This is a genomic window from Oceanobacillus sp. GQ8 (assembly GCF_059758495.1).
Genome location: NZ_JCAXEV010000003.1, coordinates 576716 through 634386, shown reverse-complemented (window position 1 = coordinate 634386; position 57671 = coordinate 576716). Strand labels below are relative to the sequence as shown.

The window sequence follows — 57671 nt, the reverse complement described above, 5'->3', positions numbered from 1 at the left end:
GAATTTCTTGTTCCTTTTCAAGCTTTTTCATATATTTCTGTGCGGCGAGTCCTGCACCAAGTAATACCATCTTTTTCGCATTTCTTAGTAAATATTTTTCTTGGGCTAGTGTTTCATCGCCTACTTCTTCCGGCATCATCATCATGAGTTCTTCCTGAAGATTTTGTGCCTTTTGCAATAATGGTAGCTCACCTTTCATTGCTTTTTTCAACAACGTCCCTGGAACAAGAAGACGATTAATTTCATTTGTTCCTTCAAAAATTCGGTTAATTCGGGAATCGCGGTAGATACGTTCCACTTCATATTCCTGCATAAACCCATACCCGCCATGTAGTTGAACTGCTTCATCGGCAGTGAAATCTAATAATTCGGTACACATGTATTTATTCATGGAACATTCAATTTGGTATTCCGCAATCGCCCGCGCTACCTCCCTACCATCTTTTAACTGTTCCTCTGTTAAGGAGCCCATTCGTTGTTCAAACAGTCCAACCGTACGATAAACTGCACTCTCATTGGCATAAATTTCAGCGGCCATTGTTCCAAGCTTTTCCTTTGTTAAAGAGAAGCTTGAGATCGGTGTCTGGAATTGTTTTCTCTCATTAGTATATTTAACAGCAAGCTCAAGCGCCCGTTTCGAACCCCCAACTCCACCTATAGCCAGCTTATACCTACCAACATTTAAAATATTGAAGGCAATGACATGACCACGACCCTTTTCACCAAGTAGGTTTTCTACTGGAACTTCAGCATCCTCAAGAACCAGTGTACGAGTAGAGGAACTTTTGATTCCCATCTTTTTCTCTTCTGGACCTGTAGAAACTCCTGGATACTCTCTTTCTACAATAAAAGCAGAAAAATGCTCGCCATCAATTTTTGCATATACAACAAACACGTCTGCAAAAGCAGAGTTCGTGATCCATTGTTTCTCTCCATTCAATATATAATGCGTCCCTGCTTCGTTTAATTTTGCAGTAGTCTTCGCACCTAATGCGTCAGATCCTGAACTTGGTTCTGTTAGGGCATATGCTGCTAGTAACTCACCAGTAGCAAGTTTTGGAAGATACTTTTCTTTTTGTTCTTCATTTCCAAAGAAGACAATTGGCAATGAGCCAATTCCTACATGTGCTCCGTGTGTAACAGAGAACCCGCCTGCTCTAGAAAATTTCTCTGTAATCAACGAAGAGCTGATTTTATCAAGAGCAAGGCCTCCATAGGCTTCAGGTACATCTGCACCTAATAACCCAAGTTCTCCTGCTTTCTTTAAAAGTTCAACAGAATAATCAAACTCGTGATTTTCCAAGTTTTCCACCTTAGGAAGTACTTCCCCTATTACAAAATCCTCGGTCGTCTTCGCTATCATTTTATGTTCATCAGTAAAATCTTCGGGGGTGATCACATCATCTGCTGTCAAATCTTCTACTAAAAATGCTCCGCCCTTAAACAACTTAGCCTTTGTTTCACTCATCATCCATTTCCCCTTTATTATGATTTTCAGTTTCTAACCAGACTATATAAGTTCAAATACACCAGCTGCTCCCATTCCACCGCCAATACACATTGTGACAACGCCAAATTGGATTTGCTCACGTTTCATTTCGTGAATAAGACTTAAAGTAAGCTTTGTGCCCGTCATACCGAGCGGATGACCAAGCGCAATAGCCCCACCATTTACATTTACCTTATTTACATCAAGATCTAGGGCGTGTATTACCCTAACTGCTTGTGCAGCAAAGGCTTCATTTAATTCATATAAGTCAATATCTGAAAGCTCTAAACCTGCCTGTTTTACAGCCTTTGGTATCGCCTCAACTGGACCTACCCCCATAATTTCTGGTTCCACTCCAGCGACTGCGAAAGAGCGAAACTTAACGAGTGGTGATAATCCCTCAGCTTGTGCCTTTTCCCTATCCATTAAAAGGACAGATGCTGCACCATCACTCATCTGAGAAGAGTTTCCAGCTGTTACCGAACCTTTAACATGAAATGCTGGTCGAAGCTTTGCTAATATTTCTGTAGTCGTCCCAGCTCTAACTCCTTCATCCATTTCAAATTTAGTGTGCTTCTCTTCTATTTTATTCTTTGTGTTCATCTGTCTCTTTGTTAATTCAACGGGCACGATTTCTTCGGCAAATTTCCCATTTTTAATTGCGTTTGCAGCCCTCTCATGACTCCTTACAGCGAATGCATCTTGTTCTTCACGCGAGATGTTGAATCGGTTTGCCACCTCTTCAGCTGTATGCCCCATCCCCATATAATAACCAGGAGCATGTTGCACCAATTTTGAATTGGGCTTAATCACGTGCCCACCCATCGGGATCAAACTCATTGACTCAGCGCCACCAGCGATAATGGTATCACTGGCACCTACCATAATGCGTTCTGCTGCATAAGCAATACTCTGTAGACCTGATGAACAATACCGGTTCACCGTGATTCCCGGAACATCATGCTTTAGGCCTGCCAGGCCAGCAATGTTACGTGCCATATTCATTCCTTGCTCTGCTTCTGGCATGGCGCAACCAATTATGACATCGTCAATCGTGCCATCATAGTTACCAGCCCGTCTTAATGTTTCCTTAATCGTTAAAGCGGCAAGATCATCTGGACGGCTTTCAGCTAGAGAACCTTTATGAGCTCTACCGACTGGTGTTCTTGCCCCTGCTACAATAACTGCTTCCTTCACAACTTTTCCCCCTCTGCATTTAATTGCGTAATGGTTTTCCTTTTACTAACATGTGTTGCATTCTTTGTTGGGTCAATGGCTCTCCAATTAAACTAAGAAACGCTTCTCTTTCCAAATCAAGCATCGCTTGTTCATTAACGAGTGTTCCTTCTTTCATACGCCCACCTGATAAAACGTATGCCAGTTTCTCCGCTATCTTTACATCATGCTCTGAAGCATAGCCACTCCTGTGTAAGTTTTGAGCGCCCAATAGCATTGCTGCATAGCCTGAATCTCCTACCGCTGGGATTTGCTCAGGAAGTGGAGGTTGGTAGCCAGCTTTTGCTAGGGCAAGCACTTTCTCTTTAGCGTCATATAATAGGTGGTCTGGATTTGCACTAATTGAATCTGTCGCATGTAAAAATCCATTCTCTCTTGCTTCCGCAGCAGATTTAGAAACTGTAGCCATTGCTACTTTTTCAAATACATCATTGGCCACTTTGGTAAGATCAAACTGAATACCCTTTGGCAAATTACGTAGTTGCTTTAAGTACAATTCTTTTGTTCCTCCACCACCAGGGATCAAACCGACGCCAAACTCAACTAATCCGATATATGTTTCAGGTGAAGCCTGTATGGCTGCTGCTGGTAATGATACTTCTGCCCCTCCACCAAGAACCATATTAAACGGTGCCGCTACTACTGGTTTCGCAGCATATTTAATTCGCAGTGCCATGTTTTGAAATTGCCGAACAACGATGTCCAACTCCATGAAGTTTTGGTCCTGTGCTTCCATTAGCATCATGGCGAGGTTTGCGCCAACACAGAAGTTCTTTCCTTGGTTCCCAATGACAAGGCCTTCGTAATTTTTTTCCGTCTCTTCAATTGCATGATTCATCATCTGGATAATATCAAGTCCAATGGAATTACCCTGCGAATGGAATTCTAGTCCTGCTACGCCGTCCCCTAAATCTATGAAACTAGCACCTGCATTCTTTTTTATAACACCATTACTTTCTTTTAGCCGTTTTAAATGGATTTCTTTTTTATTAAATTCCTGCTGGATAAATTCACCCTTTTGATAGAAAAAGGAGGATCCATTCTCTTGTTTATAAAAGGAAGAGACACCTCTCTCCAGCATGTTTTCTACCCATTCTGGTATGTCTTCCCCTTCTTCCTTCATTCTTGTTACAGAAGCTTCCACACCAATTGCATCCCATGTTTCAAATGGTCCTAATTCCCAACCAAATCCCCACTTCATTGCCTGGTCGATTGATAATACGTCGTCCGCTATCTCACCACAAAGTCTGGCGGAATATAAGAGAACAGGTTTGAGCACGGACCAAACAAGATCTCCAGCCCTATCTCCTCGCGCGTTTACAAGCGCTTTCAATTTTCCGCGTGTTCCTTTTTCCTGCTTTGCCATTTCCATAGCAGCAGATTTTAACTTTTTCCGTTTTTCATATTCCAACGTTTCGGTGTTTAGTTCATAGATCGCACTGCCATCTTTCCCTTTCTTTTTCAGGAAAAATCCTTGTCCTGATTTCGCTCCAAGCCAACCCCTATTTAACATTTCTTTCATAAAGTCTGGCACTGTAAATACTTCTTTTTCTTCTCCATCTACTTGATCATAGACATTTTTGGCCACGTGGATAAATGTATCCAATCCAACAACATCGAGAGTACGAAACGTTGCGCTCTTTGGTCGGCCAACCATCGGTCCTGTAACGGAATCAACTTCTCCAATGCTATAGCCACCCTCCAGCATTTTCCTTACTGTTATCAGTAAGCCATAGGTTCCGATTCTATTCGCGATAAAGTTCGGGGTGTCTTTTGCTTCTACAACCCCTTTACCTAAAACATCTTCACTAAACTTTTTCATGAAGGTAACAACTTCTGGGTCCGTTTTTACTGTTGGAATAATTTCTAATAACTTTAAGTATCTAGGTGGGTTAAAAAAGTGGGTTCCGAGAAAATGCTTTTTAAAATCCTCTGAACAATCTTCGGCCATCTTTTCAACAGATATCCCCGAGGTGTTGGAGCTTACAATTGCACCCTGCTTACGAATCTTATCAATTCGGGAAAATACCTTTTTCTTAATAGGAAGGCTTTCCACCACAACCTCAACGATCCAGTCCACATCTGCCAATTTGTCCATATCATCTTCCATGTTTCCAACTTCGATTAAGTCAAGGCTCTTTTTAGTAGTTAGTGCTGCAGGCTTCTGCTTTAGCAACGACTTTCTGCTTTGAGTAGCAATTCTGTTCCGTACAACCTTATCTTCTAATGAAAGACCTTTAGCCAATTCCTCTTTTGTTAATTCCTTCGGCACGATATCAAGCATTATTGTGGGTATCCCACAATTCGCCAAATGAGCAGCAATGCCGGATCCCATTACTCCAGAACCTAAAACAGCTGCACGCTTGATAGATTGTTTCATATTATCTCCCCCATTACCGAATTGAATGAATACTCATTCATTTTTTGAGTAAAAATAAAAGATAGCTCCCTATCCATCTACTCTTTACTATAAATGAAATTCTGATAATTCGCAAGAGAAAAAAATCCCCGGCTGTATTTTTAGTTCGTGTTCAAAAAGGAGGATAAAAAGGACCGAGAAGTTCGAGGCGGCGTAGCTTTGAGTACCGGAACGTATTGTATTAATACGTGAGGAACGGACAAGCAAGCCAACGAAGAAATTCGATGTGTCATTTTTACTGGAGTTTTTGAACAACTTCTTTTAGTTCCCTGGTTCTCTTTTTGAGAGAACCCAGGGCTTTGCAACGATTACTTTTTAAATACTCCTTTTAAAACAAATAGAACATTAGCCGGACGCTCTGCAAGTCTTCGCATATTGTATCCATACCAATCCTTTCCATATGGTACATATACTCGCATTTTATATCCTTCTTTAAGAAGTGCTTTTTGAAGATCCAACCGAATACCATAGAGCATTTGGAATTCAAATTGATCCCTAGCTATTCCATGTTCCTTTTCCAATTCTTTTACATAGGCTATGATCGCTTCGTCATGTGTTGCCACTGCTGTATAATTTCCCAGTAGTATGTTCTGTTTTATTATTCTTTTATATGTCTCATCAACGTCTTTCTTATTTGGATACGCAACCTCAGGTGATTCCTTATAAGCACCTTTCACAAGACGAAGATATGGATTATAAGGGTTCAATCCCTCAATATCCTCTTCCACTCTGTAAAGATAAGCCTGAAGAACCGTTCCCAAATTACCATATTTCTGTTTTAATTCCTTAAATATGTTTAATGTTTTTTCACAGCGTTCAAAATCTTCCATATCGATTGTAACGGTCACATTATGTTTTTTTCCAGCTTCCAGGATACGATGCATATTTTCCATAACTAACTCATGTGAAATATCAAGGCCCATGGAAGTAAGCTTTAAAGAGAGTTGTGAATCTAATTTTTGTTCGGCGATGACATTTATGGCATGGATGCATTCATCTGCTGATTCCCTGGCTTCCTGCTCATTATCGACAAATTCCCCTAAATGGTCCACCGTAACAGCGTATCCGTTTTCATTTATTTCTTTAATTTTTTTTGCTGCACTATCAATATCTGTCCCTGCAACAAAACGAGCAGCACCAAAGCGTAACCCGTACTTTTTCGCTAATTTTGTTAGCGTTTTATTTTTTGATAAAAATAAAAAGAAGTTTCTCAAAAGCTGTTCCAAGCTAAATACCCCCAAATAAAAAAATATTTTTCTCTTGTCAAGATTAAGACTATTTTATCACCTTTTATCACATTTCGTATATAGTTTGTTATGAATTCAAATATAGAAAGGACTGCTTCCTATTAAGAACAGCCCTAAAAGGATTCAACCGACTTTAAGATAGTAGCTTTGTGCACCTATTTTTCTTATACTACAACACGGTAACCTTTTGCTTCTACTGCTTGTCGCAATTCAGACAACTTGACTTCAGCTTCATCATAAATTACATCTACGCTTCCTGTATTGATGTGTACTTCTACACCTGCTACGCCATTAAATGATTCTAACGTTTGCTTCACTTTTGTCTCACAATTTTCACATGTCATGCCTTGAACTTCTAGTGTCGCTTGCATGGTGATTCCTCCCTTTATTAAAAAGATTTCTTTATTTTGATGTATCCTACTTTTTCTTTTCTAAAACCTCCTCACACAAAACGTAATCATTCTTATTTACATTTTGCCGTGGGTACGATAAGATAGTTTTAGGATAAATTTAATAGATGAACGAGCGAATTATATCTAAAGCCCCATTGGCATGCCATCTGATCTTCGTGCAATACTAATGGGGATAGGTTCCGTGTAAAAAAGGAATCCGCTACAAACTAGAAAGAAGGAATAACATGGACAATTTCGTCGTCCGAATGCAAGATGTATCGTACGCATACGAACAGAAAGATGTACTGACAAATATCAATTTCTCTATCCCGCAAGGCGCTTTTATGGGACTGATCGGTCCAAACGGTGGCGGGAAGACGACACTTATAAAACTTCTGCTAGGTCTCATTAACCCTGATAAGGGGTCCATTGAATTATTACAGCAGCCTAGAGATAAATTTAAGGATTGGAATAAGATTGGTTTTGTATCGCAAAAAGCCAATTCGTTTAATAAAGGATTTCCAGCAACGGTTTTTGAAGTAGTCTCAATGGGCTTGACAGCGAAGGTTGGTTATTTGAAGTTTTTTAACAAAATGCATAAGGAAAAAATCTTATCAACAATAGACCAGGTTGGCATGCTTGATTATGCCTACGAAAATATAGGAAACCTATCTGGTGGTCAGCAACAGCGCGTATTTATTGCAAGATCTCTTGTAAACAATCCGGAGTTACTGATCCTTGATGAACCAACAGTCGGAGTGGATTATGAAAATGTACAACGCTTTTATGAAATGCTTCACCGTTTGAATACACAGTATGGCATTACGCTACTCCTGGTTACACATGACACAGGAACCATGACCGAGCATGCAACCGAAATTGCTTGTTTAAATACAACCCTCCATTTTCATGGAAAACCGGAAGAATATAAATCATTAACAGAAAGAGATCTATCAAAGCTTTACGGGCATCCTGTAAACCTTGTAACACACGATCATTAATGGAGGAAAGAACATGCTAGCTGATTTTTTTGAATATGACTTTTTACGACATACTTTTTTAACTGGTTTATTGATTGGTATCATCGCTCCACTGCTAGGCACCTTCATTGTGGTTAGAAGACTATCCCTTTTAGCGGATGCCCTCTCACATGTTACTTTAGCAGGAATAGCTTTTGGCCTCTTTTTGGACAAAAAGTTTGCTGTGGGGATTACACCACTTTATGGGGGGATGGCATTTTCCGTACTAGGGTCCATATTTATCGAGAAGCTTCGGGGCGTTTATCACGCTTACCAGGAGCTTGCCATTCCTATTATCTTATCAGGTGGAGTTGGGTTAAGCCTGATTTTTATATCTCTGGCAGATGGCTTTAATACAGAACTATTTAATTATTTATTTGGTTCGGTATCAGCCGTAAGTAAGCAGGATTTCTTATCAATTGCTGGTATTGCCATTTTTATAGTGCTTATTATTACGTTATTTTACAAAGAATTAGTTACTTTATCCTTTGATGAAGAACATGCAAAAGTATCAGGTATACACGCAAAACGTATTCACTTACTGTTTATCGTACTTACCGCACTTGTAATCGCAGCATCCATTCGTATAGTAGGGGTTTTACTTGTATCTGCATTGATGACACTTCCTGTGGCAGCAAGTATGCGGCTTGCCAGAGGATTTAAACAAATGATGTTTCTATCTATTGTTTTTGGCGAATTAGCTGTTATTATAGGATTAATATCGGGTTATTATTTAAGTATTCCACCAGGTGGAACCATTGTTATGGTCTCCATTATCATTTTACTTCTATCCATCGCTCTAAAGCGAATAACATGGAAGCCTAGAAAAGTGAGGGAAGCCTAATGAGTATAGAAGAAGCAATTGAACTTTTAAAGCAACATGGATATAAAACGACTGGAAAACGTAAGGACATTTTGGCCTTTTTTTCAAGAGCGGATGGTTATCGTACAGCCAAAGAACTCATCCGGCATTTAGAGGAGAGTTATGACGGTATTAGCTTTGATACTGTCTACCGTAATCTGCACTTGTATAATGATGTAGGTATATTGGAAACTACCGAATTAAATGGTGAAAAACACTTCCGATTCAATTGTACAGATCACCATCATCATCATTTCATCTGTAAAGATTGTGGAAAAACGAAAGAAATATCGGTTTGCCCGATGGACGCTGTGCAATCTGATTTGCATCAGTATGAGATTGAAGACCATAAATTTGAAATCTACGGATTATGCCCAGCATGTAAAACAGCATGAGAATCAAGGATTGGAAAATCGCGTTTAGTGTAGGGTTAGGTGGGATGCTGGGTGCAGTAGGCCGGTATGCTATATCGATTGCTTTTCCTGCCGATTCACTTTTCCCTTTCGCTACACTAATTGCTAATTTAGTAGGATGCTTTCTGCTTAGTTTTCTTATGCATTTAAAAATAATAAAAAAACGTTTATCTCCAGCCATTTTTACTGCGTTAACAGTAGGTCTGATCGGCGCCTTTACCACCTTTTCTACCTTAAGCCTGGAAACCATTTCGTTGTGGAGCGAGATTCCCATTCTTGCTGTTGGTTACGTGTTTATTAGTGTAATAGCTGGATTAGCATGTTGCTTTCTTGGATTAAAGCTTGCATATCGATTGGAGCGTTCTAGCGTATGATCATTTCTGTAGCGATTGGGGGATTTTTTGGGAGTATCTTCCGTTTTTTAATAGCTCTCCATGTAACAAAACGTCTTGTTGGGACATGGCTTGTTAATATTATAGGATCTGCTCTGCTTGCATACTTATTTTACCAGCATCTGCAGGAAAACATTTCAGACTTAGGATGGGCCTTTGGAGGCATAGGATTTTGTGGAGCGTTTACCACCTTTTCTACATTTGGGAATGAAACGATCCTACTATTAATGGAACATAAATATAAGCAGGCATTCCTATACATTTGTAGCTCGTTGCTTCTATCAATCGGCACTGCTACTGCAATTCTCTATCTGTTGAATGCCTCAACATGATCCACACTGCGATTTTATACAGCATCTACATGCAAAATCTCCACAGTAAACGAAATTACTGTGGAGATTTTTTCAATTTATTGTACTTAGACAAATACTTCTTCAAGTACCTTTGATTCTTCATGATCGAGCATGTTCTTCTGAATAACCTTTTCAACTGGCTTATTCAATTCCTCAGTCAAAGCATTGGCAGGATCAGATTCACCAATTACAAATAATTTTTCCCATTCGTTTTCCTTCGCCCGTTTGTCAAGCTTTGGGGCAATCTGCTTGTACCAACGATGCTTATTAGCATTGAAACGAGATTGGAAGCCGTCTTTTTGCATGGTGGACCCCTGGCCTAAAGCAGGTCTAGGGCCTTTCTTTTTTCGCCAATCATTCGTGTCTAAATCAAGTTCGAACGTATCCGTATCCTGAATTTCATTTAAATAAGCTTCAATTACTTTAATCTCATCCTGTTGAACAAGGATAATCCCTGATTTTGGATAGACATCAGTTAATTTACGTAACTGTGTTAACTCTGGGGTCTCTTGCCAAAAAAATTCTGTATCCATCCGCATTTGCACCCGATCTGCAAACCAGACTTCTTCGTCGGCTGTAGCAATAATAAAAACACTTCTTAAAAATTCTTGTTCATTTCCTTTAACAAACTTTTCTACTTTTTGTTTAACGAGTTGAAAGTTTTTGCGTTCTTCTTTATCACCCGACTCCTCCAAATAATGCTCAAAATTACGTAACCCGTTTTTGAGATGTATTTTCCATTCTCCACCCTGTTGCTCAGGGTCAGATGGATCGGTATTTAAATACATTGTAAAGACCTTATTTGGACCTTCTCTTCTTATGTTCTCAAGCTTTTCAATTTCTTTATTAAAGTTCATATGATCGGCACTCCTTTACTTAGTAGTCCAACTCTTAGTAGTGTTTATCCTCAACACTTAATGAATAAACATAGTAAACCAAGTTAGAAAGTTAAAAAAGAAGTCATTTAAAGTACAAATAAGAAGAATACCTGTAAATCTATGATGTTTTAAATAATTTATTATTGTTTCATGTACCTATTGGTTCACGTCAAATTGGAGGTCCGCTTCCTTCATTGCAGAACGAAGCTTTGCTACGTCCGATTCACTTACCTGCTCCATCTCTCCATACCTTACCTTTTGATAAACCTCCAAATCAGCATTAACCTCTATCCTGTTAAACCATTCCTCAATTGTCTCGTGCTTTCTTCTGCCTTTTTTATTTTTATGAGCTTTTCTCTCAAACTGGTAAACAAGCTTACGTATAGGGTGCTTTGGTTTATTAAGCCAGCGATTAAACCGTGAAGTTCTACCTGAATCCATTTCTGAATGATTGTCTAACGCACTATAGGAAACCGAACTGTCTGCTTCTTCTAAGGAAAGAGGCTTTTTAAACCGTTTTCTCCAGAATAGAACGAGTAAAACAATCGCGAAGAGAACCAGGGTGACCACAGCAGCTATTGCGAGGTATGGTGTTATTTGCTCCACCAACGAATTATTTTCTATTTTATTCCAATACCCGTCGCCTGCTTCCATTTGGTTCTCTTGATCAGGCCATCCACGTTCTGGCATTTCAATAAATTGTAACAAATTAGCAAACCAACTTAACGTCCCTCCTATAAGTGATATAACGCCATAAAATAGGTTCGTCATAATCCAACTGAATAGGTCGTACGTTAAATAAATAAGAAAGGCACCAGCAATTAAGATACCAACGAAGGCAGGGATTAATTTCTTATCAACCTGTTTTCTTTCCGTCTTTGATAATGCTGCCAGATGACTCCATAAATAGCCTATAACGTTAAGTAATATAACAAGAAAAGGAAATAGCATCGCTCTAATATCAGGAACCAACATACCAACCACTACCATTAATAATAGAGTTAAGAGAATGTAGCTACTTTCCCTACTAATTATGTCTTCCTTCCGTATATTGATGTAACGCCATACCAACAAACCGCTTAATACGATACTATAAAACATTGGGTAATCTAACAAATAAAACACACCAAATAATATAGGGGCCATCAAAACATAAACAATATAGTTGTTTGTGTAAATCGTGATAAGACTAAAAATAAAGCATGCTAATACAATAACTACCAAATAACTCCAATATGGAACCCACATTAAGTGATGATGAATCCATGGGATGAGAATCATAAAAATGATGAGCGCCTCACTTACGAAATGGTATGCATAACGTGTTGTTGCATGGCTATTTAGCATGTGACAGTACCTCCTGCCCAAGTGGCGTTACTACGGATGTACCATCTGAATAAGGAACGTGAAAGATGGTGACATTCTTCTTTTTCCATTTATCCAAGAGATGGAGCGAATCCTCTGTAAGTTCACCAATAATGATGCATGTCTTATGCTGTGTAAGTTGGTTTCCAACGTTGAAGAGCATCTTATCAAACGGAAAAACAAGTGATTGCTTATGAATCCTTGCCAACATTTCTAAGGTTGTTCCATAATGTCTTTTCCCTTCTCCCTCAGAAATATGGAGAACTGGAATCTTCCGTGGTCTGCGCGAATTAATAAACAATTCAAAAGGGATATCCATTTCTGTTGCAACCTTAGATAAATATGCTGTATAGGAAAGCAATGCTTCCATGTGTTGATTCGTTTTTACCATATTTGATGTTTTAGATTTTCCTATGTTAACGAGAAACACAAAAGATCGATTAATTTCCCGCTCATATACATTGGTTTGAAGTTTTTGTGTTTTTACAGAAGCATTCCAGTTGATTCGGTGAAATGGATCACTATAATGGTACTCTCTGGTTCCTAATGGACTTTGTATGTCTTCATACGGAGAAAAAGGGGATCTTCCCTTACCAGGCATCATCTGAAATACAGCTTCTACTCCTTTTACCTCAAGTAACCTTGGAAACACAACAAATTCTGTCCTAAAAAAAGGCGTATATCTAATCATTGCCGATTCAAAGTGAAATAGGTGCGGAAAATAGTACATGATATTATGCACCTTTGCAACCCCTCGCTGTTGCGCAATGACCGGAATGGATATGTGTGTTTTTCTTTTACGCAAGATAGATAATGGGATTTTTAGTTTATGCCAGTAGGTCTCCTCATCCTTTGCATGTTTATAAGCTTTTACAGCAGGCCCCATCTGCAATTGAAATTCTCCATTAATCATGGGAAATATAGAGCGATTTTCCATATTTAAATCTAAATTGGCGGTTTCATCAGGAAAAAGTTTTATCGTTCTCGATGGATTTTCTAACAATATATTTTTGCCAATCCCACTATCATACCATTTGAAAATTAGTAAATAGGCAGTGACGGCACCTACACCTAGAAATGGGATTGTGGTATTAAACATCACGCCTATAACGGCCAACAGGATGATGGCTAAAAGAACATAATCATACCCAGCCTTCCCCTCTATTGCATGGTCTCTTTGCCATTTCATTCCACAATTGCTCCTTCTTCAACTGGTACAGCAGTAGCGTGAATAATCTCCTTAACAATGTCCTTTGCTGTTTTCTTTATGGAACCTTCCATGGAAAGAATGAGTCTGTGCTCAAACACATATGGAACTAACGTTTTAATATCCTGTGGTGTTACATAATCTCTGTCCTTTATATATGCATAAGCCTGTCCTGCTCGCATTAAAGCCAGCATTCCACGTGGACTTATCCCAAGTTCAACATCAGAATGTTCCCTTGATGCATGAACAAGCTCAAGTAGATAATCTGTAACTACTTCTGATACGGTAATTAATTTAATCTCATCTTGTAATTCACGAATCGTGTCAATAGACAAAGAGGCTTCGACAGCATCATATGGATCCGTTCGTCGGTATGTATTTAAAATGCGTTTCTCTTCAGATAGTGAAGGATAGCCTAGATCCAGTTTAAACAAGAAACGGTCCAACTGCGCCTCAGGTAACGGAAATGTGCCATAATTGCTCTCTACAGGGTTCTGCGTCGCTATTACGATAAATGGTAAAGAAATTTTAATCGTTTCCCCGTCAACGGTAGATTGATATTCTTCCATAGCTTCAAGTAAACTTGACTGTGTTTTCGGTGTTGCTCGGTTTATCTCATCTGCAAGTAACACATTGGTAGCAATTGGCCCAATCCTTAATTCAAATTCTTGTACTTTAGGATTAAAGAAACGAATACCGGTAATATCACTTGGTAATACATCTGGTGTGAACTGGACACGGCTGAATTTTCCGTTCATCACTTTAGCGAAGCTTTTAGCAAGCTTTGTTTTACCGGTACCTGGAACACTCTCAAGTAAAACATGGCCTTGTGCTAGTAGTGCAACAAATAATAAATCAACCACTTCTTCTTTTCCATAAATAACATTATTAACGTCTTCTCTAGCCTTTAAAAGATTTCCCATTCAAAAATGCCCCCTAAAGAATTTTCTAATTTTTCCTACTATATAGTATAACGTATTTTAATCGGCAGGGGTTCCATATACCTGAAAATATTGTATTATCTCCTAATAGGAAGTAGAGTCACCGAAACCTTCACATAGAAAAGAGCTGATGCATTTTGCATCAGCTCTTTTTTAACTTTGTACATAGTTATTTATTAGTCGTTCTTTCTTTCTTTTTAATATCTGGTTCTTTTTTTATCATTTTTAAGAATGATGCAACAATGATTAATAATATTACTGTAAAAGGCAATGCAGATATAAGTGAAGCTGTTTGTAATGCATCCAATCCTCCCGCTAGTAATAAAACAACGGCAATTGCAGTAATGAGAACTCCCCAAATGATTTTTACTACCAAAGCCGGATTTAGACTTCCTTTTGAGGTCATACTTCCAAGAATGTACGTCGCTGAATCAGCAGAAGTTACAAGAAAAGTAAAAATGAGAAATAGAGCAAGAAGGGATACCACCGTTGTAAGAGGTAGCGTTCCAAATGTTTCAAACAAGGCAACTGCCATGTCTGCGTTAACCGCTTCAGCAATTTTTGTACCATTAAATAGATCACTGTGAATAGCTGTACCGCCAAGCGCTGCAATCCACAAACAAGCGATTACCGGGGGAACTACAAGCACACCAAAGACAAACTCTCTAATGGTTCTTCCCTTGGATACACGAGCAATAAATGCTCCTACAAAGGGTGACCAAGCAGTCGCCCAAGCCCAATAAAACACAGTCCAGTCTCTTACCCATAAGTCACCAGTATATGGCGTGAGTCGCAAACTGTATTGAATAAAGCTGGATAGATAGTCCCCAATTCCTAATACAAATGTATTTAAGATAAACACAGTAGGACCTGCCATGAAAACAAAAACGAGCAATAGAAGGCAGATAGCCAGATTGAGATTACTGAGCCACTTAATTCCTTTATTTAAACCTGTGCTAGAGGACAAAAGATACGTAATCAGCATAATCCCGGCTATGGCTATTTGCACCCAAATGGAGTTTGGTATATTAAAAACAGATGTTAATCCTCCATTCATTTGCAATATACCAAGTCCGAGTGATGTAGCTACACCCATAACGGTTGCAATAACCGCAAGAGAATCAATCGTTCCTCCAAGCACTTTGTTTTTGCCGACAACTGGCTCGATTGCGATAGAAATAAGCCCTTTTTTCTCTTTTTTAAATTGTAAATACGCGATTATTAAGCCAACAACCGCAAATACAGACCATTGACTTATCCCCCAATGGAAAAAAGCATAACCCATCGCAACTCTTGCAGACTCTTCATTTTGTGCTTGCAAATCAGGAAATGGTGTTTCAAAGAAATGACTCATCGGCTCAGCCACTCCCCAAAATACTAATCCTGCACCGAATCCAGCAGAGAATAACATTCCAATCCAAGTAAAGAATGGGTATTCCGGTCGAGAATTAGCTGGTCCTAAACGAACCTTCCCATACTTACTAACAGATAATCCTATTAAAAAAATCACAAAAATAAATACTGCCAATAAGTAAAACCAACCAAAATTGTTCGTGGTGAAATTAAATAGTAGTCCAGCAATTGAACCGAATTGGGTTGGCATAATAGCACCAATGATTACCAACAAAAAGATAACAATTGCAGAAATGTAGAATACAGGATTTTGGAATGCTTTTTTGTTTTTCATAAATTCGCCCTTTCATAAATAAGTTTTAAAATAATTATGTAAACCATCATATATCAACGAATATAATATACCCTCATCGCTTACTTTTAAAACTTTATAAGGATAAGCATTTACGAAGACAAAAAAAGAAGACTCCATAAAGAGTCTCATCATATCCTATAGTTTTCTACATATTTTCTCGAAATACCCCTTCTGAAACAAATGTTTCAACTTCATTTCTTGGTGAAGGCACCTCTCTTTTCTGATAGGATTCTTCAAGACTGCTCTTCTCCCCTTGGTAACCTAGAGCCACAATTGCATGCACTTGGTAACCATCGGGGATTGCTAATGCCTCTTTTGCCTTCTCTTTATTAAATCCACCCATGGCATGTGTGATTAGACCTTTGCGTGCAGCTTCCAGTGAAAGAAAGCCCCATGCTGTTCCTGTATCAAAAGCATGAGCTAGATTACTTCCTCCAAACCGTTCTTCTTCCATTTTTGAGATAACAGCAATTAAGACTGGCGCGTTTTTGCACCAAACTACATTGCCTTCATTAATAAAGGATAAAAATGTTTCCTTGTCTTGCTCAGACGAAGCAAAGACAAACCTCCAAGGCTGAACATTCGCCGCTGAGGGAGCCCATCTGGCAGCCTCAAATACACTACTAAGCACATCTTCTGAGACCTTCTGATTAGAGAAAGATCTAGGTGACCACCTTTTTATGTAAATCGGATCGATATCATATCTGGTTTTTCTAAATTGATTAACATCTGTCATAAATAATTTTCCTCCATCTAGTTAGTATTTCCTTCATTATAACGTTATTACTCCTAGGAGAAAAAGATATTTGCTTTTCTATCAAAAATGAGGTTTACAACATACTAGATTGGGTATAAATATACTAGATACTTATTTAGAAGAGATTTGTTCACATGTCTTATTTTGCGTATTGAATACGAGTTTTTCTCTTTAAACAATAAAAAACAAAAAATCCACCCCGTAGGATGGATTTTCATAAGTTATTTCACACGACGAACGTGACCAGTAAATGTGTCATTCCAATAACCACTTGTCATATTTGCAACAGCCAATCCTGTAGAACTTTGAGCCCCAATAAATTTGCCGTTTCCAAGGTAGATTCCAACATGACCATTTGTTTTATAAGTGTTAAAGAAAACCAAGTCTCCAGGTTTTGCATCACTATAAGAAACCTTTGTACCTATACCAGATAGTCCTGCTGTGCTAGATGGAATAGAAATACCAGCTTGTGCAAAAGCCCATGATACGAATCCAGAGCAATCAAACCCAGGGTTCGGTGTTTTGCCGCCCCAAGTATATGGAACACCAAGATATTGATATCCTGCATTTATAGCTGTACTAAGATTACCATTTCCTTTTACAGCAACTGGAGAGGATTTCTTTTCACTACTTAAAGTAGATAGTTTCCCACCATCACTAGATTCACTAGAACTACTTGCATTACTTTCTGATGTTTGTGCTACAACTGGCGCAGTCGCATCCTCAATACTTTGCTTCACATCTTGTTCCAATGAAGCCAAATCACTATCTTTAACTTGTAAATCTTCCTTCATAGCAACAAGTTCTTTCTTTTTATCTTTTAAAGTTGCTTTCTTATCTTCGTTTGCATTCTTTTGTTCTTCGATAGTAGCTAACATACCTTCAAGTTCTACTTTCATTTCTTTCAACTCATCAAGTTTGGTAACGACTTCTTCTTTTTTATCTTCTACTGCTTTCTTGTCAGCTTCTTGTTTTTCCATCAATTTCGTATCAGAATCTGAGATTTTGTTTACTGCTGATACACGATTAATGAAATCTCCAAAGCTTTTTGCACCAAAAACAACTTCTAGGTAACTAATGTCTCCACCACTCTTTTGGTAGGATACAACACGCTCTTTTAAAATACTGTAGCGTTCCTCTATAGCATCTTCTAGTACAACAATTTCGTCTTCTAGTTCAGAAACTTTTTCTTTTGTTGCTTTTATGTCTTTTTCTGTGTCATTCATTTTTTCTTCGTTCTTCGCCAAAGCTTCGTTAGTACGTTCAATTTCCTTATTTAATTCTTCTAAGTCTATTAAAACGTCCGCAATCTTGCTTTCTGCATCGGATAGATTTGCTTTAATTTCTTCTCTGTCATCTTGAATTTGTGACTGTTTCTGTTTCAAATCATTTACTGACTCTGCATGGGTATCTACACTGAAAAATGCACTACCTAGACCAACCACCACTACTGTGGTCAATGTGACAACTGACTTTTTCAACTTTCTTCCCCGCTTCCCTATCACATCTGCCTATCTAGTATTTATATGTATTAGCAGTTATGTGAAAAATATATTCGTCTTCTATGTAGTTTACTATCTTAGGTAATTCGTAGTATAACAGCTAAAAGTTTCATGCATGTTAGAGAAATATTACAATTATATTTCAAATGTGACACAATAGGACTATTTCCTAAATCATCGAATAGTAAAAACCTTTATAAATCAACAGTTTCCTACATTTCTTCTAGGTAATAATGCAAACTATTTTTTATGCGAATTTCTCATAACCTATTAAATTATACTAGAATTGTCAAGCTCATTTAGGCTCATTCTACTATATTGCTCTCATCACGTTCTGTATTTTTAGGTTATGTTAGAATAAATAATAGGTCATTAAGGGTTAAATGCGTTATTGGAGGAAGATAAAGTGAAAAAGTTACATTTTGTCGGCAGCCGTGTAGTGAAGACAGGTGTTGCTATTTTTGTTACAGCATTAATCTGCGAGTGGCTAGACTGGCCTGCGGTGTTTGCTGTGATTACAGCAATCGTTACCATTGAGCCCACAGTTTCCGATTCAATAAAAAAAGGGATCGTTCGTTTTCCTGCCTCTGCTATAGGTTCTGCTTATGCCGTGCTTTTCATTTCAATATTTGGAAATTCAGCCCTTACCTATACCCTTGCAGCTATGTTTACCATTATTACCTGTTTTCGTCTCAAACTACATGCCGGCTTACTGGTAGCAACTCTTACAGCTGTTGCAATGATTGAAGTTATTCACAGTAATTATCTCATTTCATTTCTTATACGACTTGGGACAACATCGATTGGGCTTGTTGTTTCTACTCTGGTGAACATGTTTATATTGCCACCTCATTACACTAAAAATATATCGAGTAGTATCCAGCGTACGGCTATCCAAACTGGGAAAACCATTGAGAGAGTATTTCTAACAATACTAGAAGGACAAAAAGAACAGGAATTACATAATAGAGAAATGGTAGAGCAATTAGATTGGGGAATTCACCAGACTGAAACGCTTGTACGATTTCAAAAAGAGGAAGCGAAATTTCATCCTCTCGTTGGAAAAGAAAAAAGCCATTTTCACCATATGCAAAAACAACTAGGGAGCCTCAGACTCATTCTGTATCATCTAGATAATTTAATTAGCAGTCAAATAAAGACGATAGCATGGTCTAATGACGAACGTGCCATTATTCTATATGCAATAAGGGAATTAGCTGAGGGACTAAAAGACCCATCCCATTATCAAACAGACAAGCATGCTCAGCATCTTAAACAGATTACGGAGATATTTTGGGAGGATAATGAAGAAATAACAAGGGGAGACAGAAGGCATCCTACAAGCTTTCCTCCTGAATTAATTATTTTATACGAGCTTGTATCCATCTACAACCAAGTCGATCGATACTATGGTAAATAATCAAGTTATTACTTTCCATACAATTAAGCGAACCGAGATTCTTCTCGCTTCGCTTTTTTATTTGATCAACTCATGTTGGAAAGCATAGATTACTGCCTGTGTCCGATCTTGCACTTCTAATTTACCTAGAATATTGCTGACATGTACTTTAACCGTCTTTATGGCAATAATGAGTTCATCCGCTATTTCCTGATTCGTTTTTCCTTGGGCAATTAGTAGAAGGATTTCTTTTTCTCTTGCAGTTAGCTGGGTATGTAGCGGCTCCTCATTTTTTGTGCGCATTCTATTCATAATCTTTCCGGTCACTTCTGGTTCGAGAATAGACTGTCCCTCATGAGTAGAACGAATGGCTTTGGCAATCTCGCTCGCTTTAGATGTTTTTAGCATATAGCTTGTTGCCCCTGCTTCTAAGGCTGGATAAACTTTTTCATCGTCAAGAAAGCTTGTTACAATTATAATTTTAGCTTCTGGCCATTGGTCAATTATTTGTCTTGTGGCTTCAATGCCATCCATTTCCTTCATAACCAAATCCATTAGAATTATATCGGGCCTTAGCTCAAGGGCTTGTGACACAGCGTCTCCCCCATCTGCTGCTTCCGCAATAACATCAATATCCGGCTGGGCGCTTAAATAAGCAGTCACACCTATTCTCACCATTTCGTGGTCATCTGCAAATAGTACACTAATCATCCTTTTCCCCGTCCTTCCTTAAATTAGGGACTTTAACTTCTGTTCTTGTACCTTCCCCAGGTACACTTACAATTTTAAACGTTCCTCCTACTTCTAATGCACGTTCCTGCATATTCTGCAATCCATAGGAATTCGTTTTTCTTGTTTGCATATCAAAACCCACACCATCGTCTACGACTCTTAGAATTACGGTTTGGTCACGTTCTACCAACATAACTTGAAGAGAATTTGCTTCTGCATGTCGCAGCGTGTTGGATACAGATTCCTGAAGAATTCGAAATAATTGATCCTCTACTCCTTTATCCACTACAAACGGTTCTACCTTCCAATCGATTTCCATCGGTACTTTCTGGATTAACTCGACCAGTAACTCCTCTACCCCTTCTTGCAATGACTTTCCTTTTAAGGCTACAGGTCGAAGGTGTAAGAGCAAGGCACGCATTTCTAATTGTGACTGATGAATCATCTGTTCAACTAAAAGGAGCTGCTTTTTTATTTCAGCTTCTGGATTTGTATCGTTAATTGCTGACATCATCATAGATGCAGCAAAGAGTTGTTGGCTTACTGAATCATGTAATTCTCTTGCAAGTCGATTTCTTTCCTGTACGACAATTTCTTGAAGACTTTGTTCTCTTTCATTAGCCCGCTCTGTTGCTAGCCTTTGGGCATGTTCTGCTTGACTGTTAATTTTACTTTGTATCTGCTGCACATATTGCTCAATTGTTTTTAGCTCTTTATAAGGCTCCACGGGTGTAGTGGTTTTCTGCCCCCTCGCTACTTCCATTAGTTGTTTCTCCACACGATTTAGCCTTTGTTTCCAATAGACGCCTGTAACAATCCCAATGACCAATGCCATGGTAACCATGATAATGAAGGCAGCTAGTAAAAATGATACTTCTCCAATTTTCTTTTCGAAAACGGAAAGCCAATCCTCAACAAAAACCGTTAACGTTAAAGCAATCATACTCAGTGAAATAAGCAAACTGTACAGTACCGCTGTAAAAATATGGCGCGCAATTGTATTCATATCCGCACCACCTCGATATCTCCCGAGAATATTGAGGTTATAATTTTAACCCTTGGCAGTGACGAATCATAGAAAGCTGTTTGATAGATCAATGATTGGTTCATCAATTTCCAATCGGTCTCCCCAAATACATACGCTCTTCCAAAAACAGAACTATGATGAATGCTTACTTCTACCTCGTAAGGAACGAAGATTTGGACGTTTCCGATTACATGCCGAATAGAAATTACTGCTGTATCGTTTGGTAAAACGGTATTACTTAGATCAACCATGCGATCTCCAAACCCACCATGTATATTTATATCACGCCATTTATATGCCGTTTCACTTGTATTTTGATCTCCAAATAATCGATGAGTAAATAGTGGTTGGACAGTTGTCACAACGTCATTGCTTGTTGTTCTGTTCCCCATAATATCTGGTGTCAGAAGAGCTGGATCTTTCTTTGTTTTGTAGTAATTGATAATGAACAGAACAACCAGAGCCACGAGTAAAAATCTCACAGCCATTAGGTTCAATATCGAGAGAACAAGACTTACTACGCCGATCCAGAAAATAATTTTACCCCAAAGATGGTAGAACTTCCTCCAGCCAAAATAAACAACCAAGACTGAAAAGAGCGCAGGGATAATAGTGCCACCAAAGAAAAAAGCGATCTCAAAGATAAGAAGGATTCCCCCGATGATTAATATCCAGTTAAATGTATCTGTTGAAAATCTTTTTAACACGGGATCCCACCTCTCTCTGATGATTTTTTCTCATTAAGTAAAGCAGACGCCTTGCCCTGCGCCTGCTATTATATCACTTTTTAATTCATTTCGGCAGTTTGCTCTTTCATCTCTTTTTCAAGATTAGCTATTTTGCTATCGAATGTACTGCGGTAATACGAGCTATTTACTTTATATTCCAGGTTTTCAATGTACTGCTCCATTTCAGCAAACTTGGAAAAGGGCTTCTCTGATGTCTCTTCCACCACTTTGTTCATTTGGTGATTAGCTCTTGCAATATTCTCTCGTCCCATTAATTCCATTCGTTTTAAATGCATGTCTTTTAATTTATGCTTCATCTCTTCATACTTTTGCTCTAAAGTTTCTAGTTGTTCAACGGCTTCCTCGCGAGAGGCTTTCATCCGATCTGCCCTTGCCTGGTATTCCTCATGTTCTTTTATGGCGAAAGCATGCATTTGCTCTTCCTCAGCTCTTTCAGCAATACCTGCTTGTTTTAAACGTTTGTCTGCCATATCCTGTGCTTTATGGAACTCACGAGTAAATTCGTCTTTTAATTTGTATTGACGATCAACAAGTCTTCTTACCTTCTCTTTCTCCTGTTCACCTTGTCTCAAATACTGATTTAACGCAGCTACCGGATTCTTTTGTTCTTTTTTATCCATCATAGTGTGAAGATCTGCTGATATAGAATCTTTCATTCGTGAAAATATACTTGACATGTAAAAAACACTCCTTAATTAATATTGGTTTATTTCTGCCCACTGACGTTCAAAATTTGTAAATGGGTCATCATCATCCATTACATCTACGACTGGTTCATCCTTTTCCTTCTTCCAACTTCGATAAATGACATACAACACATATGCTGCTGCAAGCCCAATTACCGCAAACACATTTGAAAAGGTGACACTTAAGACTACGAGTCCTAGCACTACCCAACCTATTTTCCCAGCAGTTGAATCACTTTTAATAAACTGCTTAAAAATAACATAAAGTAGCCAAATACTAACGCCCAGTATTATCATCGGCCCGATATTCGCTACTAATATCATGAGAGCGATAAGACCACCAATAAACAACATAAATTTTTTCATTCTTGTTGCCTCCTTTCTTTAACTTACTCTTAGCTTACTAGGGAAACGAGCTTTCGGTAATGAGCCTCCGCCATATCTTTTGCTACGCCTAAAGGCTTAGTCAGTCTAAGACAGATGCATGTTTTTTGTTTTCCTAACGTGTTAGAAAGAATCACTTTCGTCCATCTTTTGCGAATGTATATGTTTTTCTTATACTTGCGGCTTTAAAATTTCAACTACGTCGCCATTGCTTGCTTGCTGAAATTTTATATTTTCCTAACGTGCGAAAAAGGGTTTCTAAATCCTTTGTCGAACCTAAAATAAAGTAAGGGAGGGGAAAAGATGAACGCATTGTTTGTTATTGATGTACAAAATGGAATTGTAGAAGAAGGGGATTTCACCGAAGAACTAATTAAAATGGAACAGATTATAGAAGGATTTAAGGAACGCGACGAACCTGTCATTTTCTTTCAGCATTTAGATGAGGAAAAGGAAAGTCCACTGTTTGAGGAGTCTCGTGGCGCTGAACTACATGAATCACTCCGGCATCATGCTGAATATATAGTAGAAAAGCGCACACCCAGTGGCTTTTTTGAGACAGATCTCGAGAAGATTTTAGAGGAAAATGATATTGAGCACGTCGTAATTACAGGATTCAATACTGAATTTTGTTGTATGTTTACAGCTATTGCTGCATTTGATCGAGGTTATGAAGTTACCTTTATAGAAGATGCCACTGGTACACTTAATAATGGAGATACGTATGAGATGAAGAATTTAGATATTCGTGACTTTATCGGTACCGTACTTCATTGGTCTGAAACAGTAGAAGTCCTCGACTATGATGAATATCTAGACCTATAAAAAGATACGGTTATGGAATATCTTCCTAACCGTATCTTTATGCTTTGTTTCTAGCTTTTTAGTGACGCTGCCTTTTCTTTCTAAAGTAAAGGTACAGGAGTATGGCAAATATGACTGCAAGAAAGAGATACACGATATCGGAGTATAGATCCATAAAGCTTGTTATATCGTGCCAAGATTCCCCAAGAATGACCCCAACAGTGATCAAAATGCTGTTCCATGTGAGTGTGCCAATGGCAGTAAATAGCATAAACAGACCAAACCTCATATTGGACATTCCAGCAGGTATCGATATTAAACTACGTACTACGGGAACCATCCTCCCAATTAGTACAGTCCAATAACCATATTTATCAAACCATGCATCTGCTTTATGTACATCCTCCACTTTTATCCGCGCAAACCTGCCCCATCGTTTGATAAGTCTCTCCAACCTGTCCACATCCAGCAAGGTGCCTATCCAATATAGAATAACAGCTCCTAGTAAGGATCCGATGGTTGCAGCTATAACAACACCCCAAACCGTAATGCTTGTATAGGTAGTTAAAAACCCACCAAATGGTAGGACAACTTCTGAAGGTATAGGTGGGAATAAATTTTCGAGTGCCATCATGAGAAGAATACCCAAGTAGCCAAATTGCTCCATAATATTAGTTATCCAATTCTCCATAATATCCTCCAAAAATGGTTTGCTAGGTTGTTAGAAATAGTTAGCTTATATGTATTTAGTGAGTCTCGATTGATTATATTAAAAGAAATGGTGAAAAAGACTAGGAAATTTTAATCCGCTTTTCTTAAAAAGTCTTGCCTTTTTTCTTCACTCGATGTATTCCTTCTCAAATAGTTACGAATCTCATCTTTTGTTAACCCTAGTTGCTTTGCTTCTTTTATAAGTAATACCCACTCTATATCCAAATCTCGACTGTGTTTTCTGCCTGTTTCCACCCCAAATCACCAGCCCCTCCATTGATTTATCTAGCGATAGACTTGCATTCCAAATAAAAGTAACTCTACTACCTCTTCTGCTAACTCTTCAGGCTTTGCCAACCCAGTAAATAATCTTGAGATAGTCAGACGTTCCATAACTCCAACTATAATCTCTGAAACGACATGCATATTCAAATGCGGGTGAAAATAGCCATCTTTTTGTTCTTGCACTAGATTCATATATATAGTCTCTGCCAGCAAGCTTTTCAGTGGTTCCGCTTCCTCTGATAAGAAAAAGCCAATTTGGGTTAAATCAGGGTTCTCTTTAAAAAATCGAAAAATTGTTCCGAGCTTTCCTTTTATCTCTATTTTTATCATTTCTTCTTTTAGTCCAGATTCAAGTAGGCTAGCCTCCGTTAAACTTAAGAGTCTTGCCTTAAATATAGCAGCTAATTCCGTAAAGATTGCTTCTTTACTTTTAAAGTATAAATAGAATGTCGGCTGTGTTAAACCAGCTTCCTTTACAATTGAGCTGACTTTTGTTTCAAAAAAGCCGTTATTGGCAAATTGCCTTGCCGCAATGGTAAGTAACTGTTCTCTGCTACGTTCTCCATTCGAGCCTTTTTTTCTGCCTCTGTTGCTCATAGCTTACACTCCAAGTTTTTCGTGAAATATTATATTACTAATGAGTATTATCTTATATCTTATAACTACCGTCAAGCAATTTTAGGAAATAAAAAAACTCCCTATTGGAAGTTTTTTAGGATGGATTTTATTCTGTGAGCTTCACTTCCTGGGCAATAAGCTCATAAGACTTTAACCTTGATTCATAGCTATTTGTTATCGTCACTAGCATCAATTCTTCTATTTGATAGAACGCTTGGAGATCAACCAGTTGCTTTTTAACTTTATAAGGTGCCCCAACAACCATTTTCTTTCTACGCTTTTCAACCAATTCTTTTTCTTTAGAAGTAAAGTCGAGTTGCTTTAGTTCCTTGGTGGTTAGCAACGATGCACTTGTCTTCCTTTCCTCCCATACTTGCTTGGCCAAATGATAAAATGCCAACTCCTCTGCCTCCTCAGTCGTTTCTGCACATATTACGGAGACAGCAACAATTGGACTAGCTGCTTTTATTTCACTCGCATACTCTCTGACAATCTCTACTCCATTAGCATCTGACATGAAATGACCGAACGCATAAGAAACTCTTTTTTCGGCAGCGAGCTTGCCGCTCTTCCCACTTGTACCCAGTAGCCATATATCAGGTGGATGGGAAGCAACAGGGTTGGGAGTAATTTTAGAAAAGATATGATCATCAGAAAACCCGTTATAACAGAATGCAATAAGTTCATCTAATTTATTTGGAAATTGCTTTACGTTCTCTAAAAAATTGTCCGACAATGCCATCGTTGATTCAGCAGATCCCCCAGGAGCACGTCCTACGCCAAGGTCTACTCTTCCTGGAAACATGGTTGCAAGCAGATGGAAGCGCTCGGCTATTTGATAAGGTTTATAGTGTGGAAGTAATACAGCTCCAGAACCAATTCGTATTCTGTTCGTTCTGGCACCAATCTGACTTAATAAAATATCTGGGGCTGGGGATGCAAGCTCTGCCATGTCATGATGTTCTGCGGTCCAGTACCGTGTATATCCTAGTTGATCTCCCGCAATCGCCAATTCAATTGAGGCCTGTATTGCTTCATAGGGAGTATTTCCTGTTAGCACGGGGACTTGGTCTAGTATACTAAGCTTCATGTAATCACTGCTTTCTTTTTGTTGCTTCTTCCAACATGTTATCTACCATCTTTTCAGCGGCTTTTCTATAAAAATTACTCATCTCCGTAAAGGTTGTAATTAGTAAGAGTTTTTCTAAATACGTATCATCCTTACTTCCTAATTTCTCAATCTCCATGTGGATATCATCCATATGATTTTTGACACCATTATTAAAAATGCCCAGATTTTGGTCAAATAAAGTTAGGTAACTCATATAAAGTGTGAGAAGATCGAAATCTTCCTCCATTATTTTGTTATTCAATGTTTCCAGCGTTTGCTTTACGTCATGTATAGACAATGCACCTTTCATCTGATAAATCATGCTAATAAGCATAATATGGTCCCTTGAATATTTTTTATTTTTTATAGGAAAAAATAATTTACCTTTGGCATAGTTATTTATCATCGTTTTTGTCAATACTTTTTCCTCTTCATTACGCTTAGTAGGAGAGAATTTCTTTTCAAATAACTGAATTACTTGATCCATATAAAGGTCAATATCAGGAATATCCTTAATATCGAGCCTTGTATCCAGTTGTAACTCATCTAAAATCCTGTTTATGTCCATTTTAAAACCTCTTGTTTTTTTCTTCTATTATAAGGGAAATAAATAAGTGAGTAAACCTTGACTACATCTTAATATTAGGATATAGTCATTATATAGTTTTCGAAACTACATACAAAGGTAAAGGTGATGATTATTCTTGGGTACGTATATGCGTGAACCGATTAATGGACTAACTCATTTATTCGGGGCAATTCTTAGTTTTGTAGGTTTGCTGGCAATGGTAATAAAGGCTTCTACTACAGCTGATTCCACACTGACAATCTTTTCAGTCATTATTTTTGGTATCAGCATGACACTACTCTATGCAGCTTCTGCAACCTATCATTTGGTCGTGGCAAAAGCACATGTCATTGCATTTTTACGACGTTTGGATCATTCCATGATATTTGTTCTAATTGCAGGAACCTATACGCCTTTATGCTTGATAAGTTTAAACGGGATGACAGGCTGGGTTTTGTTTACCATCATCTCAGCAATCGCTGTAGCAGGAGTTAGTTTTAAGTTAATCTGGTTCCATGCGCCAAGATGGTTGTCTACTGCTTTATATATCGCAATGGGTTGGATTGTCGTCTTTTTCAGCTCTTCCCTTGCACCAGTTCTTGGTACAAACGGGATGGCTTTGCTCATAATAGGCGGTTTGATTTACACAGTTGGAGCCTTAATTTATTGGTTGAAACCAAAGTTCATGGAATTTAAGCATTTTGGATTTCACGAGATTTTTCATATTTTCATTCTGCTAGGAAGTCTCTTTCATTTCCTTTGCGTCTATTTATATGTCTTATAAAAAAAGAACGTCATTCTATAATGACGTTCTTTTTTCAATGTACAACAAGCATATTAATAGCTTACCATTTCTGACTTTACATATTCGTACACAAGCTGTTCTGTATGATGTAAGGAATCTTCATGGGTTCTTTCATAGGCATGAGAAGAATCGATTCCAGGACCTATTAGCCCATGGATAATATCATGCCCTGATCGAATGGCCGCTGAGGCGTCTGATCCATAATAAGGATAAATATCAAGCTTGTAGTCAATTTTATTTGTCTCCGCTAACTGGACAAGATGCTTGCGCAATCCGTAATGATATGGGCCTGATGCATCCTTCACACAAATTGAAACGGTATATTCATCGGTAGATTGACCATCTCCCATGGCTCCCATATCTACCGCCAAATATTCAACCGTTTCCGGCGTAACATTGGAATTTCCGCCATAGCCTATCTCTTCATTGTTTGAGATAAGGAAATGTGTCGTGTACGGCAGTGTCACGTTCTCTTCTTTTACCCTTTTAATTAGTTGTAGCAAAATCGCAACACTTGCCTTGTCATCAAGGTGACGAGATTTAATAAACCCATTATCAGCAAATTGAACACGTGGATCGAAAGAAACAAAGTCCCCAACTTCAATACCCAGCTTCCTGATATCCTCGGCATTTTCTACCTTGGCGTCAATTCGTACCTCCATGTTTTCCTGATTTCGTTTCGCATCTCCAGCATCTTTATAGACATGGACTGACGTTTGGTGCATAAGGATTGTCCCTGTAAAAACGTTGCCACTTGATGTGTGAATTTCACAATATTCTCCTTCTATAGCGTTATATTTAAATCCTCCAATTAAATCTAAACGAAGTCGCCCATTACTTTTTACTTCTTTTACCATGGCACCCAATGTATCCACATGAGCAGTTAACATTCTATGCTCTTCCTCATTTGTTCCGGTTAATGTGGCAATTAATCCGCCTTTTCGGTTACGCTTTGTCTCCACTTTTAAGTCCTTCAAGAAATCTTCAACGAATTGGATCACTTTCGTTGTATTACCTGAAGGGCTTGGAATAGACACTAGCTGTTTGATTAATTCTTTTGTTTCTCCTACTTTTGGATATGTAGACAAGAAAATTCCCCCTGTACCTATTTTTAGAAGTTTCAATTAGTTAGGATTATACTTGATCCTTGCAGGCAAGTAAACTTCTTGGATTGTTACCTACTATTAAAAGAGTAATCCTTTTTCCTATGGGTAATCTATAGTTATGTGGCAATTGAAAGAGAGGATATGTAAAATGAACAAATTGTTTATGATTTTAGCCTGCATTGGTCTACCACTTTCCATTATTGGTTCCATATTTCATTGGTCAGCTGTGATTATGTTCGGTATTTATTGTTTAACCATCATAGCCTTAGCAGGGTTTATTGGAAGAGCTACGGAAAGCCTAGCAATTGTATTAGGACCTCGGATTGGTGGTTTACTAAATGCGACATTCGGTAATGCCGTTGAACTTATTATTTCCTTTTTTTCACTGAAGGCCGGACTTGTAAGTATTGTTTTAGCTTCTTTAACTGGTTCCGTTTTGGGAAATCTGCTACTTGTAGGAGGGCTTTCTTTTTTCATTGGTGGTCTAAAATATAAACGACAATCTTTTAATAAACATGAGGCTCAACATAACGCAGGACTACTTATTTTTTCTGTAGTTGTCGCCTTCGTGATACCCGAGGTCTTTACAACAACGATGAATGACCAGGATACAATGTTCCTTAGCGTTGGGATTTCCATTATCTTAATCCTGTTATACTTAGCGGCCCTTTTATTTAAATTTGTTACACATCGAGGAGTTTACCAGTCCAATAATAAACAAAAGGAGACTCACGAAGAGGAAGAGCCTGAATGGAGTAAATTAAAAGCCATTATAATATTGGCTCTCTCAACCATCGCCGTTGCCTATGTTTCGGAACATCTTGTCTCTACATTCAATGAAGTCGGGGAAACATTTGGTTGGTCAGAATTATTTATTGGGGTTATTATTGTCGCTATTGTTGGTAATGCTGCAGAGCATGCCTCAGCCGTCATGATGGCATATAAAAATAAAATGGATGTAGCTGTAGAGATCATAGTAGGTTCAACACTGCAAGTAGCTATGTTTGTGCTTCCTATTCTCGTTTTACTATCACTTCTATTTACCACCTCCATGCCACTTGTCTTTACATGGCCTGAACTTATTAGTATGGTGACAGCAGTTTTATTAATGATCATGCTATCAAACGACGGTGACTCAAACTGGTTTGATGGATTAGCACTATTAGCAGCATATATCATTATGGGACTCGGATTTTATTTTATTTAAGGTCACCGAAATATTTTTCGAAATTAAAAAGCTGGCTTTCATCATAGAAAACCAGCTTTTTATTTATATTTAAGCTACTACATCGTAGCCTTGTTCTTCAATAGCGTTCTTCATGGCTTCAACATTTACTTTTGATTCATCAAAAGAAACATCTACTTTGCCTGCTTCCAACTTAACTACAGCTTCTGAAACGCCATTTAAATTATTCAATGCATTTTCAACTGACATCTTGCAATGTCCGCATGACATACCTTGAACATTCAATGTTTTTTCCACGATCTTCACCTCCTTTAAAATGTATAGCTTATAGTTTTGCTCGCTTTAAACGAAGTGAGTTAGAAACTACACTTACCGAGCTTAACGCCATTGCCGCTCCAGCTATCCATGGTGCAAGTAATCCGATTGCCGCGACTGGGATTCCAGCTGTATTATAACCAAAAGCCCAGAAAAGATTTTGGCGGATATTTCGAATTGTAGCATGGCTGATTCTAATTGCTTTTGGTATGAGCAATAGCTCTCCACCGAGAATGGTTACGTCAGCAGCTTCGATCGCTACTTCTGTACCAGTACCAATCGCAATTCCAATATCAGCAGTTACCAATGCTGGTGCATCGTTCACACCATCGCCGACCATTGCTACCTTTTTACCCTGTGCTTGTATTTCTTTCACTTTATCCGCTTTTTCTTCAGGTAACACTTGGGCAATCACTTGATCGATTCCTACTTGTTTTGCAATCGCTTGGGCTGTTCTTTCGTTATCTCCAGTCAACATGAAGACCTCTAAGCCCTGTTCTTTTAACTCTTTAATTGCTTGTATTGCTGATTCTTTAACTACATCTGCCACTGCGACAATTCCTCGATACTCTCCTTCAATGGCAATTAACATTGCTGTTTTACCCTCAGTTTCAAACTTAATTAATGTCTCTTCATTATTCTCAATATCTACTTGATGATCTGTCATCAGTTTTCGGTTACCTACAAGAATTTGCTTCCCCATAATTTTTGCTTCGATACCATGGCCAGGTATTGCATTGAATTCTTCCACATCTTGAAAGTCTATTTCATTTTCTGTTGCATAAGCCACAATCGCCCCTGCAAGTGTATGCTCCGAACCTTTCTCTGCACTAGCTAACAGCTGTAGAGCTTCCTGGTCACCAGAAAAGTCTGTTACTTCTGGCTTTCCTTTGGTAATAGTTCCTGTTTTATCAAGGACAATTGCATTTAGCTGATGTGTGCCTTCTAAGTGTTCTCCACCTTTAAACAAAATACCACTTTCCGCCGCTCTTCCTGTTCCGACCATAATCGAGGTCGGTGTAGCTAGCCCTAATGCACATGGGCAAGCAATAACAAGTACAGCAATTGCTGCAACTAAAGCTGGTTCAAATTGGCCTGGCTCAACAAATGCAATCCATACAACAAATGTTAGGATGGCGATACTTACAACAATCGGTACGAAATAGCCTGAAATAACATCTGCTAAACGTTGAATTGGCGCTTTTGACCCTTGTGCTTCCTCAACTACTTTGACTATAGAGGCTAGTGCCGTATCTTTCCCCACTTTTGTTGCTTCCATTTCAATAGAGCCATTTTTGTTAATTGTGGAGCCGATAACCGTGGCGTCCAGTTCCTTTTCAATTGGAATGGATTCACCAGTTATCATTGACTCATCTACTGAAGTTCTTCCCTTTACAACCATACCGTCTACGGGTATTTTCTCACCGGGTTTTACTACTAATCTTTCTCCAACAACAACTTCCTCTACAGGCAGCATGATTTCTTCGCCGTTTCTAATAACACGAGCCTCTTTGGCCTGTAAATTTAGTAACGAGGATAATGCATTTGTTGTCTGACTTTTGGCTTTTGCTTCCAGGTATTTTCCAAACAAGATGAGTGTAATGAGAATTGCACTGGTTTCAAAATATAAATGTGGCATATAGTCATTGCCAATCGTCTTGATTGCTTCGTATAAACTATAGAAGTAAGCAGCACTCGTGCCTAATGCCACAAGCACGTCCATGTTTGCCCCGCCATTTTTTAAGTTTTTGTACGCTCCCACATAAAACTGCCAACCAATGATAAATTGAACAGGCGTTGCTAGCGCGAATTGAAACCATGGGTTCATAAGTAGTGCTGGTATTTCCATATTAAATAAGTGAACAAGCATGGTTATTAATAAAGGCGCTGATAGCACGGCTGAGATGATCAACTTGGCTTTCTGCCGTTGCAAAGCTTTCTCTTTGTGCGTGCTCTTTCCTGCTGATTCCGTTTTAGGTTTTGCGTCATACCCTACATTTCTGATCTTCTCAATTAATGCTTTCGGGTCAGTCAAGCCTGGACTATATTCAATGGCTGCACTTTCAGTTGTTAAATTGACCGTTGCAGAATTAACACCTTCTTGCTTATTCAAAACCTTCTCGATACGAGTAGAACAAGCTGCACAGGTCATTCCCAATATATCTAGTTCTGTTTTTTCCATTAATACGCCATAGCCTACGTTTTCTATTTTCTTCGTAATATCTTCAATTGAAGCTTTCTCTATATCATAGCCCACCGTTGCTTTCTCCGTTGTTAAATTGACCTGAGCTTCCACTCCATCCATTTTATTCAAAACTTTTTCAATACGGCTAGAGCAAGCTGCACAGGTCATTCCTGTTATATTAAGGGTTGCATGATGTGTGTCGCTCATAATTCTCTCTCCTTATTTAGAAAACTGTTTCATAACACTCATTAGTTCTTCGATTGTTTCTTTTCCTTCGCCCTGCTTGATAGCATCACTAACACAATGGTTGATATGACGTTCCGTGACAGAAAACCCAACATTTTTCAGAGCAGATTGAATTGCGCTGATCTGGACCAATATATCCATACAATATCTATCCTCTTCAACCATCTTTTGAATGCCGCGTACCTGGCCTTCTATACGTTTCAAACGGTTGATAACCTTTTGTTTTTCACTTTGTGTTCTCGGTTTACTTGGGTGTTCATGTAAGAATTCATCCACATGGATCGCTCCTTTCGCTTACATATATACTATACCCCCACATGGTATATTGTCAAACTAAAAACTCCTTTTTTAAATGGATACATAAGAAATAATCATTTTTATCATACCCGTGTAAGGTATTAAAAATGCAAAAAGTGTTATGAAACGGTTTAATTGAGATTATATTGGGAATTGTATTTAAGACAGAGGAAAACTTGACTAATAGGAGGTTTATGAATAATGTCCCACGAACAACATCAGAATTTGATTCATTCATTACACGAGTGTGCCGTAGCATGTAATCATTGTTTCGATGCATGCTTGAAAGAAGAAGATGTCAAGATGATGGCCGAATGCATACGGTTAGACAGGGAATGTGCGGATATATGTAGTTACTTAGAGCATGCCCTTTCAAGAAATACACCATTCGCTTCTGAACTAGCAGCAGTCTGTGCCAAGATTTGTGAAGCATGTGGTAATGAATGTAAAAAACATGAACATGAACATTGCCAAAAATGTGCGGAAGCTTGTTTTAAGTGTGCAGAAGCATGTAAAAGTATTGCTTAATTACTTTAAACTAAAAAAGTTGCTCATCACGGTAAGTACCTTTGATGAGCAACTTTTCTTATGGGCTATTTTTCTATATAGAGGTTTATTGTTATAAGAAGACACAAAAAAACCACCAACATATGTATTGGTGGAGACGGAGGGAGTCGAACCCTCGTCCAGAGACATTGCCACTCAGGCTTCTACACGCTTAGTTGGTATATTATCATTCACTGGCACATTAGCCTACCAACAGGCTTTTGTGCAGCTAGTCTGATTGGTTTCAACGGTCATCCTCAGACGGTGGATGAACGTATAGCCCGTTTCAGTTGAGACCCTTCAATCTGCCACACGGGCGATAGCAGGAAGGATCGCTTAGCAGTGCTTACGCAGCTGCTAAAGCAGTGTTGTTGTTAAATTTGCCAGTTATATTTAGGCGAGTAACGTTTTACGAGCCGTAACCTCGACATGCGACCTGAGCTCAATCTATCCCTGTCGAATCCGTAACGTCCCCATAAAGGAAAACGCTCGGGTAAAATGAGCATTTATATAATTGTTTTGGTTCGTCATTACAATAAATAGTATACCATTTTTCGCGAAAAAGTCAAGAATCCTGTCGCTTACGGGCCTATCTCATATGATCCTTAATCGCCCGGTCAACGTCACGTTTCATCTGTTTCCGCTTCAGGTCTTCACGTTTATCATACTTCTTCTTCCCTCTTCCAAGACCTATCAAAATTTTAGCAAAGCCATTTTTAATATATATCTTTAATGGCACGAGTGCATAGCCTTGTTGCTGTGTTAAGCCGATCAATTTATCGATTTCCTTTCGATGCAACAAAAGCTTTCTCGTTCTAGTCGGATCATGGTTATACCGATTTCCCTGCTCATATTCTGCAATATGAAGATTAATTAGCTTTATTTCCCCGCGATCAATTCTTGCATGGGAATCTTTAATATTCACCCTACCTGCTCGAAGAGATTTAATTTCGGTACCTTGCAGTACGATCCCTGCTTCATATGTGTCTTCAATAAAGTATTCATGCGATGCTTTTTTATTTGTTGCGATTGCGTTTCCATGTCCTTTTGGCATCCGAATTTCCTCCTACTGCTTACGTGAACCTTATTCTATCAAAAAAAGAGGCAGAATCCAATCAGAACCCATTTAAATAATAAGTAGCAAACTTAACGCCATGACTGCCATGCCACCAATCAGCCCGTAGATCGAGATATGTGCCTCGTCGTATTTCTTTGCTGCAGGCAATAACTCATCTAGTGAAATAAACACCATTATCCCCGCTACCATTGCAAAGATAACCCCGAACATAATATCATTTAAAAAAGGCATCAAAATCAAAAAGGCTACTACAGCACCAATCGGCTCAGCTAATCCAGATAAAAAGGATAGTTTAAAGGCTTTCTTTTTATCGCCTGTTGCATAATAAATAGGAACGGAAACCGCAATACCCTCTGGAATATTGTGAATAGCGATGGCGATCGCAATGGCAAGCCCTAGTGCAGGATCCTGTATTGTGGATACAAAGGTAGCAATACCCTCTGGAAAATTATGAATCCCTATTGCCAAAGCTACGAAGGTTCCCGTCTTTAGTAATTGTGGGTCTCGTATGACAGCCCCTGGTTTTTTCATATCTTCTATTTTCTTCAGTTCATGGGGATTTGTTTGATTCGGAATCAAGCGATCTATAAATGTGATAAGTAGCATTCCAGCAAAAAAAGAGCCAACAGTCAGCCAATTCCCTCCAACTTCTCCAAGCTCTCCGACAAGGGATTCTTTCGCCTTAACGAAAATATCAACTAAGGATACATAAATCATTACCCCTGCTGAAAACCCCAGCGCAAAGGACAAAAATTTAGTATTGGTTGTCTTCGTAAAAAACGCCAGTAAACTACCTATACCTGTTGCAAGGCCGGCAAACAGCGTGAATAGAAAGGCCAGCAGTACCTCTTCTGTCATGGTCGTATCTCCTTTGTTGTAAAATGTACTTCCCCCACAGTAAAGTAAGATGAATGAGTTTTGATGGGGTGTTACATTTCCCACTGAAAAAATTTTAATCCTGCGAAAGGAACATATTTTCAGCTTATTACATTTTCTCTTTTTGGAAGCTTGTTTTTTTAAAAAAATCAGATTTTTATCCAACCAAACTGGCAATTCACCTTTCGAAAGGCAAGTAGTAATGAAGCTTTTTATGTGAGGCTAGTTCCGATTCGTTCAAGGGAAACTTCCACCAGATTAACGTTCCCTTTATTTCATTCCAGCTATTTAGTAGTGTAAGGGAACAAATGATTTACGTCAACAATATAGTTTACCTCAGGCAAAAAGGGATTAGAAAAACTCACTTTCGCCCTCTTTTAGCGAATGTGTACGTTTTTCTTATAAATTTCAACTACGTCGCCTTTGCCTCTTAACTAAAATTTTATACTTTCCTAACGTACAAAAAAAATAGCACTGATCTCATTAATCAGTGCTACCATTATTATCTAGGTCTTTTATTCTTTGTTTTCTTTCTTTTATTGTTATTTGGATTTTCAACTCGGGCTATTTCAAAATCCACCGCCCGTTCATCCGTATTTACACTAGCTACCTTTACTTTTACTTCGTCACCAATTCGGTAAACCTTCGCTGTTCTTTCTCCAATCATCGCATGTCTTCGTTCGTCGTAATGATAGTAGTCATCCGTTAAATAACTAACATGAACAAGTCCCTCAATGGTATTTTCAAGTTCAACGAACAATCCAAAGTTGGTAACGGAGCTGATAACCCCAGTGTATTCTTCGCCAATTTTGTCTTTCATGAATTCTGCCTTTTTCAGATCATCTGTCTCTCTTTCGGCATCGACAGCTGTACGTTCTCTTTCACTTGTATGTCTAGCAATCTCCGGCATGGCTTCTTTCCAATAATTCACTGTCTTCTGGTCCATTTGCTTATTGATTAAGTAGGTCCGAATAAGACGATGGACGATGAGATCCGGATAACGCCGGATTGGTGAAGTGAAGTGTGTATAGAACTCTGTAGCCAGCCCAAAATGTCCAACGCTTTGGGGATCGTATTTTGCCTGCTTCATAGAACGAAGCATTAATTTGGAAACAATCATTTCTTCTGGTTTATCTTGGACATCTTCAATTACTTTTTGTAAAGCTTGTGGGTGCACTTCATTGCTAGTACCTTTCACTGTATAACCGAGACTTGCAAGGAATTCAAAGAAATTTTGCAGTTTACCTTGGTCTGGTTCTTCATGAATCCGGTGAATAAATGGGACATCCATCCAGTGAAAATGCTCTGCAATCGTTTCATTTGCTGCTAGCATAAACTCTTCGATTAAACGTTCTGCTACAGAACGTTCTCTTAGCACAACATCCTGAGGCACTCCTTTTTCATCCACCAATACTTTTGATTCTTTAAAGTCAAAGTCTATAGCTCCACGGCCCATGCGTTTTCGGTTTAGTATGGACGCAAGCTCACCCATTTGTTCAAAAAATGGTACGAGCTCTTTATAGCGCTCCATTACTTCCTCATCTTTATCGACAAGTATTTTATTTACATCACTATACGTCATTCGTTCATTTGTTTTAATAACACTTTGGAAAATTTCATGATTGACTATATCTCCTGAGGAAGTAATCTCCATCTCACAACCTAATGTCAATCTATCCACCTTAGGATTTAACGAACAAATTCCATTTGATAGACGGTGCGGAATCATCGGAATAACCCGATCTACCAGGTAAACACTCGTCCCTCTGTCAAACGCCTCTTTGTCAATTGGGCTGTCTTTGTCAACGTAGTAACTAACATCAGCAATATAGACACCAAGCTTGTAGTTTCCATTATCTAATCTTTTAACAGAAACAGCATCATCCAGATCCTTTGCATCCGCACCATCGATAGTGACGATCGTTTCGTCTCTTAAGTCTCGACGACCTTGTAATTCTTCCTCTGCAATGGTCTCAGACGTATTTGCAGCCTGCTCTAGTACTTCTTCAGGGAAGTCAACCTTAATGCCATGCTTGTGAATAATGGAAATAATATCAATACCCGGGTCGTTTTTATGACCAAGTATATGAATGATTTCCCCTTCAGCACTTTTATGCTTTTCTGGATATTTTGTGATGTGAGCAATTACTTTGTGCCCACTCACAGCACCGTTGGTGGAACCTTTTGGAATAAAAATGTCATTGGGAATACGTTTGTCATCTGCTATTACAAACCCAAATGAACGATTATCCTCAAACGTTCCAACTACTTGAAGTGTGGCACGCTCCAATATGCGAATTACTGTTCCCTCTGGTCTTTGGCCATCCTGATCTTTCTTTTCAAGGCGGACAAGCACCTTATCATTGTTCATAGCAGATGCCAAGTCTGAATGATGGATATAGACGTCTGTTTGATCCTCATCATCTGGGATGAGGAAAGCGAATCCTTTTGCATGCATTTGGATCCGTCCTCTCACAAGGTTCATCTTCTCCGGAAGGCCAAATCTGTTCTTTCTCGTGCGCACAAGCTCTCCATTCTCCTCAAGCTCGTTCAGTGCTTTAACTAATTCTTTAAATTCAACTGCATCTTCAACTTCCAACACGTCTTCCAATTCATCTACGGATAATGGCTTCGTACCGTTTTCTTTAAAATAATTTCGTAATCTCTCTTTCATTCGCTCACCTTCTTTCTTTATTATTATTTACCTTTTATAAGAGTTATAATCATACTTCCCAGTCAAGCTGTTCTAGAAACTGATAAACCTCTTCAAAGACTTGTTCCTTTTCTTTTCCCATCGTAATCACATGGCCAGAATTCTCAAACCATTTTATTTCTTTCCAATCCGCTTCTACCTGATCGTAAATATAAGAAGCACTATCTGTATTAATCATTTCATCTTTTGTTGCCTGGATAACCATAGTTGGCGTATAAATGGTATCAATTTCATTCTTTACTTCTGTAATAAAGTTCCCAAGATCACGAAATACATTACTAGAATTTGCCATAAGCTCTTCTAGTTCAGATTTTATCGTTTCTTCCTCTTTTCCTTCCAACTGCTTGTACTCTTTAGAGAAAGCCTTAAATCCTTTCGTCAACTGGGTTTCATTATCAAAGAACATGGGGGAACACATCGTGATTACTGCTTTCGTCTTTTCCGAATATGCCAATTTCAAACCCAGAACTCCCCCAAGGGAAAGACCAGCTACGGCAATTTCTTTATACCCTAGTTCTTGCAAATGCCGGTACGCCTCTAGAACATCCTCCCACCACTCATCAGGGGTTGCTTTAATAAGCTCTTCAGGTGGCAAACCATGTCCTCGGTAAATCGGCGCATGGCTTGTGTAGCCTTGCTTTTCCAGATAGCGCCCGAGCATTCTTACATCTGCAGAGTGTCCAGTAAATCCATGTAATAATAATACCGCTCGCGGGCCTGCTTCAAACGTAAAAGGTTGTGGTTGTTTTACTTTCATTAGTGTTGCATCTCCTTTATATCTCTGTTTCACTTGATAGCCGTTCAATAAGTAACAGGAGGATAGAAAGGCTTCTCCTCCCACTACTTTTTCGAACATTCTATTTCTACTTTACCCTTTTTTCCTCCAGAATAAAAAGCAATAACCCTTATCACAATTGTGATAAGGGTTATTATTATTGTAGGATATATGCACTTAGAAATGCTAAAACGAAAAACAAAACACCGGTTACGATCGTTCCTCTGTGAAGAAAAAGATCAGCCCCTCTTGCCTTTTGTTTTCCAAATAACTGCTCAGCCCCACCAGAAATCGCACCAGACAGTCCTTCACTTTTCCCTGACTGAAATAATACAAAAATAATCATAACGATTGCATCAATAACTAACAATACATGTACTAAAGCTTCCATCTATGCAAGACACCCCCAGATACTAAAACACAAACAATCCGTTGTTTGCGTCTGAATATACCAATACTTATCTCTACTTTAGCACAATCTTGTTTTGGATAGCAAGTCTATTTTAAAAGGATAAATGTTATACTAGACTCACGTAATCATAGGATTAGGAAAACATTTGTAGGGGGACTCTAAATGATAGAAGAAGATTGGCTAGTAGTAGCAGACAATACGGAAATCTATTTTAAGAAATGGTATAACCCTAACCAACAACCAAAAGCGATTATCCAACTGGCTCATGGGATGGTGGAGCATATTAATCGTTATGATGACTTTGCAAAGCAGCTTGTAGATATGGGGTTTTATGTTTATGGGAATGATCATAGAGGACATGGGAAAACTGGTGAACGGCAAGGCTTATTAGGCTTCTTTGCAGATAAGGATGGTTTCTCAAAAGCGTCAGAGGACCTTTTAATGATGACAGAAAAAATAAAGGCAACAAACTCTTCCGTTCCGATCATTCTCTTTGGCCACAGTATGGGGTCCTTTCTAGTAAGACATTATATCCAGCAACATAGCCATGAGATCCATGGAGCCATTCTCTCTGGCACCGGCTATTTTCCATACCTCCAATCACGTGCTGGAAAATTCTTAGCGAGCCTACAGCCCACAAAAAAGCCCTCTGAACTGATGAATCGGCTTGCGTTTGGTCGTTATAATAAAAGAATAAAAGATAAACGCACGGAAGTGGATTGGTTAACCCGAAGTGAAACTGCAGTGCAGGATTATGAACGGGATCCACTCGCTGGTTTTGTCCCAACAGCTCGCTTTTTCTACGATCTAATGTCTGGTCTAATAGTGATTCAAGATAAACAACGTAATCAATCTATTCGAAAAGACCTTCCCATCCTATTATTAAGTGGTGATCAAGATCCAGTAGGCCAATATGGAAGTGGCGTATGGAAAACAGCTCAATTATATGACCAAGTAGGACTGAACCGTGTTACTACCATGCTGTTTGAAGAAGGTCGACATGAATTGCTATTTGAATTAAATAAGCATGAGGTCTATCGAGCCATCGAAGGTTGGATCACTGACACGTTACGTATCAAAGTTTAATCCTTGTGTAATAACGAGCAAGCGTTTAAAATAGACACTGGAGTGTATAAACGTATTTCACGGTTTTATCGCTAATATTTTTTTGCAATAAGGAAGGTTGGTCAAAATGAAAAATGTACAAGGAATCGCTGCATCATCCGGTATTGCTATTGCGAAGGCATACCAACTAGAAACACCTGATCTTTCATTTGAAAAGAAAACAATTGATAATCCACAAGTGGAAATAGAGAGATTGGAAAAAGCGCTTGACGTTTCAAAACAAGAGTTGGAAAAAATTAAAGCACATACGAAGGAACAGCTTGGTGACGAGCATGCAGAGATCTTTTCTGCACATTTATTAGTATTAAGTGACCCTGAGTTAATAAACCCAATGAAAGACAAAATAAACGCTGATAACGTGATGGCAGAAACAGCACTTGAAGAAACAGCTACCATGTTTATTGACATGTTCAAGAGCATGGACAACGAATACATGAGAGAGCGCGCTGCTGATATTCATGATGTTACTCAACGTGTGATGGCTCATTTACTTGGTGTAACATTCCCAGACCCTGCATTAATTAATGAGGAAGTAATAGTAATTGCCAAGGATTTAACACCATCTGACACAGCTCAATTAAACAGAGAATTTGTAAAAGGCTTCGCTACAGATATTGGCGGACGTACTTCCCACTCAGCAATTATGGCTAGATCACTTGAGATTCCAGCTGTAGTTGGAACCAAAGAAATTACGACTTCAGTATCTCAAGACGACATGGTGATTGTAGACGGGATGGAAGGGAAAGTAATCCTTAACCCATCTGAAGAAGAAATTGCATCCTACCGAGAAAAGCAAGAAACGTTTGCAAGACAAAAAGAAGAATGGGCTAAGTTAAAAGACGAGCCGACATTCACAGCTGACGGCGAGCAAGTAGAGCTTGCAGCAAACATCGGTACACCAGAAGATGTAACAGGTGTTCTGAACAATGGTGGCGAAGGTGTTGGACTTTACCGTACTGAATTTCTTTATATGGGTAAAAACGAGCTTCCTACAGAGGACGAGCAGTTTGATGCTTACAAATCCGTTCTGGAACAGATGCAAGGCAAGCCTGTTGTTGTACGTACACTAGATATCGGTGGCGATAAAGAGCTAAACTACTTAGATTTACCGAAAGAACTGAATCCGTTCCTTGGATTTAGAGCAATTCGCTTCTGTTTGGAAAATGAAGATGTTTTCCGTCCGCAACTACGCGCACTATTACGTGCAAGTGTTTACGGAAACTTGAAAATCATGTTCCCAATGATTGCGACAATTGAGGAATTCAGAAAAGCTAAAGCAATTCTTCTTGATGAAAAAGAAGCACTTAAAAACGAAGGAAAAGACGTTTCGGATGATATCGAAGTAGGTATCATGGTAGAAATCCCTTCTACGGCCGTAATTGCAAAACAATTTGCTAAAGAAGTAGATTTCTTCAGTGTTGGTACAAATGACTTAATTCAATACACGATGGCTGCAGATCGTATGAACGAACAAGTTTCTTACCTTTACCAGCCATACCATCCAGCTATCTTAAACCTAATTAATAACGTTATTGAAGCAGCACACAGTGAAGATAAATGGGTTGGTATGTGTGGAGAAATGGCTGGTGAGCCGTTAGCAATTCCAATTCTTCTAGGACTTGGGCTTGATGAATTCAGCATGAGTGCAACTTCTATCTTGCCTGCACGTACACAATTGAAGGAGCTTTCTAAGAAAAAACTTGCTTCCAATAAAGAAAAGATCCTTTCCATGGGCACAGCAGATGAAGTCTTAGAATTTGTAAATGAGCTAATTAACTAAGTTTAAATAAAGAGATAATAAAGCCGAAGGGAATCGTTGAGTTTAACGAATTACCCTCCGGCTTTTTCTATACTTTATTTATTTATAATTTCCAGTTTTTCTTCTATTGGGGTTCGACCTTTATTACGCGGAACTTTTTGTGGGTATCCCATTTGAAGTACAGCAGCAATTTTCATCACGTCACTATTTATTCCAACTCTTTCTACAAACTTTTGATCATGCATGTATGGTGTAATAGTCCACAACACTCCTACACCGTGTTCCCAGGCAGCGAGTTGGACGTTTTGGATAAATGCACATACTGCAGCATAATCTTCCTCATAGCGAATAGGGTCTTCTTCCACTTCAAAGGAAATTACCGCATGGTGCGGAATTTCTAATAAAAACTGTTTCATCGATTCCTTCATTTTTATAGTTTTAGACTCTTTGTCTGTACCAAGCATACCAATTCTTTCGTAACTCGATATGATCTCATCGACAAAGAATTGCTTTCCCTTTTCTTGAAATATTTTTATTTGCCAAGGTTCCTTCATGTAATGTGTCGGTGCATAGGAAGCGTAGTGAAAGATATCCTGTAATATATTATTCTGCACTTCCTCTTTTTTAAAAGTATGTATGGACCGTCTGTTTTTTATCGAGTCTAAAATAGAAATGCGCTTCACCCTCCCGCTTATCCTTTTTACAAATAGCATAGCAGGGCTTCCTTTTAAAGGTCAATGGGTTAGGTGAAACGCTGGCCACTCATTACAGTCATAAAATCCATAAAGAACTGTTTATAGTTTAATTGGAAGGCGATGTCATGTTTCTTTGATTCAACTTCCCCATCTGTAAGAAAAGGTCTGATGTCGGCAATGCTTTGCCCGCGTTCTGTCCCTTCAGCTGCCTGTACAATGTTTACCGGTAATCTTTCATATGTAAGCATATCTGGCTTGATTACAGCCATTAAAGTTAATACATCATGCAATGGACTACCAGTGCTTGATGGATTTCTTTCTTTATAAAAATTATAATAATAGTCTAATAGCGGTTTTACAATATCTATCGGGCCATACGCGTCAATATAATCTACCATTTTTGGTGTTGCGATTGCTTGCTCTGTTACATTTAAAGGTACAATTTTTACATTTTCTGCATATCGAAGTACTACCTGTGCAGCAACCGGATCACCATAGAAATTGGCTTCAGATACAGCCGTAATATTACCCGGAACCCAAAAAGCCCCTCCCATTACATAATACCCCTTTATCTTACGCATCAAATCACCATATAGCAGAAACATTGTTGCTAATGAAGTTAAACGACCAATATTAACGATCAGTAAATCCTCATTTTCTTTGATAATATTCACGATTTCATGAAAATTTTCTGTAATACCATTCATGAAATTTACAGGAGGGATAATTGGCCCTAGGCCAAACTCTCCGTGAATCTCATGCACGTATTCAGGGAGTTCGCCAGTCATTGGTGCTTCAGCTCCTACAATGATGGTTACCTGTTCTGTCATTTCACTGCTTAATAATGTCCGCACATATTGAATATTGGCCAATGCATTTTCCCTTGAGATATTCCCATAGTCAGCTACAACTCCGACAACATCAATCTCATCATTTAAATAGGCATAAATTAGTGCAACCGTGTCATCTATTCCAATATCGCCAAAAAGCAATACCTTTTGCGCCACTTTAATCTCCCCCTGTATAATTTTTACATTACATCCTATTTTATTTAACTACAATTTGTCCTATGCTAGGCTGAATGATATTTTCAATTAAAAACAGGGGTCGAGGTTTCCAGATAAAGCAAAAAAGCATCACCCTTGCTCTTTGCAAGAGTGATGCTACACATTGTGTTTGTTTATTTTTTCAAGTTATAGAATGAATCTAAGCCACCATATACTCCTAGACCAGCTAATTCATCTTCAATACGTAATAGTTGATTGTATTTCGCTACACGGTCTGTACGAGAAGGTGCACCCGTTTTAATTTGTCCAGCATTTGTAGCAACAGCGATATCAGCGATCGTTGCATCTTCTGTTTCACCTGAGCGGTGAGAGATAACAGCAGTGTATCCAGCGCGTTTCGCCATTTCAATTGCTTCAAATGTTTCAGTAAGTGTACCAATTTGGTTCACTTTAACAAGAATAGAATTTCCTACACCTTGCTCAATACCTTGGGAAAGCTTCGTAGTGTTTGTAACAAATAGATCATCCCCAACTAATTGAACACGGTCACCAAGACGGTCTGTCAATAGTTTATGACCTTCCCAGTCGTTTTCATCAAGACCATCTTCAATAGAGATGATTGGGTATTTATTTACCATTTCTTCATACCAGTCTACCATTTCAGCAGATGTACGAACAACACCCTCGCCTTTTAGGTTATATTTGCCATCTTCGTAAATTTCGGAAGCGGCAACGTCCATAGCAAGCTTCACTTCTTCACCTGGTTTGTAACCAGCTGCTTCAATTGCTTCTACAATCGTTTGGAGAGCTTCTTCATTTGAACCAAGGTTTGGAGCAAATCCACCTTCGTCACCTACACCAGTGTTATATCCTTTTGAGTTAAGAACTTTTTTCAAAGAGTGGAAAATCTCAGCACCTGTACGTAATGCTTCTTTGAAAGTAGGAGCAGCTACTGGCATAATCATGAATTCTTGGATATCAACATTGTTATCTGCATGCTCTCCACCATTTACGATGTTCATCATAGGTGTTGGCAATGTTTTAGCATTGAATCCACCAAGATAGTTGTAAAGTGGTACTTCTAGATAGCTAGAAGCCGCATGAGCTACAGCCATGGAAACACCAAGAATAGCGTTTGCACCTAATTTTCCTTTGTTTTCTGTTCCATCAAGTTCAATCATTAATGCATCAATGATATTTTGACGGGTTACATCAATACCCACTAATTCTGGTGCGATTACTTCATTTACGTTTTGTACTGCTTTTTCCACACCTTTACCTAAATAGCGGTCTTTGTCACCGTCACGTAATTCAACAGCTTCGTATTCTCCAGTGGAAGCACCACTTGGTACTAGAGCAGATCCAAATGCACCGGACTCTGTGAATACTTCTACCTCTACTGTTGGGTTACCGCGTGAATCAAGTACTTCTCTTGCATAGACATCTGTAATATATGGCATGTAAATCTCTCCTTTTTTTGGTTTCTCATTCATCTTACCTGACTTTTGTTAAGATAGGCAACTTACTTTAGTAAAGATTTTCCTGTCATTTCCTCTGGCTTGGAAACATCCAGTAGATCAAGTAGAGTTGGAGCAAGATCTGCAAGAATTCCGCCGTCGCGTATTGTTGCATCTTCTTTTGTTACGATAACAGGCACAGGGTTTGTCGTATGTGCTGTCATTGGGTCTCCATCCACTGTGATTACTTCATCAGAATTACCGTGATCAGCGGTAATAATTGCATTTCCACCAAGAGAAACGATTTTATCGATTATTTTACCTAAGCATTCATCCACTGTTTCAATTGCTTTTATCGTTGGCTCTAGCATACCAGAATGACCAACCATATCAGGGTTTGCAAAGTTTAAGATAATCGCATTTTGATTTCCTTCATCAAGTTCTTTTAACAAAGCGTCTGTTACTTCATATGCACTCATCTCAGGCTGGAGGTCATAAGTAGCAACTTTTGGAGAATCGATAAGAACACGTTTTTCTCCTTCAAATTCTTTTTCACGACCGCCACTCATAAAGAATGTAACATGTGGATACTTCTCTGTCTCCGCAATACGTAACTGATTTAAATTGTTTTGCGCCAGTACTTCACCAATCGTGTTATCAAGATTTGCCGGTTCGTAAGCTACGTAGCCATCCACCGATTCACTGAAATTGGTTAGCATAACAAAGTCAAGATCCTTCGGTACATTTTCTCCCCTATCGAAATCACGGAAATCTTTATTGGCAAAAGTACGAGAGATTTGAATAGCTCTGTCTGGACGGAAGTTATAAAAGATGATGGAATCTTCGTCCTGTACTTTACCTACTGGGTCGCCACTTTCATCTGTAATCACAGAAGGAAGTACGAATTCATCATAAATGCCGTTTTTGTAGGAATCTTCTACTACTTCTTCAGCATTTGTGTATGTCGGCCCGTCACCGTGAACCATCGCATCATATGCTTTCTTAACGCGATCCCAACGCTTATCGCGATCCATGGAATAATAGCGTCCAGAAACCGTTGCAATTTTTCCGACGCCCAGCTCTTTCATTTTATCTTCTGTTTGGGCAATGTACTTTTTAGCTGTTTGCTGGCCTACGTCACGGCCATCTAAAAATGCATGTACATAAACCTCTTCCAGGCCATTGTCTTTGGCAAGCTTCAGCAATGCGAACATATGGCTGATATGACTGTGGACACCACCATCAGATAATAGACCAAAGATGTGCAATGCCTTGCCTTTTTCTTTAGCAGAACGAATTGATTTTAAGAAAGCTTCTTTTTCGAAAAAGTCTCCTTCTTTTATAGAAAGGTTCACTCTCGTTAAACTTTGATACACAATTCTACCTGCACCGATATTTAGATGACCTACTTCGGAGTTACCCATTTGACCTTCAGGCAGGCCTACAGCCTCTCCACTGGCGGTTAGCTGATTATGAGCGTACTTTTCCCAGAATCGGTCGAAATTAGGTGTATTAGCTTGTTTTACCGCATTTCCCATCTCTTCATCGCGTATCGCAAATCCGTCAAGGATAATCAATGCAGCTAATTTATTTTGTGTCATTATTTACCAGCCTCCACGAGCTGCAAGAATGAGTCTGCCTCCAGACTTGCTCCGCCAACTAAGGCACCATCAATATCTGATTGAGCAAGTAATTCCTTAATGTTTGCTGGTTTCACACTGCCACCATATTGTAGAACAACTTTTTCTGCTGTTTCTTCTGATGTCACATCTTTTACAACATTACGGATATGGGTACAAACTTCATTTGCTTGTTCACTTGTAGCTGTTTTTCCAGTTCCGATTGCCCAGATTGGTTCGTACGCAATAATCGTACTAGCTACCTGGTCCTCAGAAAGTCCTTCTAAAGCAGCTTTTACCTGGTTGCCTACATGATTCATTGTTTCATTTGCTTCACGTTGATCAAGTGTTTCACCAACACAAACGATTGGAGTTAGACCGTGTTTAAATGCAGCCTGTGTTTTTTTATTTACCGATTCATCTGTTTCTGCAAAAAGCTCTCTACGCTCAGAGTGTCCAAGTACGACATGTGTAACGCCAAGATCTTTCAACATTCCAGGACTTACTTCCCCTGTGAATGCACCACTTTCTTCATAATGCATGTTTTGTGCCGCTATTTTCACTGGTGAATTTTTTGTTTGCTCAACCAAGCTTGCAAGGAAAGGGAATGGTGCACAAACAATTGCTTCAGTCTGGTCTGATTCGGGAGCTTTATTTACAACTTCTCCTACAAATTCAGTCGCCTCAGACAATACTTTGTTCATTTTCCAGTTACCTGCAATCACATTTTTACGCATACGATCACCTCTTAAATAAATTTTGATTCCATACAATTATTTATCGTTTAAAGCTTCCACACCTGGAAGTGCTTTGCCTTCCATGAATTCTAGGGATGCTCCACCACCGGTAGAAACATGATCCATGTCTTGCGCATAATCAAATTTCTCTACTGCAGCAGCAGAATCTCCACCACCAATTACAGTATAACCTTCTGTGTTTGCAAGGCTCTCTGCAACAGCTTTTGTGCCACCAGCAAATACGTTTAATTCAAATACTCCCATTGGTCCATTCCAAATTACTAGTTTGGAATCTGCCACAATCTGGCTGTATTTCTCACGCGTTTTTGGCCCGATATCTAATGCTTCCCAATCTGCAGGAATCTCTTGAATATCTACAATTTTGGTATTTGCCTCTTCAGAGAAGTCATCTGCTACAACAACATCTACAGGCAATACAAAATTGACGCCGTTATCTTTTGCTTTTTGCATGAATTCTTTCGCAAGATCCAGTTTATCTTCTTCTAATAAAGATTTTCCAATTTCATGGCCTTGTGCTTTGATAAACGTATACGCAAGTCCACCACCAACGATAAGGTTATCTACTTTATCAAGAAGGTTATCAATTACATTAATTTTATCTTTAACTTTCGCTCCACCTATAATGGCTGTAAAAGGACGCTCAGGGTTTTCAAGTGCTTTACCCAGTACCGCAATTTCCTTTTCCAAAAGTTTACCAGCAACTGCTGGAAGCTTCTCCGCAACACCTGCAGTGGAAGCATGTGCACGGTGAGCTGCGCCAAAGGCATCATTTACATAGATATCAGCCATATCTGCGAATGCTTGAGCAAGCTGTTCGTCATTTTTTTCTTCTCCTGCTTCAAAGCGTACATTCTCTAAAAGTAGAATATCGCCATCACTTAAGCGAGATAGGGCTTCGTTTACTTCACTGCCGTATACTTCGTCTGTTTTCACTACTTCTTTGCCAAGAAGATCGCTAAGACGTTTTGCAACAGGGTCAAGGCGTAACTCTTCCACTGCTTCGCCCTTTGGACGACCTAAATGACTTGCAAGAATAACGGTGGCACCTTGTTCACTAAGATACTGGATAGTCGGCAGGGCTGCCTTAATTCTAGTATCGTCAGTAACCTCTCCGTCCTTCATTGGTACGTTAAAATCGACACGACAAAAGACCTTTTTACCTTTAACGTCAATGTCTTGAAGTGTTTTCTTATTCATTAAAACAACCTCCTGCTTTATTAAATTATGTAGCACTTATAGCTTTTCCCTTAATAGTTTGAGGTTAATCATGTAACAAGGAAAAGACGAAGGAGGATTTATCTCCTCCTCCGCCTGCTTAATTAACCTGACTGCTGGTAAGGTGAATCTTACAGTCCTTGTTTTTTAAGAAATGCAGCTAGATCCACACAGCGTGAAGAATAACCCATTTCATTGTCATACCAAGAGATTACTTTAACCATGTTATCTTCAAGTACCATAGTTGATAGACCATCAATGATTGATGAATGTGAGTTACCTACGATATCAGAAGAAACAAGTGGCTCTTCGCTGTACTCAAGGATTCCTTTAAGATCGCCTTCTGCAGCTTCTTTCAATGCAGCATTAACGTCTTCAGCTGTTACGTTTTTATCCAACTCTACTACTAGGTCAACTAGAGAACCGTCTGGAGTTGGAACGCGAACTGCTCCACCGTTTAATTTGCCGTTTAATTCAGGAAGTACTTTACCTACTGCTTTCGCTGCACCAGTTGTAGTTGGAATAATGTTTTCTGCTGCTGCACGAGCACGACGGTAGTCTTTATGTGGCAAATCAAGGATTTGCTGATCGTTAGTGTAAGAGTGAATTGTTGTCATCAAGCCACGTTTAACACCAAATTTATCATTTAATACTTTTGCATATGGTGCAAGACAGTTTGTAGTACAAGAAGCGTTAGAGATAATGTTATGGCTAGATGGATCGTATTGATCATCGTTAACACCCATAACTAGTGTAAGATCTTCATCTTGTGCAGGTGCGGAAATAATTACTTTTTTCGCTCCAGCTTCAATGTGTTTCTGTGCATCTTCACCTTTAGTGAAGCGACCAGTTGATTCAATAACAACTTCTACACCAAGATCTCCCCAGCCTAGATCTGCAGGGTTACGCTCAGAAAGCACTTTAATTTCTTTTCCACCAACAACAAGGTTGGAACCATTTACTGAAATTTCTTGATCAAGTTTACCATGAACAGAATCGTATTTTAACAAATGTGCTAGCATATTAGCATCTGTTAAATCGTTTACTGCTACTACTTCTACTTCATCATTTTTAAGTGATTGACGAAATACGTTACGTCCAATTCTACCAAAACCATTAATACCTACTTTTACTGCCATGTATATTCCTCCTATAAATAGAAATTAATTTTATATATAAAAGGGTTACCCCTTCAATATCTCTTTCGCGGCTGCTTCATCCGTGATCAGAAGATTGCTCTTCCCTTGTTTAAAATAAGAATCGATTGCTTTTCCTTTGGAGCTACCGCCCGCAATGGTTACAACATGATCGATTGTTTGAAGGTCCTCTAATTGAATGCCTACGGTGCGTACCTTATATACAACATTACCCATTGCATCAAAATAGTAACCAAATGCTTCACTGATAGCCTGTTTGTTATGGAGTTCCACAGAAACCTGCTCGGGTGTTTTTCGACGTTTCGCCATTGTCATGGCATCGCCAATTCCGTGAAGGACAACTGTTGCTCCCTTAACATGCTGAAGTGTCTCGTTAATAGATGGCTCGTTTATAATGGTCTGATAAGCAGATTCACTCAAAGGATCTGGCGCATAGAGCAAACGGTATTGTACCCCGGCTTTTCTGGCCATTTCAGCAACGATTGTGTTGGCTTGGTTTTCTACCTTTTCCCCAATTCCCCCACGCGCTGGTACAAATAAATAGTTATTTGCCTTATCTAATGGGTTCATGACATTCGCTACAGCTGCCATCGTAGTCCCACCAGTAACTGCGATTATATCCTCGTTATCTACTACAGACTGAAGAAAGGAAACACATGCTTTCCCCATTTCTTGTTTGACCCATTCATATTGATCACTATTTCCAGGCACCACAATGACCTGCTCAATATTCAATTTATCCTTGATTTGCTTTTCTAAAACACTTAAACCTTTAATTTCATTCATAAATTCGGCCAACTGTTCTAGAATTACCTTACCCTCTTTTGAGATATACATTCCTTTTGTGGTAATTTTTATGAGTCCTTGTTTAGATAAGAAGTCAACCTCACTACGGGCATTTCTTTCAGACATACCAGTGTTTTCCGCCAAACTACGTCTTCCAATTGGCTGAAACAAGTCTACACTGTGCAATACAGCATACCTTTGCTGCATTACTTCCACTAAATCTGGAACTAGTTTTTTCTGCAAATCAATTAGATCACTCATTCAGATCCCCTCTTGTTGGACACAAAATGTCCCAGATGGTTATATTATGTCCCAGAAACATCAAAAAAAACTTCCTTCGACATTTATTATAGCAAAGATATAAAATTTCACAACTAAAATGAATCGTTCAGATTTTACACTTCCCCAAAAGGAAGGTAGCTATTCACCATTTTGTAATGCTCGTACAAGTGTATTCCATCCCATTTGGGAACCATCAACAAAATCCTTTCCGATAATCACACATGGGATAAGTAAATGATAGCGCTCCATCCACTCATCATTCATTTCGATATCCCTTTCTATTAAATTGAAGCTATAATCCTTTTGAAGAAGCTCCAACATCATTTTTGCTTCATCACATAATGAACAAGGATTCTTTGTGTATAAAATTACATTTCTCATGTCACGTTTCCTTTCTCTTGCTAGAAGATGGGATTTCTTGGTGCTCACGGTATTTCATTACTGTCCTTCTGGCGATGTGTAGCCCGTACACTGCCTCCAATTTTTCCTTAATCTCTCTATCTGATAATGGCTTCCGTTTATCTTCGTTTTTAACCAGGTCAGCGATTTGTTGTTTCACAACAATGGAAGAAGTTTTCGTACCATCTGCTTGTTGAATTCCTGATTGCAGAAAAAAATTTAATGGAAATACTCCACTTGCTGTTTGAATATATTTGTTTGAAACCGTTCTGCTTATCGTAGAAGTATGCAACTCAAGAACATCTGCAATTTCTTTTAGTGTTAAAGGTTGAAGCATGGACAAGCCATTTTCGAAAAAAGGAGATTGCTTCTCTATTATACAATGAATCACCCGTTCTAATGTATTAAGTCTATATGAAATAGCTTTTCTAAGTGATTCGACTTGGCTCCATTTATTATTAAAGTAACGTACAACGTCTTTTTCATCTGACACGAATTCTTTATAGTTTGGATTTATCTTTATGTAAGGGCTGCTCCAAGAAAAAAATGAAACATGCCATTTTCCGTGTTGCTTATAAATTGAAGCTTCCGGTGTGATATAGTTCGTCGTTTTGGTTGATATACGTTTCCCTGGTTTTGGATCGCAACTTCTAATCTTTGCCAACAAGCCTTCTACCTCAGGTTCAGACAAACTATAATATTTTGATATAGCTGAAACATCCCCTGCAGCAACCCAATTTAGTTTATCTTCTAACAAGTCTTGTAAAAAGTCAGGGTCGGGGGCATCTTGTGCTAATTGTAGGTAAATGCATTCGCTTAGTGACCTGGCCCCTATACCAGTTGGTTCCAACGACTGAATATACAGTAGTGCCTTTTCAGCGCTTTGCAGTGTTATGTCACATGCATTGGCCCAAAATTCCAAATCAATCTCAAGGTACCCGCTTTCATTTAATGAATCAATTCCATATAAAACGGCATGATGTATCTCCTTGGGTATAGTTAGCATATATAATTGCTTCTTTAATTTTTCATACATGGTTAATTCCTTCGCATTTAATTCGACAGGGGCTACTAGCCCCCCTCTAGATGGATGGGAATAGGAAACACCATCCTGATAAATAACTTCATCTATTAAAGGGTTTTCTTTTTCAATTTCCTTTATATATTCCATTAAATCAAAACTTGAATATTGCAATAATTGGAGAGACTGAAGAAGGGATTGGTTCATTTTACGTTCAAGTACCTGTTCTTGTAGTAAATTCATCCTTATCCCCCCTATATATACTCCAACTCTTATTTTGCCATAAAATCACAGTTCTTTCTACTATTCACGATACCCTGTGTTTGCTTTCACCTGGACTTCGGCATACCGTTTCAAGTCAACTTCTTTAGAGAAAACTGTTCCTAAATATCCCCCTAAGAAACCTAATGGAACTGATATTAAAGCCGGATTAGTTAACGGGAAGATAGGTTCCCCTACAAATAGTGCAGCGCCTTCGGTGGGGGAAAAAACGTTTGGACTAATTGCCACCAAAATTAATGCGGAAACTAACCCTAATACCATCGCTGTTACAGCACCACTTGTATTAAAACGCTTCCAGTATATCGTGTAAAGAATAACAGGTAAGTTCGCACTTGCTGCCACACAAAACGCTAACGATACTAAAAAGGCGACATTCATATTTTGAGCAAATAATGCAAGTAGAATGGAAAAGATAGAAACACCTAAAGAAGCATACCGTGCTGCCAACATTTGCTGCTTATCCGTTGCATTACCTTTTTTTATAATTTGTCCATAAATATCGTGTGCAAATGCAGAAGCTCCTGACAAAACTAACCCTGCAACAACTGCAAGTATTGTGGCGAAGGCTACCGCTGAAACGAATGACATTAACAAATTACCACCAAGTACTTCAGCCAATAAAGGTGCCGCCATGTTACCAGCCGGATTAGCTGCAGCTATAATTTCTTCGCCTACGAAAGCAGCTGCTCCAAACCCTAGGAAAATTGTTAAAATATAAAAAATCCCAACAACCCACGTAGCAGTAACGACGGAGCTTCTTGCTGTTCTAGCATTTTTCACTGTAAAGAAGCGCATTAAGATGTGAGGTAAACCAGCCGTTCCCAATACAAGTGCTACCATTAAGGAAATGGTGTCCAATGGAACGGTATACTTCAGCCCTGGGTTTAAGTAATCAGCCCCATGGGCCGTCGCTGTTTTCATTTCACTAAACATTCCAAGTATATTAAAGTTAAATTTTGCGAGTACCATAAAAGCAATAATAACAGTACCAATCATTAATAATACCGCTTTAATAATTTGAACCCAACTTGTCGCAGTCATGCCTCCAAATAATACATAAATTGTCATCATCACCCCAACTATTAGTACGGCGATCCAATAATCTATCCCGAATAATAGTTGGATGAGAGCACCTGCCCCTACGAGCTGCGCAATCATATAAAATATAACAATCGTAAGCGTACTTAGGGCAGCTATCCCCCTTACCTTTTTTGCATCAAATCTCGCATTTATCATGTCAGCAAGTGTGTATTTACCTAAGTTTCTCAAAGGCTCTGCTACTAAAAACATAACTACTAAGTACGCTATTAAAAAGCCAATACTGTAAAAGAAACCATCAAATCCATAAAGAGCAATGGCTCCAGCAATACCTAAAAAGGAAGCTGCAGACAAATAATCTCCAGCGATAGCAAGTCCATTTTGCCAACCGGTTAATCCGCCACCTGCCGTATAAAAATCACCAGTTGTTTGAGTCTTTTTAGCTGCAAAATAAGTAATAACCAATGTAGCGACCACAATGACTAAAAAAAGTGTTACAACCGTTCCGTTCATTCTTTCCCCTCCCCTAATTGGTCAGCTATTATTTCATCAGATTGTTTATCAAAATGCGCAGATTTTTTAACATAGATAACGCAAAATACCCACGTCATAATAAATTGCGCAAAAGCAAAGAGCCATGCCCAAGATATGTCACCTATCGCTGGAGAATTTAAAAAAGTGGTATAAGAGGTTAGAATCGGGAGTAGAAAATAGAATACTAAAAATATAATGGTTAACGGGACAATGAATCTTTTACGCTTTGCAAGTAAATTCTTAAATGAAGAACTTTCGGTGATTTTCTGATAGTCTGGTTTTCCTTCTGTATAACCTTCTTGTTTGTATCCGCTTTCATAATTCATCCTATCTCCTCCTTGTTTACATGCTCCATATGAGTACAAGCATGTTTTGAATAAATTAAATGGTATACTAATTTTTGTTAAGTTACAATAAATTTTAGGAATATTCTTTAAATTAGTAATATAGTCTTAGTCTAGATACTGAGATAGAGGAAGTTTGTCTTAAATGATAACTTTATAAACAGCAGAGCAGAATAGATAGAACCCATAGTATCGTTCCTTATGTCATACCTCAAATCTGAAAATCACGTTATACTTTGGTATAGTTAATATGGTGGTTTCGAGGGAATATCACAAATGGTTGTCGACAATATAAACACTAAAACGTTAGTAAGGATGATGAATGTGATTGAGGTTTATACAGATGGTGCCTCTCGTGGAGACCCAGGTAAAAGCGGGGCAGGTATATACATAAAACAAGGAAAAACTAAATTTGAGTATGCGATACCTTTAGAAGAACTTTCCAATCATGAGGCAGAATTTCTCGCAGTAATAAAAGCTTTGGAGATTTGTGAGGAGCATTATCCTGATGAGATTATTTCAATCCGGTCTGATTCGAAATTGGTGGTTGATGTTGTGGAAAAGAACTTTACCCGTAACCAAAGCTATAAGCCATTTTTAGAAACCATTGTCCAAAAATCTGCTACGTTTCCCTACTTTTTCATTAAATGGATACCCGAGAAGCAAAACTATCATGCAGACAGACTCGCTAAGCAAGCTATAAAGTAAAACTTCATTTGGCCGATCCCTACCTCCGGCATCAAATGTTGGTGGAATGAATGGGACCTTTACTGGTTAATTCCCCTTGCATTCTAAAATTGGGTCCTACTGCCAGTTAAGGCTAGATAAACGAAATACTGTAAACAAAGGAGTTTAGTTCATGCCACACCGTAAAAGAAAGAAAGAGAGCATTGCTCATCTTATTATGAGATACTTCATGCTTTTCATTGGCGCAGCTTTAGCAGCAGCCTCTATTGAGCTTTTTCTCGTCCCTAATGAAATTATTGATGGCGGGATTATCGGTACCTCCCTGTTAATCAACTATTTAACCGGTTTTAGCTTCGGGGTGCTTGTATTACTTATCAATATTCCTTTTTTGTATGCCGGACTAAAACGACTCGGGAAAGATTTTCTGTTTTCCTCACTATTTAGCATTCTCGCCCTTGCTATCGTTGAGTCATCCTTACACCATGTAGCACCCATAACAGATGACACTTTGCTGGCAACAGTATTTGGTGGTCTTTCACTTGGGGCAGGTGTTGGGATTGTCATCCGCAACTCCGGTGCATTGGATGGTACAGAAATCCTGGGTATTATATTATCGAGAAAAATCCCGTTCTCAGTCGGTGAATTTGTAATGTTTATTAACATTTTTATCTTTCTCTGGGCAGGATTTGTGCTTGGCTGGGAACAGGCAATGTTTTCCATCCTCACTTATTACATTGCATCCAAAACAATTGATGCAGTAGGGCAAGGATTTAATGAAACAAAAGCAGCCATAATTGTTTCCAATTTTACAAGCGAGATCGCTGATGAAATAGGAGAGACGCTTGGTAGAGGTGTAACCAAGCTGTATGGTCAAAACAGCTACCAGGAAACTGATACGGAAGTGATTTACGTAGTCGTGACTAGACTGGAAGTGGCCAAGCTGAAGGTGCTCATCCATGATATTGATCCAACGGCCTTTACGACCATAATGGATACGCAAGAAGTTCATGGAGGAAGATTCAAAAGCGTAGGTCACTAATTTATGAAAAGGTACGTTCAAAACACTTCTTAAAATGGAAATTTCTAAATCCTAACCGATGAATAAAAGCCAAGCGATCTATAATAATCGCTTGGCTTTTATTTTCATCTTCTATCTCCAAGCTAACTTTATCGCAGATCTTCAACGCGGTTTTCTAATTCTCCGATGTTCTCAATCTCAATCTTAACCGTATCACCGTCGTTCAAAAATCCTGGCGGGTCCATGGCGAACCCGACGCCGTTCGGGGTTCCAGTTAAAATAATATCCCCTGCTTCTAATGTCATGATCGACGAAATGAATTCAATAAGGTAAGGAATATCGAAAATCAAATGCTTTGTGTTCGATGCTTGGCGTTCTTCCCCATTTACAAATGTCTTTATTGCCAAATTAGCCGGATCAGGAATTTCATCTGCTGTTACAACCCATGGCCCAATAGGTGTACTGCGGTCAAGGGTTTTCCCCTGTAACCACTGCGGTGTACGTTTTTGTAGGTCTCGAGCAGAAATATCATTTCCTATTGTATAACCAAGAATATATTCACCAACATTTTCTTTATGTACATTGGAAGCTTCTTTGCCGATAACAATAGTCAGTTCAGCCTCATAATCAAGCTTGCTTGTTAAATGGCTTTTCTTAATGGCGTCCTCTGGCCCAATCAATGCATTGGAAAATT

59 protein-coding genes and 1 other RNA gene (2 of these 60 running past the window's edge) are annotated in these 57671 nt (G+C 38.8%); 15 read left to right on the top strand and 45 right to left on the bottom strand.

All coding sequences use genetic code 11. The annotated features are described in order from the left end of the window. The 5 genes from AC6CHS_RS11965 to AC6CHS_RS11945 form a co-directional block, all read right to left on the bottom strand. Window positions 1-1468 carry the 5' portion of an acyl-CoA dehydrogenase FadE gene (locus tag AC6CHS_RS11965; RefSeq protein ID WP_498236334.1) on the bottom strand. The gene continues 317 nt to the left of window position 1, outside the view, so only the first 1468 of its 1785 coding nucleotides appear in the window; it begins with the start codon at window positions 1466-1468; the stop codon falls past the left edge of the window. 42 nt (window positions 1469-1510) lie between these two features. Continuing rightward, on the bottom strand, window positions 1511-2686 hold the full coding sequence (locus AC6CHS_RS11960; RefSeq protein ID WP_498236332.1) for an acetyl-CoA C-acetyltransferase: 1176 nt from the start codon (window positions 2684-2686) through the stop codon (window positions 1511-1513). 19 nt (window positions 2687-2705) lie between these two features. Continuing rightward, a complete protein-coding gene (locus tag AC6CHS_RS11955) occupies window positions 2706-5105 on the bottom strand; it encodes a 3-hydroxyacyl-CoA dehydrogenase/enoyl-CoA hydratase family protein (RefSeq protein WP_498236330.1) in 2400 nt (799 codons plus the stop codon). 347 nt (window positions 5106-5452) lie between these two features. Further along, window positions 5453-6370: a proline dehydrogenase family protein gene (locus tag AC6CHS_RS11950; protein WP_498236328.1), complete on the bottom strand. Its 918-nt coding sequence runs from the start codon at window positions 6368-6370 to the stop codon at window positions 5453-5455. 185 nt (window positions 6371-6555) lie between these two features. Then, on the bottom strand, window positions 6556-6762 hold the full coding sequence (locus AC6CHS_RS11945) for a heavy-metal-associated domain-containing protein (RefSeq protein ID WP_498236326.1): 207 nt from the start codon (window positions 6760-6762) through the stop codon (window positions 6556-6558). A 266-nt stretch (window positions 6763-7028) separates the two neighbouring features. Here AC6CHS_RS11945 and AC6CHS_RS11940 point away from each other — a divergent pair, with 266 nt between their 5' ends. From AC6CHS_RS11940 to AC6CHS_RS11920, 5 genes are read left to right on the top strand one after another with little or no spacing between them, the layout of a single operon-like run. Beyond that, window positions 7029-7784: a metal ABC transporter ATP-binding protein gene (locus AC6CHS_RS11940; protein ID WP_498236324.1), complete on the top strand. Its 756-nt coding sequence runs from the start codon at window positions 7029-7031 to the stop codon at window positions 7782-7784. 13 nt (window positions 7785-7797) lie between these two features. After that, on the top strand, window positions 7798-8646 hold the full coding sequence (locus AC6CHS_RS11935; protein WP_498236322.1) for a metal ABC transporter permease: 849 nt from the start codon (window positions 7798-7800) through the stop codon (window positions 8644-8646). Next, complete coding sequence (locus tag AC6CHS_RS11930; protein WP_498236320.1) at window positions 8646-9059, top strand: Fur family transcriptional regulator; 414 nt, start codon at window positions 8646-8648, stop codon at window positions 9057-9059. The genes AC6CHS_RS11935 and AC6CHS_RS11930 overlap by 1 nt, the downstream gene beginning before the upstream one ends. Next, window positions 9056-9451: a fluoride efflux transporter FluC gene (locus AC6CHS_RS11925; protein ID WP_498236318.1), complete on the top strand. Its 396-nt coding sequence runs from the start codon at window positions 9056-9058 to the stop codon at window positions 9449-9451. The genes AC6CHS_RS11930 and AC6CHS_RS11925 overlap by 4 nt, the downstream gene beginning before the upstream one ends. Next, entirely contained in the window at window positions 9448-9801 is a 354-nt protein-coding gene (locus AC6CHS_RS11920; RefSeq protein WP_498236316.1) for a fluoride efflux transporter FluC, read from the top strand. The genes AC6CHS_RS11925 and AC6CHS_RS11920 overlap by 4 nt, the downstream gene beginning before the upstream one ends. Window positions 9802-9887: 86 nt before the next feature. On the opposite strand, the gene AC6CHS_RS11915 is transcribed toward AC6CHS_RS11920, so the two are convergent. From AC6CHS_RS11915 to AC6CHS_RS11885, 7 genes are all read right to left on the bottom strand, one after another. Next, entirely contained in the window at window positions 9888-10679 is a 792-nt protein-coding gene (locus AC6CHS_RS11915; protein ID WP_498236314.1) for a VLRF1 family aeRF1-type release factor, read from the bottom strand. Window positions 10680-10856: 177 nt separating this feature from the next. Next, window positions 10857-12047, bottom strand: coding sequence for a hypothetical protein (locus tag AC6CHS_RS11910; protein ID WP_498236312.1), 1191 nt, complete (start codon window positions 12045-12047; stop codon window positions 10857-10859). Beyond that, window positions 12037-13254, bottom strand: a complete 1218-nt coding sequence (locus AC6CHS_RS11905) for a DUF58 domain-containing protein (RefSeq protein ID WP_498236310.1) — start codon at window positions 13252-13254, stop codon at window positions 12037-12039. Before AC6CHS_RS11905 ends, AC6CHS_RS11910 begins: the two co-directional genes overlap by 11 nt. Next, entirely contained in the window at window positions 13251-14195 is a 945-nt protein-coding gene (locus AC6CHS_RS11900; protein WP_498236308.1) for an AAA family ATPase, read from the bottom strand. Before AC6CHS_RS11900 ends, AC6CHS_RS11905 begins: the two co-directional genes overlap by 4 nt. A 187-nt stretch (window positions 14196-14382) precedes the next feature. After that, window positions 14383-15900 (bottom strand): BCCT family transporter, encoded by a 1518-nt coding sequence (locus tag AC6CHS_RS11895; RefSeq protein ID WP_498236306.1) that lies wholly within the window; start codon window positions 15898-15900, stop codon window positions 14383-14385. Between the two features lie 166 nt (window positions 15901-16066). Beyond that, the gene (locus AC6CHS_RS11890) at window positions 16067-16657 is read right to left on the bottom strand and encodes a nitroreductase family protein (RefSeq protein WP_498236304.1); all 591 of its coding nucleotides are present in this window, start codon (window positions 16655-16657) and stop codon (window positions 16067-16069) included. A 242-nt stretch (window positions 16658-16899) separates the two neighbouring features. Further along, entirely contained in the window at window positions 16900-18159 is a 1260-nt protein-coding gene (locus AC6CHS_RS11885) for a C40 family peptidase (RefSeq protein ID WP_498236302.1), read from the bottom strand. 427 nt (window positions 18160-18586) lie between these two features. On the opposite strand from AC6CHS_RS11885, the gene AC6CHS_RS11880 reads away from it, so the two are divergent. Beyond that, window positions 18587-19600 (top strand): aromatic acid exporter family protein, encoded by a 1014-nt coding sequence (locus tag AC6CHS_RS11880; RefSeq protein WP_498236300.1) that lies wholly within the window; start codon window positions 18587-18589, stop codon window positions 19598-19600. Between the two features lie 57 nt (window positions 19601-19657). Here AC6CHS_RS11880 and AC6CHS_RS11875 read toward each other — a convergent pair whose 3' ends face one another. From AC6CHS_RS11875 to AC6CHS_RS11855, 5 genes are all read right to left on the bottom strand, one after another. After that, window positions 19658-20290: a response regulator gene (locus tag AC6CHS_RS11875; protein ID WP_498236298.1), complete on the bottom strand. Its 633-nt coding sequence runs from the start codon at window positions 20288-20290 to the stop codon at window positions 19658-19660. Continuing rightward, the gene (locus tag AC6CHS_RS11870; RefSeq protein WP_498236296.1) at window positions 20283-21317 is read right to left on the bottom strand and encodes a sensor histidine kinase; all 1035 of its coding nucleotides are present in this window, start codon (window positions 21315-21317) and stop codon (window positions 20283-20285) included. Before AC6CHS_RS11870 ends, AC6CHS_RS11875 begins: the two co-directional genes overlap by 8 nt. Then, complete coding sequence (gene liaF / locus AC6CHS_RS11865) at window positions 21314-22045, bottom strand: cell wall-active antibiotics response protein LiaF (protein ID WP_498236294.1); 732 nt, start codon at window positions 22043-22045, stop codon at window positions 21314-21316. The genes AC6CHS_RS11870 and liaF overlap by 4 nt, the downstream gene beginning before the upstream one ends. Before the next feature lie 80 nt (window positions 22046-22125). Continuing rightward, the gene (locus AC6CHS_RS11860) at window positions 22126-22764 is read right to left on the bottom strand and encodes a PspA/IM30 family protein (protein WP_498236292.1); all 639 of its coding nucleotides are present in this window, start codon (window positions 22762-22764) and stop codon (window positions 22126-22128) included. A gap of 18 nt (window positions 22765-22782) precedes the next feature. Beyond that, window positions 22783-23139: a lmo0954 family membrane protein gene (locus tag AC6CHS_RS11855; protein WP_498236290.1), complete on the bottom strand. Its 357-nt coding sequence runs from the start codon at window positions 23137-23139 to the stop codon at window positions 22783-22785. A gap of 321 nt (window positions 23140-23460) precedes the next feature. On the opposite strand from AC6CHS_RS11855, the gene AC6CHS_RS11850 reads away from it, so the two are divergent. After that, window positions 23461-23982: a cysteine hydrolase family protein gene (locus AC6CHS_RS11850; RefSeq protein ID WP_498236288.1), complete on the top strand. Its 522-nt coding sequence runs from the start codon at window positions 23461-23463 to the stop codon at window positions 23980-23982. A 58-nt stretch (window positions 23983-24040) separates the two neighbouring features. Here AC6CHS_RS11850 and AC6CHS_RS11845 read toward each other — a convergent pair whose 3' ends face one another. From AC6CHS_RS11845 to AC6CHS_RS11825, 5 genes are all read right to left on the bottom strand, one after another. After that, window positions 24041-24652 carry a DedA family protein gene (locus tag AC6CHS_RS11845; protein ID WP_498236286.1) on the bottom strand — a complete coding sequence of 204 codons (612 nt, stop codon included), beginning with the start codon at window positions 24650-24652 and terminating at the stop codon, window positions 24041-24043. Window positions 24653-24762: 110 nt separating this feature from the next. Further along, window positions 24763-24897 carry an anti-repressor SinI family protein gene (locus AC6CHS_RS11840; protein WP_498236284.1) on the bottom strand — a complete coding sequence of 45 codons (135 nt, stop codon included), beginning with the start codon at window positions 24895-24897 and terminating at the stop codon, window positions 24763-24765. 60 nt (window positions 24898-24957) lie between these two features. After that, window positions 24958-25554: a TetR/AcrR family transcriptional regulator gene (locus tag AC6CHS_RS11835; protein WP_498236282.1), complete on the bottom strand. Its 597-nt coding sequence runs from the start codon at window positions 25552-25554 to the stop codon at window positions 24958-24960. Between the two features lie 127 nt (window positions 25555-25681). Continuing rightward, a complete protein-coding gene (locus AC6CHS_RS11830; RefSeq protein ID WP_498236280.1) occupies window positions 25682-26665 on the bottom strand; it encodes an MsnO8 family LLM class oxidoreductase in 984 nt (327 codons plus the stop codon). A gap of 4 nt (window positions 26666-26669) precedes the next feature. Further along, a complete protein-coding gene (locus AC6CHS_RS11825) occupies window positions 26670-27254 on the bottom strand; it encodes a DUF1836 domain-containing protein (RefSeq protein ID WP_498236278.1) in 585 nt (194 codons plus the stop codon). Window positions 27255-27390: 136 nt separating this feature from the next. Between AC6CHS_RS11825 and trhA the strand changes: the two genes are divergently transcribed. Next, window positions 27391-28038: a PAQR family membrane homeostasis protein TrhA gene (gene trhA / locus AC6CHS_RS11820; RefSeq protein ID WP_498236276.1), complete on the top strand. Its 648-nt coding sequence runs from the start codon at window positions 27391-27393 to the stop codon at window positions 28036-28038. 53 nt (window positions 28039-28091) lie between these two features. Here trhA and AC6CHS_RS11815 read toward each other — a convergent pair whose 3' ends face one another. Further along, window positions 28092-29147 carry a M42 family metallopeptidase gene (locus AC6CHS_RS11815; RefSeq protein ID WP_498236274.1) on the bottom strand — a complete coding sequence of 352 codons (1056 nt, stop codon included), beginning with the start codon at window positions 29145-29147 and terminating at the stop codon, window positions 28092-28094. Window positions 29148-29283: 136 nt separating this feature from the next. On the opposite strand from AC6CHS_RS11815, the gene cax reads away from it, so the two are divergent. After that, complete coding sequence (cax, locus tag AC6CHS_RS11810) at window positions 29284-30372, top strand: calcium/proton exchanger (protein WP_498236272.1); 1089 nt, start codon at window positions 29284-29286, stop codon at window positions 30370-30372. A 69-nt stretch (window positions 30373-30441) separates the two neighbouring features. Here the strand turns inward: cax and copZ are convergent, their stop codons facing one another. From copZ to AC6CHS_RS11795, 3 genes are read right to left on the bottom strand one after another with little or no spacing between them, the layout of a single operon-like run. Continuing rightward, a complete protein-coding gene (copZ, locus tag AC6CHS_RS11805) occupies window positions 30442-30648 on the bottom strand; it encodes a copper chaperone CopZ (protein WP_498236270.1) in 207 nt (68 codons plus the stop codon). 28 nt (window positions 30649-30676) lie between these two features. After that, window positions 30677-33058 (bottom strand): heavy metal translocating P-type ATPase, encoded by a 2382-nt coding sequence (locus AC6CHS_RS11800; RefSeq protein ID WP_498236268.1) that lies wholly within the window; start codon window positions 33056-33058, stop codon window positions 30677-30679. Between the two features lie 12 nt (window positions 33059-33070). Beyond that, complete coding sequence (locus tag AC6CHS_RS11795; protein WP_498236266.1) at window positions 33071-33373, bottom strand: metal-sensing transcriptional repressor; 303 nt, start codon at window positions 33371-33373, stop codon at window positions 33071-33073. Between the two features lie 222 nt (window positions 33374-33595). On the opposite strand from AC6CHS_RS11795, the gene AC6CHS_RS11790 reads away from it, so the two are divergent. Continuing rightward, window positions 33596-33922, top strand: a complete 327-nt coding sequence (locus AC6CHS_RS11790) for a four-helix bundle copper-binding protein (RefSeq protein ID WP_498236264.1) — start codon at window positions 33596-33598, stop codon at window positions 33920-33922. After that, on the top strand, window positions 33849-34019 hold the full coding sequence (locus AC6CHS_RS11785; protein ID WP_498236500.1) for a hypothetical protein: 171 nt from the start codon (window positions 33849-33851) through the stop codon (window positions 34017-34019). Before AC6CHS_RS11790 ends, AC6CHS_RS11785 begins: the two co-directional genes overlap by 74 nt. 31 nt (window positions 34020-34050) lie before the next feature. On the opposite strand, the gene ssrA is transcribed toward AC6CHS_RS11785, so the two are convergent. From ssrA to secG, 6 genes are all read right to left on the bottom strand, one after another. Beyond that, window positions 34051-34415: a transfer-messenger RNA gene (gene ssrA / locus AC6CHS_RS11780) on the bottom strand. Window positions 34416-34529: 114 nt separating this feature from the next. Beyond that, entirely contained in the window at window positions 34530-34994 is a 465-nt protein-coding gene (smpB, locus tag AC6CHS_RS11775; protein ID WP_498236262.1) for an SsrA-binding protein SmpB, read from the bottom strand. Between the two features lie 72 nt (window positions 34995-35066). Beyond that, window positions 35067-35876, bottom strand: coding sequence for a zinc transporter ZupT (gene zupT, locus AC6CHS_RS11770; RefSeq protein WP_498236261.1), 810 nt, complete (start codon window positions 35874-35876; stop codon window positions 35067-35069). Window positions 35877-36396: 520 nt separating this feature from the next. Continuing rightward, complete coding sequence (gene rnr / locus AC6CHS_RS11765; protein WP_498236259.1) at window positions 36397-38568, bottom strand: ribonuclease R; 2172 nt, start codon at window positions 38566-38568, stop codon at window positions 36397-36399. 49 nt (window positions 38569-38617) lie between these two features. Further along, window positions 38618-39364, bottom strand: a complete 747-nt coding sequence (locus tag AC6CHS_RS11760; RefSeq protein ID WP_498236490.1) for an alpha/beta hydrolase — start codon at window positions 39362-39364, stop codon at window positions 38618-38620. A 175-nt stretch (window positions 39365-39539) separates the two neighbouring features. Further along, a complete protein-coding gene (secG, locus tag AC6CHS_RS11755) occupies window positions 39540-39773 on the bottom strand; it encodes a preprotein translocase subunit SecG (RefSeq protein WP_036574975.1) in 234 nt (77 codons plus the stop codon). A gap of 183 nt (window positions 39774-39956) precedes the next feature. Between secG and AC6CHS_RS11750 the strand changes: the two genes are divergently transcribed. Together AC6CHS_RS11750 and ptsP are read left to right on the top strand one after the other, a co-directional pair. Then, on the top strand, window positions 39957-40880 hold the full coding sequence (locus tag AC6CHS_RS11750; RefSeq protein WP_498236257.1) for an alpha/beta hydrolase: 924 nt from the start codon (window positions 39957-39959) through the stop codon (window positions 40878-40880). A gap of 106 nt (window positions 40881-40986) precedes the next feature. Beyond that, a complete protein-coding gene (gene ptsP, locus AC6CHS_RS11745) occupies window positions 40987-42699 on the top strand; it encodes a phosphoenolpyruvate--protein phosphotransferase (protein WP_498236255.1) in 1713 nt (570 codons plus the stop codon). Window positions 42700-42773: 74 nt separating this feature from the next. Here ptsP and AC6CHS_RS11740 read toward each other — a convergent pair whose 3' ends face one another. From AC6CHS_RS11740 to AC6CHS_RS11685, 12 genes are all read right to left on the bottom strand, one after another. Next, a complete protein-coding gene (locus AC6CHS_RS11740; protein ID WP_498236253.1) occupies window positions 42774-43391 on the bottom strand; it encodes a nitroreductase family protein in 618 nt (205 codons plus the stop codon). 29 nt (window positions 43392-43420) lie between these two features. Further along, window positions 43421-44380 carry a nucleoside hydrolase gene (locus AC6CHS_RS11735; protein WP_498236252.1) on the bottom strand — a complete coding sequence of 320 codons (960 nt, stop codon included), beginning with the start codon at window positions 44378-44380 and terminating at the stop codon, window positions 43421-43423. Window positions 44381-44553: 173 nt separating this feature from the next. Beyond that, window positions 44554-45840: a phosphopyruvate hydratase gene (gene eno / locus AC6CHS_RS11730; RefSeq protein WP_036574984.1), complete on the bottom strand. Its 1287-nt coding sequence runs from the start codon at window positions 45838-45840 to the stop codon at window positions 44554-44556. A 62-nt stretch (window positions 45841-45902) separates the two neighbouring features. Then, the gene (gene gpmI, locus AC6CHS_RS11725; protein WP_498236250.1) at window positions 45903-47438 is read right to left on the bottom strand and encodes a 2,3-bisphosphoglycerate-independent phosphoglycerate mutase; all 1536 of its coding nucleotides are present in this window, start codon (window positions 47436-47438) and stop codon (window positions 45903-45905) included. Beyond that, window positions 47438-48193 (bottom strand): triose-phosphate isomerase, encoded by a 756-nt coding sequence (gene tpiA, locus AC6CHS_RS11720; RefSeq protein ID WP_498236248.1) that lies wholly within the window; start codon window positions 48191-48193, stop codon window positions 47438-47440. The genes gpmI and tpiA overlap by 1 nt, the downstream gene beginning before the upstream one ends. A 36-nt stretch (window positions 48194-48229) precedes the next feature. Continuing rightward, a complete protein-coding gene (locus AC6CHS_RS11715) occupies window positions 48230-49411 on the bottom strand; it encodes a phosphoglycerate kinase (protein WP_498236246.1) in 1182 nt (393 codons plus the stop codon). Between the two features lie 149 nt (window positions 49412-49560). After that, window positions 49561-50568, bottom strand: a complete 1008-nt coding sequence (gene gap / locus AC6CHS_RS11710; protein ID WP_036574991.1) for a type I glyceraldehyde-3-phosphate dehydrogenase — start codon at window positions 50566-50568, stop codon at window positions 49561-49563. Between the two features lie 45 nt (window positions 50569-50613). Beyond that, window positions 50614-51633: a sugar-binding transcriptional regulator gene (locus AC6CHS_RS11705; RefSeq protein WP_498236244.1), complete on the bottom strand. Its 1020-nt coding sequence runs from the start codon at window positions 51631-51633 to the stop codon at window positions 50614-50616. A gap of 159 nt (window positions 51634-51792) precedes the next feature. Next, a complete protein-coding gene (locus tag AC6CHS_RS11700) occupies window positions 51793-52035 on the bottom strand; it encodes a glutaredoxin family protein (protein WP_498236242.1) in 243 nt (80 codons plus the stop codon). A 1-nt stretch (window position 52036) separates the two neighbouring features. Continuing rightward, window positions 52037-53317 carry an RNA polymerase factor sigma-54 gene (gene rpoN, locus AC6CHS_RS11695; protein WP_498236240.1) on the bottom strand — a complete coding sequence of 427 codons (1281 nt, stop codon included), beginning with the start codon at window positions 53315-53317 and terminating at the stop codon, window positions 52037-52039. A 60-nt stretch (window positions 53318-53377) separates the two neighbouring features. Further along, entirely contained in the window at window positions 53378-54907 is a 1530-nt protein-coding gene (locus AC6CHS_RS11690; protein ID WP_498236238.1) for a solute symporter family protein, read from the bottom strand. Beyond that, window positions 54904-55254: a DUF485 domain-containing protein gene (locus AC6CHS_RS11685; RefSeq protein ID WP_498236236.1), complete on the bottom strand. Its 351-nt coding sequence runs from the start codon at window positions 55252-55254 to the stop codon at window positions 54904-54906. Before AC6CHS_RS11685 ends, AC6CHS_RS11690 begins: the two co-directional genes overlap by 4 nt. A 342-nt stretch (window positions 55255-55596) precedes the next feature. On the opposite strand from AC6CHS_RS11685, the gene AC6CHS_RS11680 reads away from it, so the two are divergent. Both AC6CHS_RS11680 and AC6CHS_RS11675 read left to right on the top strand, forming a co-directional pair. After that, window positions 55597-55980, top strand: a complete 384-nt coding sequence (locus AC6CHS_RS11680) for a ribonuclease HI family protein (RefSeq protein ID WP_498236235.1) — start codon at window positions 55597-55599, stop codon at window positions 55978-55980. Between the two features lie 151 nt (window positions 55981-56131). Then, window positions 56132-56998 carry a YitT family protein gene (locus AC6CHS_RS11675; protein WP_498236233.1) on the top strand — a complete coding sequence of 289 codons (867 nt, stop codon included), beginning with the start codon at window positions 56132-56134 and terminating at the stop codon, window positions 56996-56998. Window positions 56999-57126: 128 nt separating this feature from the next. On the opposite strand, the gene AC6CHS_RS11670 is transcribed toward AC6CHS_RS11675, so the two are convergent. Further along, window positions 57127-57671: the 3' portion of a fumarylacetoacetate hydrolase family protein gene (locus tag AC6CHS_RS11670; RefSeq protein ID WP_498236231.1), read on the bottom strand. 376 nt of this gene lie beyond the right edge of the window; only the last 545 of its 921 coding nucleotides appear in the window; its start codon lies off the right edge, out of view; it ends in the stop codon at window positions 57127-57129.

Bases quoted from the DNA above. Each gene is read 5' to 3' on its own strand.
- rnr (WP_498236259.1), bottom strand. From the start codon at position 38,568: ATGAAAGAGAGATTACGAAATTATTTTAAAGAAAACGGTACGAAGCCA.
- gpmI (WP_498236250.1), bottom strand. From the start codon at position 47,438: ATGACACAAAATAAATTAGCTGCATTGATTATCCTTGACGGATTTGCG.
- AC6CHS_RS11905 (WP_498236310.1), bottom strand. From the start codon at position 13,254: ATGAAATGGCAAAGAGACCATGCAATAGAGGGGAAGGCTGGGTATGAT.
- AC6CHS_RS11920 (WP_498236316.1), top strand. From the start codon at position 9,448: ATGATCATTTCTGTAGCGATTGGGGGATTTTTTGGGAGTATCTTCCGT.
- AC6CHS_RS11750 (WP_498236257.1), top strand. From the start codon at position 39,957: ATGATAGAAGAAGATTGGCTAGTAGTAGCAGACAATACGGAAATCTAT.
- AC6CHS_RS11925 (WP_498236318.1), top strand. From the start codon at position 9,056: ATGAGAATCAAGGATTGGAAAATCGCGTTTAGTGTAGGGTTAGGTGGG.
- cax (WP_498236272.1), top strand. From the start codon at position 29,284: ATGTGGCAATTGAAAGAGAGGATATGTAAAATGAACAAATTGTTTATG.
- AC6CHS_RS11705 (WP_498236244.1), bottom strand. From the start codon at position 51,633: ATGAGTGATCTAATTGATTTGCAGAAAAAACTAGTTCCAGATTTAGTG.
- secG (WP_036574975.1), bottom strand. From the start codon at position 39,773: ATGGAAGCTTTAGTACATGTATTGTTAGTTATTGATGCAATCGTTATG.
- smpB (WP_498236262.1), bottom strand. From the start codon at position 34,994: ATGCCAAAAGGACATGGAAACGCAATCGCAACAAATAAAAAAGCATCG.
- AC6CHS_RS11785 (WP_498236500.1), top strand. From the start codon at position 33,849: ATGAACATGAACATTGCCAAAAATGTGCGGAAGCTTGTTTTAAGTGTG.
- AC6CHS_RS11830 (WP_498236280.1), bottom strand. From the start codon at position 26,665: ATGAAGCTTAGTATACTAGACCAAGTCCCCGTGCTAACAGGAAATACT.
- AC6CHS_RS11700 (WP_498236242.1), bottom strand. From the start codon at position 52,035: ATGAGAAATGTAATTTTATACACAAAGAATCCTTGTTCATTATGTGAT.
- AC6CHS_RS11935 (WP_498236322.1), top strand. From the start codon at position 7,798: ATGCTAGCTGATTTTTTTGAATATGACTTTTTACGACATACTTTTTTA.
- AC6CHS_RS11740 (WP_498236253.1), bottom strand. From the start codon at position 43,391: ATGCTATTTGTAAAAAGGATAAGCGGGAGGGTGAAGCGCATTTCTATT.
- AC6CHS_RS11860 (WP_498236292.1), bottom strand. From the start codon at position 22,764: ATGTCAAGTATATTTTCACGAATGAAAGATTCTATATCAGCAGATCTT.
- zupT (WP_498236261.1), bottom strand. From the start codon at position 35,876: ATGACAGAAGAGGTACTGCTGGCCTTTCTATTCACGCTGTTTGCCGGC.
- AC6CHS_RS11850 (WP_498236288.1), top strand. From the start codon at position 23,461: ATGAACGCATTGTTTGTTATTGATGTACAAAATGGAATTGTAGAAGAA.
- rpoN (WP_498236240.1), bottom strand. From the start codon at position 53,317: ATGAATTTACTACAAGAACAGGTACTTGAACGTAAAATGAACCAATCC.
- AC6CHS_RS11870 (WP_498236296.1), bottom strand. From the start codon at position 21,317: ATGAATACAATTGCGCGCCATATTTTTACAGCGGTACTGTACAGTTTG.
- AC6CHS_RS11855 (WP_498236290.1), bottom strand. From the start codon at position 23,139: ATGAAAAAATTTATGTTGTTTATTGGTGGTCTTATCGCTCTCATGATA.
- AC6CHS_RS11945 (WP_498236326.1), bottom strand. From the start codon at position 6,762: ATGCAAGCGACACTAGAAGTTCAAGGCATGACATGTGAAAATTGTGAG.
- AC6CHS_RS11930 (WP_498236320.1), top strand. From the start codon at position 8,646: ATGAGTATAGAAGAAGCAATTGAACTTTTAAAGCAACATGGATATAAA.
- AC6CHS_RS11955 (WP_498236330.1), bottom strand. From the start codon at position 5,105: ATGAAACAATCTATCAAGCGTGCAGCTGTTTTAGGTTCTGGAGTAATG.
- AC6CHS_RS11760 (WP_498236490.1), bottom strand. From the start codon at position 39,364: ATGAAAGTAAAACAACCACAACCTTTTACGTTTGAAGCAGGCCCGCGA.
- tpiA (WP_498236248.1), bottom strand. From the start codon at position 48,193: ATGCGTAAAAATGTGATTGCAGGTAACTGGAAAATGAACAAAGTATTG.
- AC6CHS_RS11685 (WP_498236236.1), bottom strand. From the start codon at position 55,254: ATGAATTATGAAAGCGGATACAAACAAGAAGGTTATACAGAAGGAAAA.
- AC6CHS_RS11825 (WP_498236278.1), bottom strand. From the start codon at position 27,254: ATGGACATAAACAGGATTTTAGATGAGTTACAACTGGATACAAGGCTC.
- AC6CHS_RS11845 (WP_498236286.1), bottom strand. From the start codon at position 24,652: ATGGAGAATTGGATAACTAATATTATGGAGCAATTTGGCTACTTGGGT.
- AC6CHS_RS11875 (WP_498236298.1), bottom strand. From the start codon at position 20,290: ATGATTAGTGTACTATTTGCAGATGACCACGAAATGGTGAGAATAGGT.
- AC6CHS_RS11715 (WP_498236246.1), bottom strand. From the start codon at position 49,411: ATGAATAAGAAAACACTTCAAGACATTGACGTTAAAGGTAAAAAGGTC.
- AC6CHS_RS11835 (WP_498236282.1), bottom strand. From the start codon at position 25,554: ATGAGCAACAGAGGCAGAAAAAAAGGCTCGAATGGAGAACGTAGCAGA.
- AC6CHS_RS11910 (WP_498236312.1), bottom strand. From the start codon at position 12,047: ATGCTAAATAGCCATGCAACAACACGTTATGCATACCATTTCGTAAGT.
- AC6CHS_RS11900 (WP_498236308.1), bottom strand. From the start codon at position 14,195: ATGGGAAATCTTTTAAAGGCTAGAGAAGACGTTAATAATGTTATTTAT.
- AC6CHS_RS11675 (WP_498236233.1), top strand. From the start codon at position 56,132: ATGCCACACCGTAAAAGAAAGAAAGAGAGCATTGCTCATCTTATTATG.
- gap (WP_036574991.1), bottom strand. From the start codon at position 50,568: ATGGCAGTAAAAGTAGGTATTAATGGTTTTGGTAGAATTGGACGTAAC.
- ptsP (WP_498236255.1), top strand. From the start codon at position 40,987: ATGAAAAATGTACAAGGAATCGCTGCATCATCCGGTATTGCTATTGCG.
- AC6CHS_RS11790 (WP_498236264.1), top strand. From the start codon at position 33,596: ATGTCCCACGAACAACATCAGAATTTGATTCATTCATTACACGAGTGT.
- AC6CHS_RS11800 (WP_498236268.1), bottom strand. From the start codon at position 33,058: ATGAGCGACACACATCATGCAACCCTTAATATAACAGGAATGACCTGT.
- eno (WP_036574984.1), bottom strand. From the start codon at position 45,840: ATGCCATATATTACAGATGTCTATGCAAGAGAAGTACTTGATTCACGC.
- AC6CHS_RS11915 (WP_498236314.1), bottom strand. From the start codon at position 10,679: ATGAACTTTAATAAAGAAATTGAAAAGCTTGAGAACATAAGAAGAGAA.
- AC6CHS_RS11940 (WP_498236324.1), top strand. From the start codon at position 7,029: ATGGACAATTTCGTCGTCCGAATGCAAGATGTATCGTACGCATACGAA.
- AC6CHS_RS11890 (WP_498236304.1), bottom strand. From the start codon at position 16,657: ATGACAGATGTTAATCAATTTAGAAAAACCAGATATGATATCGATCCG.
- AC6CHS_RS11690 (WP_498236238.1), bottom strand. From the start codon at position 54,907: ATGAACGGAACGGTTGTAACACTTTTTTTAGTCATTGTGGTCGCTACA.
- AC6CHS_RS11895 (WP_498236306.1), bottom strand. From the start codon at position 15,900: ATGAAAAACAAAAAAGCATTCCAAAATCCTGTATTCTACATTTCTGCA.